At 68.6% G+C, this 56,987-nt stretch carries 54 protein-coding genes (1 of these 54 running past the window's edge); 27 read left to right on the plus strand and 27 right to left on the minus strand.

Annotation, left to right across the window (positions count from 1 at the left end; all coding sequences use genetic code 11):
• Positions 1 to 233: 233 nt before the first annotated feature.
• Positions 234 to 1,241 (plus strand): LacI family DNA-binding transcriptional regulator, encoded by a 1,008-nt coding sequence (locus EV647_RS27040; RefSeq protein WP_134007686.1) that lies wholly within the window; start codon positions 234 to 236, stop codon positions 1,239 to 1,241.
• Here the strand turns inward: EV647_RS27040 and EV647_RS27045 are convergent.
• From EV647_RS27045 to EV647_RS27055, 3 genes are all read right to left on the minus strand, one after another.
• Positions 1,213 to 3,315 (minus strand): molybdopterin-dependent oxidoreductase, encoded by a 2,103-nt coding sequence (locus EV647_RS27045; protein ID WP_134007688.1) that lies wholly within the window; start codon positions 3,313 to 3,315, stop codon positions 1,213 to 1,215. The two genes, EV647_RS27040 and EV647_RS27045, sit on opposite strands and share 29 nt — an antisense overlap.
• Before the next feature lie 66 nt (positions 3,316 to 3,381).
• Positions 3,382 to 3,897 carry an AAA family ATPase gene (locus tag EV647_RS27050; RefSeq protein WP_133785829.1) on the minus strand — a complete coding sequence of 172 codons (516 nt, stop codon included), beginning with the start codon at positions 3,895 to 3,897 and terminating at the stop codon, positions 3,382 to 3,384.
• 82 nt (positions 3,898 to 3,979) lie between these two features.
• Positions 3,980 to 4,579, minus strand: coding sequence for a TetR/AcrR family transcriptional regulator (locus tag EV647_RS27055; protein WP_134007690.1), 600 nt, complete (start codon positions 4,577 to 4,579; stop codon positions 3,980 to 3,982).
• Positions 4,580 to 4,658: 79 nt separating this feature from the next.
• Between EV647_RS27055 and EV647_RS27060 the strand changes: the two genes are divergently transcribed.
• From EV647_RS27060 to EV647_RS27070, 3 genes are read left to right on the plus strand one after another with little or no spacing between them, the layout of a single operon-like run.
• A complete protein-coding gene (locus EV647_RS27060; protein WP_134007692.1) occupies positions 4,659 to 5,198 on the plus strand; it encodes a 2TM domain-containing protein in 540 nt (179 codons plus the stop codon).
• A gap of 40 nt (positions 5,199 to 5,238) precedes the next feature.
• Positions 5,239 to 5,880, plus strand: coding sequence for a Pr6Pr family membrane protein (locus EV647_RS27065; protein WP_134007694.1), 642 nt, complete (start codon positions 5,239 to 5,241; stop codon positions 5,878 to 5,880).
• Positions 5,881 to 5,884: 4 nt separating this feature from the next.
• Positions 5,885 to 6,535, plus strand: coding sequence for a class I SAM-dependent methyltransferase (locus EV647_RS27070; protein WP_134007696.1), 651 nt, complete (start codon positions 5,885 to 5,887; stop codon positions 6,533 to 6,535).
• Positions 6,536 to 6,611: 76 nt separating this feature from the next.
• Here the strand turns inward: EV647_RS27070 and EV647_RS27075 are convergent, their stop codons facing one another.
• The gene (locus tag EV647_RS27075; RefSeq protein WP_134007698.1) at positions 6,612 to 7,238 is read right to left on the minus strand and encodes a transglycosylase family protein; all 627 of its coding nucleotides are present in this window, start codon (positions 7,236 to 7,238) and stop codon (positions 6,612 to 6,614) included.
• Positions 7,239 to 7,671: 433 nt separating this feature from the next.
• Here EV647_RS27075 and EV647_RS27080 point away from each other — a divergent pair, with 433 nt between their 5' ends.
• On the plus strand, positions 7,672 to 8,271 hold the full coding sequence (locus EV647_RS27080; RefSeq protein ID WP_238177412.1) for a DNA-binding response regulator: 600 nt from the start codon (positions 7,672 to 7,674) through the stop codon (positions 8,269 to 8,271).
• On the opposite strand, the gene EV647_RS27085 is transcribed toward EV647_RS27080, so the two are convergent.
• The 9 genes from EV647_RS27085 to EV647_RS27125 all read right to left on the minus strand — a co-directional run bounded on the left by EV647_RS27085 (position 8,250) and on the right by EV647_RS27125 (position 19,728).
• Positions 8,250 to 9,947: an ABC transporter ATP-binding protein gene (locus EV647_RS27085; RefSeq protein WP_134007701.1), complete on the minus strand. Its 1,698-nt coding sequence runs from the start codon at positions 9,945 to 9,947 to the stop codon at positions 8,250 to 8,252. The genes EV647_RS27080 and EV647_RS27085 overlap by 22 nt on opposite strands.
• A complete protein-coding gene (locus tag EV647_RS27090; RefSeq protein WP_238177413.1) occupies positions 9,944 to 11,578 on the minus strand; it encodes an ABC transporter ATP-binding protein in 1,635 nt (544 codons plus the stop codon). The genes EV647_RS27085 and EV647_RS27090 overlap by 4 nt, the downstream gene beginning before the upstream one ends.
• A 14-nt stretch (positions 11,579 to 11,592) precedes the next feature.
• Complete coding sequence (locus EV647_RS27095; protein ID WP_202876336.1) at positions 11,593 to 13,449, minus strand: prolyl oligopeptidase family serine peptidase; 1,857 nt, start codon at positions 13,447 to 13,449, stop codon at positions 11,593 to 11,595.
• Positions 13,450 to 13,738: 289 nt separating this feature from the next.
• On the minus strand, positions 13,739 to 13,876 hold the full coding sequence (locus tag EV647_RS27100; protein ID WP_130387812.1) for a SapB/AmfS family lanthipeptide: 138 nt from the start codon (positions 13,874 to 13,876) through the stop codon (positions 13,739 to 13,741).
• Positions 13,877 to 13,880: 4 nt separating this feature from the next.
• On the minus strand, positions 13,881 to 16,454 hold the full coding sequence (gene lanKC / locus EV647_RS27105; RefSeq protein WP_134007705.1) for a class III lanthionine synthetase LanKC: 2,574 nt from the start codon (positions 16,452 to 16,454) through the stop codon (positions 13,881 to 13,883).
• A 241-nt stretch (positions 16,455 to 16,695) separates the two neighbouring features.
• Positions 16,696 to 17,757, minus strand: a complete 1,062-nt coding sequence (locus tag EV647_RS27110; RefSeq protein WP_134007707.1) for an ABC transporter ATP-binding protein — start codon at positions 17,755 to 17,757, stop codon at positions 16,696 to 16,698.
• The gene (gene modB, locus EV647_RS27115; RefSeq protein WP_134007709.1) at positions 17,754 to 18,560 is read right to left on the minus strand and encodes a molybdate ABC transporter permease subunit; all 807 of its coding nucleotides are present in this window, start codon (positions 18,558 to 18,560) and stop codon (positions 17,754 to 17,756) included. The genes EV647_RS27110 and modB overlap by 4 nt, the downstream gene beginning before the upstream one ends.
• Complete coding sequence (gene modA / locus EV647_RS27120) at positions 18,557 to 19,333, minus strand: molybdate ABC transporter substrate-binding protein (protein WP_134007711.1); 777 nt, start codon at positions 19,331 to 19,333, stop codon at positions 18,557 to 18,559. Before modA ends, modB begins: the two co-directional genes overlap by 4 nt.
• On the minus strand, positions 19,333 to 19,728 hold the full coding sequence (locus tag EV647_RS27125) for a molybdopterin-binding protein (RefSeq protein WP_134007713.1): 396 nt from the start codon (positions 19,726 to 19,728) through the stop codon (positions 19,333 to 19,335). The genes modA and EV647_RS27125 overlap by 1 nt, the downstream gene beginning before the upstream one ends.
• Positions 19,729 to 19,828: 100 nt before the next feature.
• Between EV647_RS27125 and EV647_RS27130 the strand changes: the two genes are divergently transcribed.
• Complete coding sequence (locus EV647_RS27130; protein ID WP_134007715.1) at positions 19,829 to 21,751, plus strand: acyl-CoA dehydrogenase; 1,923 nt, start codon at positions 19,829 to 19,831, stop codon at positions 21,749 to 21,751.
• Positions 21,744 to 22,367, plus strand: coding sequence for a hypothetical protein (locus tag EV647_RS27135; RefSeq protein WP_134007717.1), 624 nt, complete (start codon positions 21,744 to 21,746; stop codon positions 22,365 to 22,367). Before EV647_RS27130 ends, EV647_RS27135 begins: the two co-directional genes overlap by 8 nt.
• 460 nt (positions 22,368 to 22,827) lie before the next feature.
• On the opposite strand, the gene EV647_RS27140 is transcribed toward EV647_RS27135, so the two are convergent.
• Together EV647_RS27140 and EV647_RS27145 are read right to left on the minus strand one after the other, a co-directional pair.
• Positions 22,828 to 23,466 (minus strand): response regulator transcription factor, encoded by a 639-nt coding sequence (locus EV647_RS27140; RefSeq protein WP_134007719.1) that lies wholly within the window; start codon positions 23,464 to 23,466, stop codon positions 22,828 to 22,830.
• Positions 23,454 to 25,355 (minus strand): histidine kinase, encoded by a 1,902-nt coding sequence (locus tag EV647_RS27145; RefSeq protein WP_134007721.1) that lies wholly within the window; start codon positions 25,353 to 25,355, stop codon positions 23,454 to 23,456. The genes EV647_RS27140 and EV647_RS27145 overlap by 13 nt, the downstream gene beginning before the upstream one ends.
• Positions 25,356 to 25,503: 148 nt before the next feature.
• On the opposite strand from EV647_RS27145, the gene EV647_RS27150 reads away from it, so the two are divergent.
• Positions 25,504 to 25,809, plus strand: coding sequence for a hypothetical protein (locus EV647_RS27150; protein ID WP_134007723.1), 306 nt, complete (start codon positions 25,504 to 25,506; stop codon positions 25,807 to 25,809).
• Between the two features lie 31 nt (positions 25,810 to 25,840).
• Here EV647_RS27150 and EV647_RS27155 read toward each other — a convergent pair whose 3' ends face one another.
• On the minus strand, positions 25,841 to 28,360 hold the full coding sequence (locus EV647_RS27155; protein ID WP_134009064.1) for a bifunctional FO biosynthesis protein CofGH: 2,520 nt from the start codon (positions 28,358 to 28,360) through the stop codon (positions 25,841 to 25,843).
• 115 nt (positions 28,361 to 28,475) lie between these two features.
• Between EV647_RS27155 and EV647_RS27160 the strand changes: the two genes are divergently transcribed.
• The 4 genes from EV647_RS27160 (at position 28,476) to EV647_RS27175 (ending at position 33,686) form a co-directional block, all read left to right on the plus strand.
• Positions 28,476 to 29,030, plus strand: a complete 555-nt coding sequence (locus EV647_RS27160) for a TetR/AcrR family transcriptional regulator (RefSeq protein ID WP_238177414.1) — start codon at positions 28,476 to 28,478, stop codon at positions 29,028 to 29,030.
• A gap of 49 nt (positions 29,031 to 29,079) precedes the next feature.
• Positions 29,080 to 31,386 (plus strand): CehA/McbA family metallohydrolase, encoded by a 2,307-nt coding sequence (locus EV647_RS27165; RefSeq protein WP_134007727.1) that lies wholly within the window; start codon positions 29,080 to 29,082, stop codon positions 31,384 to 31,386.
• Positions 31,386 to 31,781: a hypothetical protein gene (locus tag EV647_RS27170; protein WP_134007729.1), complete on the plus strand. Its 396-nt coding sequence runs from the start codon at positions 31,386 to 31,388 to the stop codon at positions 31,779 to 31,781. The genes EV647_RS27165 and EV647_RS27170 overlap by 1 nt, the downstream gene beginning before the upstream one ends.
• 69 nt (positions 31,782 to 31,850) lie before the next feature.
• The gene (locus EV647_RS27175) at positions 31,851 to 33,686 is read left to right on the plus strand and encodes an ABC transporter permease (protein ID WP_134007731.1); all 1,836 of its coding nucleotides are present in this window, start codon (positions 31,851 to 31,853) and stop codon (positions 33,684 to 33,686) included.
• Here EV647_RS27175 and EV647_RS27180 read toward each other — a convergent pair.
• The 6 genes from EV647_RS27180 to EV647_RS27205 form a co-directional block, all read right to left on the minus strand.
• A complete protein-coding gene (locus EV647_RS27180; RefSeq protein WP_134007733.1) occupies positions 33,634 to 34,131 on the minus strand; it encodes a DUF2867 domain-containing protein in 498 nt (165 codons plus the stop codon). The two genes, EV647_RS27175 and EV647_RS27180, sit on opposite strands and share 53 nt — an antisense overlap.
• Before the next feature lie 25 nt (positions 34,132 to 34,156).
• Positions 34,157 to 34,684 (minus strand): TetR/AcrR family transcriptional regulator, encoded by a 528-nt coding sequence (locus EV647_RS27185; RefSeq protein WP_134007735.1) that lies wholly within the window; start codon positions 34,682 to 34,684, stop codon positions 34,157 to 34,159.
• Positions 34,685 to 34,785: 101 nt separating this feature from the next.
• Complete coding sequence (locus tag EV647_RS27190; protein WP_238177415.1) at positions 34,786 to 36,000, minus strand: MFS transporter; 1,215 nt, start codon at positions 35,998 to 36,000, stop codon at positions 34,786 to 34,788.
• Positions 35,997 to 36,443, minus strand: coding sequence for a MarR family winged helix-turn-helix transcriptional regulator (locus tag EV647_RS27195; RefSeq protein ID WP_134007737.1), 447 nt, complete (start codon positions 36,441 to 36,443; stop codon positions 35,997 to 35,999). The genes EV647_RS27190 and EV647_RS27195 overlap by 4 nt, the downstream gene beginning before the upstream one ends.
• Positions 36,444 to 36,554: 111 nt before the next feature.
• On the minus strand, positions 36,555 to 37,055 hold the full coding sequence (locus EV647_RS27200) for a hypothetical protein (protein WP_134007739.1): 501 nt from the start codon (positions 37,053 to 37,055) through the stop codon (positions 36,555 to 36,557).
• A gap of 105 nt (positions 37,056 to 37,160) precedes the next feature.
• A complete protein-coding gene (locus EV647_RS27205; protein ID WP_134007741.1) occupies positions 37,161 to 37,703 on the minus strand; it encodes a hypothetical protein in 543 nt (180 codons plus the stop codon).
• A 64-nt stretch (positions 37,704 to 37,767) separates the two neighbouring features.
• Between EV647_RS27205 and EV647_RS27210 the strand changes: the two genes are divergently transcribed.
• The 4 genes from EV647_RS27210 (at position 37,768) to EV647_RS27225 (ending at position 40,822) form a co-directional block, all read left to right on the plus strand.
• Positions 37,768 to 38,238 carry an isoprenylcysteine carboxylmethyltransferase family protein gene (locus tag EV647_RS27210; protein WP_134007743.1) on the plus strand — a complete coding sequence of 157 codons (471 nt, stop codon included), beginning with the start codon at positions 37,768 to 37,770 and terminating at the stop codon, positions 38,236 to 38,238.
• 84 nt (positions 38,239 to 38,322) lie between these two features.
• Positions 38,323 to 38,949, plus strand: coding sequence for a TetR family transcriptional regulator (locus EV647_RS27215; protein ID WP_238177416.1), 627 nt, complete (start codon positions 38,323 to 38,325; stop codon positions 38,947 to 38,949).
• Positions 38,946 to 40,526, plus strand: a complete 1,581-nt coding sequence (locus EV647_RS27220; RefSeq protein WP_134007745.1) for an MDR family MFS transporter — start codon at positions 38,946 to 38,948, stop codon at positions 40,524 to 40,526. The genes EV647_RS27215 and EV647_RS27220 overlap by 4 nt, the downstream gene beginning before the upstream one ends.
• Positions 40,523 to 40,822 (plus strand): thiamine-binding protein, encoded by a 300-nt coding sequence (locus tag EV647_RS27225; RefSeq protein WP_133785798.1) that lies wholly within the window; start codon positions 40,523 to 40,525, stop codon positions 40,820 to 40,822. Before EV647_RS27220 ends, EV647_RS27225 begins: the two co-directional genes overlap by 4 nt.
• Here EV647_RS27225 and EV647_RS27230 read toward each other — a convergent pair.
• Positions 40,811 to 41,551: an SDR family oxidoreductase gene (locus tag EV647_RS27230; protein ID WP_134007747.1), complete on the minus strand. Its 741-nt coding sequence runs from the start codon at positions 41,549 to 41,551 to the stop codon at positions 40,811 to 40,813. The genes EV647_RS27225 and EV647_RS27230 overlap by 12 nt on opposite strands.
• A gap of 99 nt (positions 41,552 to 41,650) precedes the next feature.
• Between EV647_RS27230 and EV647_RS27235 the strand changes: the two genes are divergently transcribed.
• The 5 genes from EV647_RS27235 to EV647_RS27255 all read left to right on the plus strand — a co-directional run bounded on the left by EV647_RS27235 (position 41,651) and on the right by EV647_RS27255 (position 47,465).
• Positions 41,651 to 42,517, plus strand: a complete 867-nt coding sequence (locus EV647_RS27235) for a helix-turn-helix transcriptional regulator (RefSeq protein ID WP_134007749.1) — start codon at positions 41,651 to 41,653, stop codon at positions 42,515 to 42,517.
• Positions 42,518 to 42,560: 43 nt separating this feature from the next.
• On the plus strand, positions 42,561 to 43,826 hold the full coding sequence (locus EV647_RS27240) for a ThuA domain-containing protein (RefSeq protein WP_202876337.1): 1,266 nt from the start codon (positions 42,561 to 42,563) through the stop codon (positions 43,824 to 43,826).
• A 22-nt stretch (positions 43,827 to 43,848) separates the two neighbouring features.
• Positions 43,849 to 44,919 (plus strand): oxidoreductase, encoded by a 1,071-nt coding sequence (locus EV647_RS27245; protein WP_134007751.1) that lies wholly within the window; start codon positions 43,849 to 43,851, stop codon positions 44,917 to 44,919.
• 62 nt (positions 44,920 to 44,981) lie between these two features.
• Positions 44,982 to 45,794: an endonuclease/exonuclease/phosphatase family protein gene (locus EV647_RS27250; protein WP_134007753.1), complete on the plus strand. Its 813-nt coding sequence runs from the start codon at positions 44,982 to 44,984 to the stop codon at positions 45,792 to 45,794.
• A gap of 246 nt (positions 45,795 to 46,040) precedes the next feature.
• Positions 46,041 to 47,465 carry a C40 family peptidase gene (locus EV647_RS27255; RefSeq protein WP_134007755.1) on the plus strand — a complete coding sequence of 475 codons (1,425 nt, stop codon included), beginning with the start codon at positions 46,041 to 46,043 and terminating at the stop codon, positions 47,463 to 47,465.
• Positions 47,466 to 47,510: 45 nt separating this feature from the next.
• Here EV647_RS27255 and EV647_RS27260 read toward each other — a convergent pair whose 3' ends face one another.
• From EV647_RS27260 to EV647_RS27270, 3 genes are read right to left on the minus strand one after another with little or no spacing between them, the layout of a single operon-like run.
• Complete coding sequence (locus EV647_RS27260; protein WP_202876338.1) at positions 47,511 to 48,221, minus strand: SDR family oxidoreductase; 711 nt, start codon at positions 48,219 to 48,221, stop codon at positions 47,511 to 47,513.
• A gap of 47 nt (positions 48,222 to 48,268) precedes the next feature.
• Positions 48,269 to 49,159 carry a LysR family transcriptional regulator gene (locus tag EV647_RS27265; RefSeq protein ID WP_134007757.1) on the minus strand — a complete coding sequence of 297 codons (891 nt, stop codon included), beginning with the start codon at positions 49,157 to 49,159 and terminating at the stop codon, positions 48,269 to 48,271.
• 13 nt (positions 49,160 to 49,172) lie between these two features.
• Positions 49,173 to 50,135, minus strand: coding sequence for a zinc-binding dehydrogenase (locus EV647_RS27270; protein ID WP_134007759.1), 963 nt, complete (start codon positions 50,133 to 50,135; stop codon positions 49,173 to 49,175).
• Positions 50,136 to 50,223: 88 nt separating this feature from the next.
• On the opposite strand from EV647_RS27270, the gene EV647_RS27275 reads away from it, so the two are divergent.
• Positions 50,224 to 50,655: a MarR family winged helix-turn-helix transcriptional regulator gene (locus tag EV647_RS27275; RefSeq protein WP_134007761.1), complete on the plus strand. Its 432-nt coding sequence runs from the start codon at positions 50,224 to 50,226 to the stop codon at positions 50,653 to 50,655.
• Here EV647_RS27275 and EV647_RS27280 read toward each other — a convergent pair.
• Entirely contained in the window at positions 50,652 to 51,140 is a 489-nt protein-coding gene (locus EV647_RS27280; protein WP_134007763.1) for an inorganic diphosphatase, read from the minus strand. The genes EV647_RS27275 and EV647_RS27280 overlap by 4 nt on opposite strands.
• A 50-nt stretch (positions 51,141 to 51,190) precedes the next feature.
• Here EV647_RS27280 and dacB point away from each other — a divergent pair, with 50 nt between their 5' ends.
• From dacB to ftsH, 5 genes are all read left to right on the plus strand, one after another.
• Complete coding sequence (gene dacB, locus EV647_RS27285; protein ID WP_134007765.1) at positions 51,191 to 52,540, plus strand: D-alanyl-D-alanine carboxypeptidase/D-alanyl-D-alanine-endopeptidase; 1,350 nt, start codon at positions 51,191 to 51,193, stop codon at positions 52,538 to 52,540.
• A 29-nt stretch (positions 52,541 to 52,569) separates the two neighbouring features.
• On the plus strand, positions 52,570 to 53,664 hold the full coding sequence (locus tag EV647_RS27290) for a zinc-dependent metalloprotease (protein ID WP_238175666.1): 1,095 nt from the start codon (positions 52,570 to 52,572) through the stop codon (positions 53,662 to 53,664).
• A 7-nt stretch (positions 53,665 to 53,671) separates the two neighbouring features.
• Positions 53,672 to 54,676, plus strand: coding sequence for a tRNA lysidine(34) synthetase TilS (tilS, locus tag EV647_RS27295; protein ID WP_370344061.1), 1,005 nt, complete (start codon positions 53,672 to 53,674; stop codon positions 54,674 to 54,676).
• 5 nt (positions 54,677 to 54,681) lie between these two features.
• On the plus strand, positions 54,682 to 55,233 hold the full coding sequence (hpt, locus tag EV647_RS27300; RefSeq protein ID WP_130384962.1) for a hypoxanthine phosphoribosyltransferase: 552 nt from the start codon (positions 54,682 to 54,684) through the stop codon (positions 55,231 to 55,233).
• Between the two features lie 174 nt (positions 55,234 to 55,407).
• A protein-coding gene (gene ftsH / locus EV647_RS27305; protein WP_134007769.1) for an ATP-dependent zinc metalloprotease FtsH crosses the window boundary here: on the plus strand, positions 55,408 to 56,987 show its 5' portion. It continues 472 nt past the right edge of the window; 1,580 of the gene's 2,052 nt are visible here — the first part of the coding sequence; the start codon lies at positions 55,408 to 55,410; its stop codon lies off the right edge, out of view.

Raw genomic sequence — 56,987 nt, forward strand, 5'->3', positions numbered from 1 at the left:
TCCTAGACAGCTCAGAAACCTAGACAGAGAACGGCGTGCGCCACTCCAGGCACGCTCAAATCACCCACACATACAGCAGAAGAGCCGGATATCCCCGCTGGTGGGGAGCGGGACGGTTTGATCAAACGGTCACTTTGTGTGCCTAGGTGATGACAGAGGGTTGAAACGGCGTCACACTGAAGGGTGCTGGATCGACCGTCAGCGATCCGGCCGCCCGTGAGGAGGGTGTCGTCGTGTCTCGTGTGACCATCAAGGAGATCGCCCGGCGTTGTGGGGTCTCCCAAGGAGCGGTGTCGTACGCGCTCAACAACCAGCCCGGGGTGTCGGAGGCGACCCGGGCGCGCGTGCTGAAGGTCGCCGCCGAGCTGGAGTGGGTGCCGAACCGAGCAGCGCGGCAACTGTCCGCCGCGCGCAGTGAGACGTTCGGGCTGGTGCTCGCCAGGTCCGCGCAGACGCTGATCGAGGAGCCGTACTTCATGGGTTTCGTCGGCGGCGTCGAGTCGGTCCTGTCGGAGAAGTCGTTCGCGTTGGCCCTGCAGGTCGTGGCCGACCTGGACGAGGAGGTCGCGACGTACCGGAAGTGGACCGCCGAGCGCCGCGTCGACGGCGTGATCGTCGTCGACCTCCGGGTCGCCGATCCCCGCATCCCGGTACTGCGCAAGCTCGGTCTGCCGGCCGTTCTGGTCGGCGATCCCGCGCTCGCGGACGGGATGCCGTGCGTCTGGACCGACGGCACCGCGGCGATGACCGCGGCGCTCGATCATGTGGAGTCGCTCGGGCACCGGGTGATCGCGCGGGTCGCCGGTCCGCCCGAGTTCGGCGACGTCTGGATCCGTGACCAGGCGTACGACGTGGCCGCCCGCCGGCTCGGTTTGACGACCTCGGTCCATCACACCGACTACTCGGCGGCGCAGGGCGCCGATGCGACACGCGACGTACTGGCCGCCACCCCACGGCCCACGGCGATCATCTACGACAACGACCTGATGGCGGTGGCCGGTCTGGCCGTCATCCAGGCGCTCGGCCTCCGCATCCCGGACGACATCACGCTGGTCGCCTGGGACGACTCGGCCCTGTGCCGGATCACGCATCCGACCCTCACGGCCCTGAGTCACAACGTGGTCGGCTACGGCGCCGAGGTGACGCACCGCCTGCTGGATGTCCTGGCGGGGGCGCAACCCCAGTCCCACCTGTACTCGACGCCGCTGCTGCTCATTCGGGAGAGTTCTGCCCCGCGGTGACGGTCACGGGGACTCCGTTGACGGCCGCGGTGCCTGACGTGGGGTCGATGCGGCTGCGATCGGTGATGTCGTTGGCGCTCGGCCCCGCGAGCTGATTGGCGACCGTCAGACGGGTGCCGGGACGGTTGTGGCCGAACCCGTGCGGCAGGCTGACCACGCCCGGCATGATGTCGTTGCTAGAGGCAACCTCAACCGAGATGGAACCGGCCGCGGAGGTCACTGTCACCACCTGGCCGTCGGCGAGGTCGCGGTCGGCCAGGTCGTGCGGATGCATCAGGAGCTGGTGGCGCGGCTTCCCCTTCACCAGCCGTGCGGAGTTGTGCATCCAGGAGTTGTTGTTGCGCAGGTGCCGGCGGCCGATCAGCAGCAGCTCGTCGGCCGCAACGGTGGTCAACGCGTCCAGCCGCGGCAGGTCGTCCAGGATCATCCGCTGCGCGAGGTCGATCCGCTTCGACTTCTTGTGCAGAGCTTCGGGCAACGCCGGCTGCAACGGACCCAGGTCGACCCCACCCGGCGAGCGCCGCAACTTCCCGACGGACAAGCGATATGGCCCGATCCGCAACCCCGCGTCCACGATCCACCGCGGCGACAGTCGCAGTCGTGCCGTCGTCTCGACCCGGCGCCGGTTCCAGGGAGTACGCCGTATCAAAGCTAGCCCGAGATCCCGGAAGATCTCCCAGTCGTGCCGTGCCTCGGCGGGCTTCGGGAGTACGGCGTCGTTCCACCGCGCGGTGTTCCGTACGGCGAGTTGGTGGAAAATGATGTCGTAGTGGTCCCGCTCCAGCGGCGGCGCCGGTGGCAGGATCACGTCGGCGTGCCGCGTCGTCTCGTTGATGTACGGATCTACCGCGACCATGAAGTCCAGCGACCCGAGCGCCTCGTCCAGCCGCCGCCCGTCCGGTGTCGACAGCACCGGGTTCCCGGCGACGGTCACCATCGCGCGGATCTGGCCTTCACCCGGCGTGAGGATCTCCTCCGCCATCGTCGATACCGGCAGCTCACCACCGAACTCCGGCAACCCGCGCACCCGGCTCTTCCAGACGCCGATATGCCCGCGCCCGAGCCCGAGCAACGTGTTCACCGCCGGCCGCGGGAACATCGTCCCGCCGGCCCGGTCGAGGTTTCCAGTGATGATGTTCAGCACCTGGATCGCCCACTGGCAGATCGCGCCGAACTGCTGCGTCGACACCCCGACCCGCCCGTAACAGGCCGCCCGGTCGGCCGCCGCGAACTCCCGCGCGATCCGCCGGATCACGTCCGCCGGAATCCCGGTGATCCCGGCTGCCCGCTCCGGGGTCCACGCCTCGACCGCCGCCTCCACGGCCTCGAATCCGTCGACGTACTCCGCCGGCCGCGCGGAGCCCTGCGTGATCACCTCGTGGATCAGCGCGAGCAGAAACGCCGCGTCCGTCCCCGGACGGACGAAATGGTGCTCGTCGGAAACCGCTGCAGTCTCGGTCCGGCGGGGATCGATGACGACCAGCTTTCCGCCGCGTTTCCGCAACTCCTTCAAACGTTTTCCGAACCCGGGAGCGGTCATCATGCTGCCGTTCGACGCCAACGGATTCGCCCCGAGCATCAGCAGGTACGACGTCCGGTCGATGTCCGGCACCGCGACCATCAACTGATGCCCGTACAGCAGGTACGACGCCAGCATGTGCGGCAACTGGTCGATCGAGGTCGCACTGAACCGGTTCCGGGTCCGCAACTGCCGGACCATCGTCGGTAGGTGCGTGAGCGCGCCGAGACTGTGCACGTTCGGGTTCCCCAGGTACACCCCGACCGCGTTCCGCCCGTGTTCGCGCTGGATCCCGGTGAGCTTGTCGACGACGAGCTCGTACGCCGCCCCCCATCCGATCTCCTGCCAGCCGTCGGGAGTACGTCGTACCGGCGTGGTCAGTCGATCGGGGTCCTCCTGGAGATCGCGCAGTGCGACCGCCTTCGGGCAGATGTGACCGCGCGACAGCGGGTCGGACTCGTCGCCGCGGATGTCGGTGACCTTGCCGTCCTCGACGGTCACCAGGACACCGCAGATCGCTTCACAGAGATTGCAGGACGTCCGTCGTACGGTCATCCACTCAAACTACCCCCGGGTAGCAGACGGGTCACCTTGTCGCTGCGCGTCAAGTTGGTGACGGCGTCAGTCGAAGCGTGCCTCGTCGAGACGCCCGAGGATCGCGTCGACGGTCTCGCCGACCGACAGGTCGGAGTTGTCCAGCCACAGGCCGCGCCGCGGACTGAACGCGTGCAGTTCGTAGTCGAGCTCGTCGACCAGATGATGCGCGCCGCCGCCGAGCCGGGTCGAGATGATCTCCGGTCGCGGCGTCAGTACGACGAGGTACCGCGGCCGGGTCTGGATGCCGTCCAGGAACTCGCGCAGCAGTTCGCCGATCACCACGTCCTGCAGGACCACCGTGAAGCCGGCGTTCGCGTACTCGTCGGCGGACTTGCAGGCCAGCCGGTAGCGCAGCTGCAGTTGGCGTTGTGCCTCGAGCACATCGTCGGCCATCGAGGCCTGACCGCTGACGATCATCCGCCGGAAAACGTCCCCCCGAAGATGCACGCCGTACTGGAATCTCTCGGCGAGCATTTGGGACACCGACGACTTCCCCGCCGCCATGATTCCACTGACGACGATCACCCCCTCTGACTCCATGCGGTGATCGTGCCACGTGCCGCGAGGTTTTAGTCCGGTCTCGGCGATTCTTCTCCGAAAACCCAGGTTTGTAAGGGGTTACTCAGGCTATGAGCGTCTCGAGATGATGCCGCAGGATCTGCCGGATCCGGGTCGCCGTGCTGCGTTCGGGTTGGATTGCGGCATGCAGGGCGAGGCCGTCGATCAGGGCATGCAGGCGTTCGGCCTCGCGGCGTAGATCGAGACCGTTCTTGAGAGCTCCGTCGTCGGCGAGCGAGTTCAGCAGCGACTCGCACAACCGGCGTAGTCCGTCGTGCACGGTGTCGACGTGTTCGTGCAGGCTGCCCGCGCCGGTCTCGGCCTGGGCCTGGGCCATGAACGCCATCCAGACGTCGAACTCCGCGCGCCGTTCGGCGTCCAGCGGGAGGGCCTCCTCGAGGTACCGCAGCGCGATCGCGATCGCGCTGCCCTTCGGCTCGATCGCGCTGACCCGCTCCGTCACCCGGCGCGACACCAGGTCCATCGCGAAGCTGAGCAGCCCGTCCTGGTCCGGGAAGTAGTAGCGCACCGCGCCCGCGGACCAGCCCGCCTCGGCGGCGACGGTGCGGACCGACGCCGCGCGGATCCCGTCCCGGCGGACCACCCGCCACAGCGCCTCGGCGATCTCCTCGCGACGGACGGCGTGATCGACGATCTTCGGCATGCCGTCCTTTTTAGCACAGCTGTGTTAGTCTCGTTTTACAACACAGTCGTACTGAAAACTTTCTCGGAAGGGGAACGCCGTGCTGATCGCTGTGATCGCCGCGTGCGAGATCGGATTCTGGGTCCTGCTCGCCGGCGGCCTGGTGACGCGCTACCTGTTGCGGCGGCCGAAGGCGGGTCTCGTCCTACTGGCCGGCGTACCGCTGGTCGACGTCGTGATGCTGGTCGCGAGCGTCCTGGACATCCACCGGGGAGCGGAGCCCGCGTTCAAGCACTCGCTGGCCGCGATCTTCATCGGCGTCAGCGTCGGGTTCGGGCACCAGACGCTGAAGTGGGCGGACCAGTGGGCGGCGCACTTCCTGGGCGGCGCGCCGCGTCCGGTGAAGCCGCCGAAGAAGGGCCCGGAGCGCGCGCGCCGCGAACGCGCCGGCTGGTTCCGGCACCTGCTCGCGTACGTCGTCGGCGTTGGCATCATGATCGGCCTCGGCCTGCTCTCCGGTCGCGGGTACGACGCGGTCCTCGCCGCGGCCGGCACCTGGACGCTCGTGCTGGCGATCGACGCGGTCGTCTCGTTCAGCTACTCGTTCGACGGGGCGTCCCGGGAGAAGCAGTCCGCCTGACCTCCCGGGATCGCCCGGTAACTCGTCGTACATTCTCGGCATGACAATGGTCGGGCGGATCTGGGCGGCGATCACCGGGCTGATCGTGGTGTGCGGGATCGTCATCCAGTTGGTGGTGACGGCGACCGGACACGAGGGGTTCTTCCCGGACAACCCGGAGCGGGTGTTCAACGTGTTCGCGTTCTTCACGATCCAGTCGAACCTGCTGCTCGGTGGGACCGCGCTGATGCTGGCCGCACTTCCGGACCGCCCGCGGAGCCGGCTGTTCGACACTCTGCGGCTGAACGGCGTCCTGTGCATTGCGGTGACCGGGATCGTCTACCACGCCGTACTGGCCGGGACGGACGACCTGCACGGATGGGGGTCGGTCGCGAACTTGCTGCTGCACACCGCGGCGCCGGTCGTCGGCGTACTGGGCTGGCTGGTGTTCGGGCCGCGTGGCCGGACCGACTGGGGGATCGTCGGCTGGTCGATCGTGTACCCGGTGCTGTGGCTGGTGTTCACGCTGGTCCGCGGCGCGTTCGTCGGTTTCTATCCGTATCCGTTCGTGAACGTCGACGAGCACGGGTACGGAAAGGTGCTACTGAACTGTCTGCTGGTGGCGGTACTGTTCCTGGCTCTGGCGGCGGGGGCGACCACCCTCGACGGCAGGTTGCGCCGGAAGACCACCGTCGAAAGGTAGACCCGTGCTGGTGACCTCGCGCTCGTACGCCGAGTACGAAGCGATGTTCGACCTGAAGGAACTCCCCGACTCCGTGCTCGACTGCTGCGCGGGTGGTGCCGGCTTCACCGCCGAGGCCGCGGCCCGTGGCGTGGACGCGATCGCCGCCGATCCGGCGTACGAGCTGGACCATCCCGAACTCGTCGACAGCGTCCGGCGCAGCCTGCCGGCGACGTCGGGGATCGTCGGCGAGCACGAGGGGAGTTTCGTCTGGCACTGGTACGGATCGCCGGAGCGGAAGGACCAGCTCCGGATCGAGGCGGCCGACCGGTTCCTGCAGGACGTCGCCGCCGCGCCGGAGCGGTACGTCGCCGCGGGACTGCCGGATCTGCCGTTCGGCGATCGGCGGTTCGAGTTGGTGCTGTGCTCGCACCTGCTGTTCACGTGGGCCGACAAGTACGACCGGGACTGGCACGCGGCCGCGCTGCGTGAGCTGATCCGGGTCAGTAACGCCGAGGTACGGATCTTCCCGCTGGTGCTGCAAGGGGCCGGCGAGCCGATCCCGTGGCTGCCGGACCTGCTGGATTCGCTCGAAGGGGTGACCTACGAGATCCGCAAGGTGCCCTACGAGTTCCAGGTAGGCGCCGACCAGATGCTGGTCATCACCCGCACCTGATCCACTGGGAAAGCCGTCCGGGGTGCCGGGCAGGTGGTGGGAGGACGGTCTGCCACCGGCCCGCCCGGCTGCCGGGTCAGCGGAGGTACTTGCCGCAGACGGGCCAGGGGGAGGCGCCGCGCTGCGCGTAGAGCTTCTTCGCGCGCATCAACTGCTCGGCCGCGGAGGCGTTCGCCGGGTTGCCGGAACCGCCGACGCTGCGCCAGGTCCGCAGGTCGAACTGGAACAGCCCGTAGTAGCCGGCCGGGTTCACAGCGCGCGGGTTGCCGCTGGACTCGCAGTTCGCGACCTTGGCCCAGGCGCCGCTCAGGTCGGCCTTGCCGCTCCTCGTCGCAGGGCGGTCCTCGGAACGGTTGGGCCGGGCCTTGCGCTCGGTCTTCTCGGACTTCGAGGTCTTCTCGGCCTTCGTGGTGACCTTCTTCGGCGCGGCGGCGGCCTTCTTCACGCCGTCCAGCGTCAGGGTCTGACCGATCAGAATGAGGTTGGGGTCCTTCAGGTTGTTGATCCGGGCCAGTTCGTGCCAGTCGGTGCCGTTGGCCTGGGCGATCTCGGAGAGGGTGTCGCCGGACTTGACCTGGTAGTCGGTCGCGAACGCCGCACCGGCGCCGGCTGCGGTGATGCCGGCTCCCAGACCGGCGATGGACAGGGTTCGAGCCACCCGGCGGGTACTTCGCCGGGTGCGCGCATGTCGGGCCTTGGACATCTGAAAAGCGCTCCTTGTGAGGTTGGGCATGGTGGGACGCACCAGGCCCCCCGTGCAGGGGAGAGGGGCACTCGGACAGGTCACAGGACGGCGTCCGAACGGTCACGCCCCGGTAACGGCGTGACCTGAGTCATCCTGTGGGACGTTCGGCGGAAACGCAACCCCAGATTCCGATCTGCCCCGAACTTTTTCCAGGGCCTGACATTCCGAAACCCCAACAACAGAACGGTTTCCGGGCTCGGCGCGCAGGGCGACGATGGGCGGAACCGATCGGTTTACCACCGCTTGGAATCGGCTGTCCGGGGCTGTCTCGGCGGCGTTGTCCCGTGTCGTCCGGGCGGTTCGCTCGTTATCGAGACACGGGTGCCGCGGTCCGGCGATCGCGGCGTGGCAGCCGGTGGATGAGGCGACGGATGTGATGGGGGCGGAAGCGGTGATCCGAGTGGCTCTCGGCCATCACGGCACGTTGGTGCGTGGTGCACTGGCTGCGGTGCTGGCAAGAGAGAACGACCTGGACGTGGTGGCCGAGCTGGACCGTTCGGAGGACGTGCTCCAGGTGGCCGGGCGGCGTCCGGACGTGTTCCTGCTCGACCCGCAGCTGCCCGGCCGGATCCGGATCGAGGAGCTGTGCCGCAAACTCGCCGGGCGCGGGGTGCTGGTGCTGATCGACCACGAGGCGATCGCGGCGACCAGCCTGGCGCTGGTGAAGCAGGCGCCGCGGATCGGGTTGATCGCGACCGATGCAACCACGGACCTCCTCGTGCAGGCGGTGCGCGACGTCGCGAAGGGGCTGCCCGTGGTCGACGTACGGCTGGCTGTGGCGGCGTTGAAGGCCGGTGACAACCCGCTGACCGATCGCGAGTGCGAGGTACTGCGGCACGTCACCACCGGCGCGACCGCGCAGGAGGTCGCCCGTACGCTCAGCCTCAGCGCGGGCACTGTGCGGAACTATCTGTCCCGGATCCTCGCCAAGACCGGATCCCGCAGCCGGATCGAGGCGATCCGGAAGGCTCAGGACGCCGGCTGGATCTGAGCAGCTGTCCGGGGTGCGGGTGTCCAGCTGCCGTGCAGATCGCGGTACATGCGGGACGTGCGCATCAGGGTGACGTGGGTCCCGAGCGCGGCCTGGTTGCCGTCCAGGACGAGGATGCGACGCGCGCGCAGGGCGGAACTGATGCGGTGCGCGATCACGATGAGCGTTCCGTGACGCTTCGCGAACGCCTCCTCGGCCTGCCGTTCGGCCTCGGGGTCGAGGAAACAGGTCGCTTCGTCGAGCACTACGAGCGGTGCGGGTGACAGATAGGCGCGCACCAGCGCGAGCAGTTGCTTCTCACCGGCGGAGAGCTCGTTCGGCCGGACGGTGGCGTGCAGGCCGCCGATGCGTTCGACGAGTTGCTCGGCGCCGATAGCCTTCGCGGCGAGCTCGAGTTGGTGATCTGTTGCATCAGGCAACAAGTAGGCCAGGTTGTCGCGGACGGTGCCGCTGAAGACGTAGGCCTCCTGCGGGATCAGTACGCGGGTCTTGGCGAGCCGTTCCGGAGTCACCTCGGCAGGAGGGGCGCCACCGACCAGCACGCGACCGCTCGTCGGCGTGAGCATGCCGCAGACCAGGCCGGCCAGCGTCGACTTGCCGATGCCGCTGGGGCCGACGACGGCGAGGTGTTCACCCTCGGGGATCGTCAGCTCGAGTTGGTCGAGCACCGGCTCGGCTTTGGGACCGTATGCGAACGTCAGCGCACGCAGGCGGACCTGGTAGCCGTTCAGCTCGTCGACCGGTCGCGGATCCTCGGCCGGTGTCGAGGCGTCGAGGATCCGGCCGAGCGTGATCACGTACCGCAGGCCGCTGTCGCCCAGAGCGTTCATCACCGTGTTCAGCGCCGGTTGCAAGCCGATCAGGACGTAGGTGAGCCCGCCGAGCAGCGTGCCCGTGCTGACTCCACGCCCCACCAGCCACGGCCCCGCCGCGAGCAGGATCAGCAACGGAAGCCAACCGCCGACCGCGAAGCACAACGTCCGTAGCGCCGACACTTTCGCCAGGGCGCGCTCCGCCGCCGCGTGGGCCTCGATCGGCTGGCCGGCCAACCACTCGGCGTACTCCTCGGTCCCGGCTGCGGAGATGTCGCGTACTCCGCCGAACACCATCCCGGCCGACGCGGCGAGTTCCTCGTCCGCGGTCAGCGAGGCGCGCACCCGGTCCGCTGCCATCCCGAGCACCGCGAGCGACAGGAGAAATCCCAGCAAGAACGGCGGTACGACGAATGCGGCGACGAGCGGAGCGAGTGACAACAACCCGGTCAGTACGCCGAACAACGTGACCGCAAAACTGCGTAGCACGAGGACCAGACCCGCGAACGTATCGCGGACAATCTCCACCTGCCGGTTCAGTCGCGCAACCGCCCCGTCGTCTCCGGAGCGGAGAGCGCCGCCGACAACCCGGCGTACCAGATCGTCTCGCAACGGCTCGACCAGCTCTCCGAGCCGGCCGTACACCTGCCGCGCTCCGGCCGCACCCAAACAAGCCGTCGCGACCAGCCCGCCCAGCCAGGCGATTCCTTGCCACGCATGCCCGTCGAGAAAGCTGTCCGTCGCCCGCGCCACCGCGATCCCGTACACCGCCGTCGGCAGGATCTCCGGAACCGACCACCCGATCAACCTGACCGTGGCCCGCTTCCGCAGCGCGGCAGCGCCGTACGACAGCTCTCGTCTCATCCGAAGACAGCTCTGTAGGACGTGTTGTGCCAGAGGTCGGCGTGCGGAGCGATGGCTTGGACCTGGCCGTGGTCGAGCCAGATGACCAGGTCTGCGCGCGCGGCGGTGGCCGGGCGGTGGGTGACGATGAGGCGGGTGCGATGGTGCCGGTCCTCGGTGAGGGTGCGGCTGATCTGGCGTTCGGTCGCGGTGTCCAGGCTCGATGTCGCGTCGTCGAGGACCAGCAGGCGACCGGCCGACCAGGCACGCGCCAGGCCGAGGCGTTGCCGTTCGCCGCCGGACATCGGTGCCTTGCGCAACGAAGTGAAGTACCCGTCGGGCAGGCGGCTGACGAAGTCGTGGGCGTGGGTGGCGCGGGCGGCGGCGAGCGTACGGACCGGGCTGACCGCGTGCGGGTCGATCGCCTCGCCGACGGTCCGGCCGACCAACTGCGGACGCTCGAAGGCGCATCCGACCGCGCTGCGCAGCGCGCGCCGGCTGACGGCCTGCAGCGGTACGCCGTCCAGCGAGACCTGTCCGGTCGACGGGTCCCGTAGCCGCGCCGCGACCGCTGCGAACGTCGACTTGCCTGCACCGCTCGGGCCGACGACAGCGATCGTGATCCCACCCGGGAGATCGAGATTCACGTTGTCCAGCAGGACGCTCCCGTCGGCGACCACGCTGACACCGTCGAACGTCAGCTGTCCGGGACCGGCCGGCAGCGTCAAGGTGCCGTGGGCGACTGGCTCGACGGCGATCACCTCACCGGTCCGCTGGACGCCGGCCTTCGCCCGGGCGAGCTCGCCGAGCACACCGGTCAAGTTGCCGAGGCCGGCGCCGAGCACGGCGTACTGCGAGGCAGCGAACAGCTCGCCCGCGGTGATGTTGCCGGCCACGAGCTGCAGTCCGCCGACGGCCAGGACGGCGACGAGGACGAGCGGGCCGACGACCGCGGCCTGCGCGCCGGAGCGAGCCAGGATCCGCCAGGTGACGACGCCGTTGCGGTGCAGTTCGGGGAGCAGACCGAGGATGCGGCGCTCCTCGCGTTCCGTCGTACCGGCGGCCGTGATGGTGCGGATGCCGGTGAGCGACTCGGACAGCAGGGCGGCGATGCGGCCCTGGGTTTCCTGGTAGGCGAGGCTGACGTCGGCGGTCCGCTTGGCGAAGGTCCAGAGGACAAGGACCACGAGCAGGACGCCGCCGAAGAACGCGGCAGCCAGCCAGGGGTCGATCACTGCCAGCAGGACGAGACTGCCGAGCGGGGGCGCGATCGCGGCGATCGCGGTCACCGCGGCCGGTCCGGCCTGGGCGGCGTCGGTGGCGTTGGCCGAGACACGGGTGACGAGGTCGCCGGTCTCGAAGTCGCGCGTACCGCCGGGGCCGCCGCGAACGACGTGCCGGACCAGCCGATGGCGGAGCCAGGCCGTGGTCTCGGCGACACAGGCCGCACCGGCGAACGCGTCGACGATGCTCGCCGCGATCCCGAGCCCGATCAGCCCTGCCGCGACAATCAGCCAGCGCGTATACCCGGTGCCGGCCACGATCGAGTCGACCGAACGACCGAGGATGGTCGGGAGCGCGAGCGTGACGGCGCTGCCGATGAGCGCGTTGACCCCGATCAGCGGCAACCAGCCCCGCCCGTGCTTGGCCACTTGGTTGAAGGTGATCATTGGCTCAGGCCCGTCTCGGTGGCGATGAAGGCGAGCATGTCGGCGGCGAGGTTGATGCCGCCGGTCGTATGTCCGGCGTTCGGCTCGAATCTCAGCAGCACCGGCCGGCTGCTCGCCGTCGCGTGCTGCAGCGCCGCGCACAGCTTCCTCGCGTGCAGTGGATCGACGCGGGTGTCGTTCCCGAAGGCCGTCAGCAGCACGGCCGGGTACTTCACGCCGTCGGTGACATGGTGGTACGGCGAGTAGCTCGCGAGGGTCTTGAAGTCGTCGGGGTCCTTGACCGAGCCGTACTCCGCGATCCATCGCTCGCCGAGCCCCGACAGCTCGTACCGGATCATGTCCGTCAGCGGTGCCGAGCAGACCGCGGCGGCGAACAGCTCCGGGCGTTGGGTGAGTGCAGCCGCGGTGAGGAGGCCACCGTTCGACTCACCGCAGATGGCGAGTTGGTCGGCGGTGGTCCAGCCTTCGGCGATCAGGTGCTCGGCGGCGACGATGAAGTCGTCAATGGTGTCCTGCTTGTCGTGGCGGGTGCTCGATGCGCCGTCGCCACGGAGTGTCGCGGTGACGAAGGAGCCGCCTGCTTCGACCCAGGCCAGCGCGAAGGCGGAGTACGTCGGGGTGAGCGCCTGCCCGAACCCGCCGTACCCGTAGAGAATCGTGGGACGCGGTCCTGGTTTGCCGATCACCCTCAGCTCGACACCGGAACCAGCCGTCAGCCGATGCGTCTCGGCCTCGTGCCCACCGCCTTCCGCGCTACCCCAGTCCGTTGTGTTGTGGGTGCTCGCGTCGTAGCAGTAGGCCCTCGGCGGCGTGACGCTGTCTGTGTAACTGAACCAAGCGCGATTCCCGTGCGCCGTCAAAGAACCAACCGATCCTGCACCGGGCAGCTCGACCCTGCCTTGCCCTTCACCCGTCAAACGGTCGTGGACGGTGATCTTGGTTGCCGTGCTGACCAGGACGACGTCGTCGAGGACGGCGAGACCGGTCAGCGGCGCGTTGGGCTGAATGTAGTCGTGCCAGACCGTTGGCTCGGTCGGGTCGCCGACGCAGATTCTGCCGGTGGGCGCGTCCTGCGTGGTGACGACGTACAAACGGCCGTCCGGACCGACCGACATGATCGTGGTCGCGTCCTGCGGGAGGTGCCGCGGCGGCGCGTCCGTTGTCAGGTCGGCGAGCCACACCTCGGTCGTCGTACAGATCGTCAGCCAGCGGCCGTCCGCGCTGATCTCCAGCCCGTACGACGCCTCGTCGGCGAGGATCGTGGCGTCGTCGGGGTCGCCTACGCGGTGGCGGCGTACCTGACGGAAGCGCACGTAGTAGAAGGTCTCGTTGTCCGCGAGCCAGGCCACGGGGGAGTAGCGGCAGCCGTCGATCGGGCCGTCGATCAGCTCGCCCGTCAGTAGGTCGAGGACGTGGAGCGAGGAGCGTTCGTCGCCGCCGCGGGACAGTTGGTATGCCAGCTTGGTGCCGTCCGCAGAGGGCTGCCAGGCGTCGAGCGTGGTCAGGCCGCTCGGATCGAGTTGCTTCGGGTCGATGAGCGGCGTCTCGTCGACGTACAGCACGGCGTACTGCTGCCCGGTCTCGCGGCGCAGTGTGAAGCAGCGGCCACCGCGCCAGACGGGCGTGGACACGCTGCGGACGTCGGACAGCTGCCGGACGCGGTTCTTCCAGCGGAACCGGCTGGTCAGGGACGCGGCGTACGTCAGCCACAGGTCGTCCTGGTCCCGGAGCCAGTGCTCGGAGGCTGAAGCATCCTCGAGCCAGCGGTACGGGTCCGCGACGGTACAACCGTGCACCTGCTCCACGAGCGTCAGACGCTCGGCGCATGGATAAGCCTGCACGGAGACAATCACCTCACTCTCCTAGGGCGTGGCTCTCAACCTCACGCCTACTGCGCGGCACTCGGCGGGCACCTCGCCGAGCGGGAGCGAAGGGAACGATGACACCACATCGACCCCTCCGCTCCCGCTCACCGAGGCACTCCGCCGAGCACCTGCTCGCGACGGCGTGAGGTTGAGAGCCACGCCCTTGTCCACCAACACAACGAGCCCGCGGGCCCGGGGCTACCGGTCCGGAGACAGGTCGGCCCTGGGCGGGTACTGCCCGCCCAGGGCCTCACTACCTGACATACAGGTGCCGTTATCAGTGGCAGAGCAGCAGGCTCAGGTTGCTCGGGGTCTGCGAAGCGCAGCCCAGCACGGTCAGCGTGGAGCCGCCGTGGTGGTGGCCGCCGTGGCCGTAACCCGGGGTCTCCAGACCCTGAAGGTCGAGAAGTGCCATGTGTTTACACCTCCTTCGGTGCAAGTCGTCGGGATGAGGACTCGGACCACTGGGGAGGTCCGAGGAACGGGAGGGACACCGGCGCAGGATCCGCATGGTGCAGCGCCGTACCCAGAGCCAGCAGGACGCCGGCCGATCCGGTGGCCAGGTCCATCGAGAGACGGAGCAACTGGTTGCCCGGGTACGCGAGACCGCCCTCGAACGGCATCGCGTGCCAGCCGAGGCCGTGCACGAGGTCGTCGACCGTCGCCTGGTCCTCGCCGAGCGCAGCGGCGGTGAGGAGGAGGCCGGCGCGACCCATGAACAGGCCGGGCTGGACGTAGTAAGAACAGTGAGTGACCCGCTTGAGCTCCTGGAGCGTGGCGGCGAACTCTTCGGACGGGCGGTGGCGCAGGTAGCGTTCGAGCACGAGAGCGATACCGGCCGAGCCCTCTTCGAGGTACGGCAACGTCCGCCAGCCCTGGTTGACCTGGCGCATCCCGTCCTCGGTGAGCACGGTGCGCTTGAGGTCCTGCCGGATCGCGATCTCCGCAAGGTCGAGCAGACCGGTGTCGCCGAGTTGCTCGAACGCGTTGAGGAACAGCAGCGCCGGACCGGAAGCGCCGTACATGAGGCCGGCACGGGCATGCTGACCGCCACTGATCTCGGGTACGTCTTGGTCGAGCCGGTCTGCGACCAGGTCGAGGACTCGGACGGCCTTGGCCCGCAACGCCGGCTCGGTGTCGAAGTGCAGAAGGTTCAGGCCGATGCCGGACAGGCCGGAGTGCAGTCCGAGCTCGCGGGAGCTCCAGTCGTCGGCGAGAGTGCGTTCGATCAGGTCGAGCGCGTCCTGCCGGTGACCGAGCTCGTCGAGGACGTGCGCGACGCCGTGCAGACCGTCGTACAGGCCGGGGCCGGCCGCGGTGTTCAGGGCTTGCTTGCGCAGCCAGTCGTCGTACTCCGGGAAGCGTCCGGCGCCTGTCCTGGCGAGCGCGTAGAGGACACCGGCCGCACCGGTGGCCAGGTCGATGCCGCCGCCGTCGCGGAACTGCGCGATGTCGCCGGGGAACAGGCGGTCGGTGCGTTCCGGGGTCGCTGCCGCGACGATCGCCTTGGTGAGTGCCGCGCGTACGTCGGTCCACTCCGCCTCGCCGGGCAGGGCCAGGTCTTCGAGCTCGTTGGTGGTGTTGGCGCCGACGATCGTCCGGACGGCCTCGTCGAGCGTCGCGCGCGGCACCGGGAACGTGTCCGCGATCATGTCGGCGAGCTGGAACGCCTTGCCGGGGTGGAGATTCAGCAAGATCGTTGCCTGCGGCGCGTAAACGCCGAGCGCGATACAGGCGAGCGCATACCGGTCGACGTCGACACCTTGCCGGTCCTGCGGAGCGGCGTACCCGGGATGGGCGAGCGTCGAGCGCGCGTGGTCCTCAGCCTTGGTCGCGACCTCGAAGTCGATCAGCGTCAGCTTGCCGTTCACGTCGAGCAGCAGGTTGTCCGGATGCAGGTCGCAGAACACCACGCCGCGCTCGTGCAACTGGCCGACGGCCTCGCCGACCTTGGCGATCATCGCGGTCGCCCATTCGGCGTACGCCGCCTTGTCGGCCTCGGTCGCGTCCGGATGCGTCAGCGGGTAACGCCGTACCAGCTCACGTTGCAGTGACACCGAGTCGATGTGCTCCTGCACGAGGAAGTGATGGTTACCCAGCTGCAGGTAGTCGTGCGTCTTCGGTACGGCGTCGAGGCCGTCGAGCTGCTCGAGGATGTCGCGCTCGTGGGCGATCCGCGCGACCGCGTCCCGCCCGGCCATGTCGAGACCCGCGTGCGGGCGGCCCTCCTTGAGTACGACGCGGTCGCCGGTCTCGTTGTGGTGGCCGAGGTACACGCCGCCGCCGTTGGAGAACTGGATGACGCCGTCGATCGTGTACGCGAGGTCGTTGGTGGTGACGGCATTGCGCGCTTCGAGGTGCGGCCGCAGGAAGTCCGGGAGCTCGACACAGGGCGGCAGGACGAAGGTCGGGCCGCGGTGGTCGGGGACGAGATTGCCCTGCGCGTCTTCGATCGCCAGGACGCGTTCCCCGGTCGGGGAGAGGCAGTATCTGCTGACGAAGGCGCCGTACCGCACGAACAGCGGACCCTCGGCGTAGCGCAGATCGCTCAGGATATAGGGGCCTTCGACGCCGTGGAGGACCTCGTCGAGCTCCTTGAGCACGAGCTCGAGCTGCGTGTCGTCGGTCGGGTAGATCGTCACCAACTTGCCGCTCGACCCGCGGGGAGCGGCCTTCGAGTTCGTCATCACCAGGACGGCCTCGTTGCGCAGGAACTTGAACGCGATGCCGCGCGGGACGCAGTACTCCCACACGGCCTCGAGCGTCGGCCCGACGTCCTGGAGCCGCGCCGAGACGTGAATCTTCCAGCCCTGCTGGGGAAGCCGGAGACCGTCGGGCGCGTAGTGCATCCACTGCTCGCCCGGCACGTGCTGCCAGCCGCTCGGCACCGGCCGCTGTGTGATCGCGAAATCCGGATGCTGCGCACCACGGTTGGCCGGCGTCTCGTAGAACCGCCGATCCGCAAGGCAGTAGAACTCGTAACTCTCGTGCATGACTGTCCGACCCCCCTTTCGTGGTCCCGCCACATCTTGGGCGCCCCGGGAGGGGTCGGCGTAGTGCACGATGTCATCACTCTTACGTGAAGAACGCACACACTACGAGTGAGTAAGTAGACACTCTTCGTTACCGAATCGAGTATCCTGAGCGCAAATCACCCCGCGACAACATGTCAATCCACCGCAAGAACATCACGGCCCGTAACTTCCGTCGGTCTTCGTCGTACAGCCGGCGCGATCAGACCGGGTAGGTGTGGACCTCGGTGGCTTTGAGGGTGGTGTGGAGGGGTTGGCCGGGGGTGAGGTGGAGGTCGGCTACTGCGGCGGGGGTGATGTCGGCGAGGAGGTCGGCGGGGCCGCTGGGGGAGGCGTCCAGGCGGACTCGGACTGTGTGGGCGTGCTGTTCTATGCCGGTGACCACCGCGGGCCAGGTGTTGCGCGGGCTGCCGGACGGGGGCTCTACGTAGAGGCTGACGGCGGTGGGCGGGAAGGCTACGTGGACTGGGCCGGTGGCTGGCTCGGCGAGTGTGATCGTGCCGCCCTCGGGCAGTCTGACTGCGGTGCCTGAAGCGTCGCCGCGGTAGAGGTTCAGGCCTACTAGTTGAGCTACGTAGTCGGTGCGGGGGCGGTGGGCCACCTCGGTGGGTTTGCCTTCCTGGACTACCTGGCCGTGCTCGATGATGACCAGGCGGTCGGCCAGGACCATGGCGTCCAGCGGGTCGTGGGTGACCAGCAGGGTGCGGCCTTCGAAGCGGTTGAGGTGCTGGCCCAGTTCGGCTCGGACATGAAGCGTCGTACCGGCGTCCAGTGCGGCCAGTGGTTCGTCGAGCAGCAGGAGCTCGGGGTCGGTGGCCAGCGCGCGGGCCAGGGCCACGCGTTGGGCTTGCCCGCCGGACAGAGCGCGGGGGCGAGTACGGGCGTACTCCGACAAGCCGACTGTTTCGAGCCAGCGCGAGGCCTCCAGCCGGGCGGTCTGCTTCTCTACACCGCGGGCGCGAAGACCGAACGCCACGTTCTCCAAGCAGTTCAGGTGGTTGAACAGCAGGTAGTCCTGGAACACCACGCCGATCGGCCGACGGTCCGGCGTACGAAACGTGCGCGGCGGCTCGTCCCACACCGTGTCGTCCAGGGCTATGCGTCCGCGGTCCAACGCGAGCAGTCCGGCGATGGCACGGAGCGCTGTGGTCTTGCCGGCTCCGTTGGGGCCGAGAAGCGCGACAACCTCACCTGGCTCGACAGTCAGGTCCAAAGCAAGCTCGAAGGAGCCACGGCTCACCTGCACATCGGCGTACAGAGTCAACGAAGCCCACCGATCCAGCGTTCGCGGAGAGACGCCAGTACGACGACAGACACCAGCAGAAGCACCAGGCTCAGTACGACGGCCACCTCGGGATCCGTCTCCAACGCCAAGTACACGGCCAGCGGCATGGTCGTCGTACGGCCCGGGAAGTTGCCCGCGAACGTGATGGTGGCGCCGAACTCACCCAGTGCCCGAGCCCAGCAGAGCACCGTCCCCGCAACAACGCCAGGTGCGATCGAAGGCAGGGTCACGCGCCGGAACGTCAGCCAGCGTCCGGCACCGAGTGTTGCGGCCGCCTCCTCGTACCGCGGGTCAGCAGCACGCAGCGCGCCCTCCACGGAGATCACCAGGAACGGCATAGCCACAAAGGCTTCTGCAACAACCACACCGGCAGTGGTGAACGGCAGCGATACGCCAAACCACGTGTCGAGGTGCTGACCGACCAGACCGCGCCGTCCGAGCACCAGCAACAACGCAACGCCACCAACCACCGGCGGCAGCACTAGAGGAACCGTCACGAACGCGCGGATCACACTCCGCCCCGGCAACCCGCCACGGGCGAGCAACCAGGCCAGAGGAATACCTAGTAGCAAGCACAAGGCAGTGGCAAGAGTCGCGCACACCAGCGACAGCCGCAGCGCCTGCCACACGTCGGCGCTGAACAGGCGGTCCGGCAGCGTCGACCAAGGCGCCTTGATCAGCAGACCAACCAAGGGGACGAGCAGGAACGCCAGACCGAGCAGAGCAGGCAGCAGGAGTACTAGAGGCAGCCGCCCGCTGGTGCTCCTGCCACGACGGCTCACGGCGCGTCGAAGCCCGCGGCGGTCAGGACCATCTTGCCCTTGTCGGACAAGACGTAGTCGACGAAGGCCTGGGCGCCGTCCGGGTTCGGGGCCTTGGTCAGCGTGGCGATCGGGTACTCGTTGACGGCCTTGCTCGACTCCGGGAACTCGATGCCCTCGACCTTGTCCTTGGCGGACAGTACGTCGGTCTTGTACACGAGGGCCGCGTCGACCTCACCGAGGCTGACCTTGGTGAGCGCCGCCTTCACGTCCTGCTCGAGGCTGTCCGGCTGCGCGGTGATGCCGACCGCCGCGAACACCTTCGCGGCCGCCGCGCCGCACGGCACCTGGGCCGCGCAGATCGCGAGCTTCTTGTTCTTGTCCGCGAAGTCCTTGATCCCGGTGATCTTGCCCGGATTCCCCTTCGGTACGGCGATCTCCAGCGTGTTCTTCACGAAGTTCGTCGGCGTGGCCTTGTCCTTCACATCGTCCATGTTCTTCGGCGCCGCCGACGCGAAGACGTCCGCCGGCGCTCCGGAGTTGATCTGCTGCGCGAGTGCGGAGCTGCCGCCGAGGTTGAAGGTCACCTTCACGCCGGGGTGGGCGGCCTCGAAGTCCTTGCCCAGCTGGGTGAACGTGCCGGTCAGCGAGGCGGCGGCGAAGACGTTCACCGTGCCCGACAACGCCGACGAGCTGGTCGACGGAGACGATGCCACCGGCGTGTCGCCGCCACACCCGCCAACGGCGACCGCAGCGACCGCGGCAAGGGCGGCGAACGCGGTACGGCGGAACATCAAGCCTCCGGGATCTCGACGACGACATGGGTGGACTTGATGGAAGCGACGGCCACCACCCCTGGCTCCAGGCCGAGCTCGTCGGCGGCCTCACGGCTCATCAGCGACACGACGCGGAACGGCCCGGCCTGCATCTCGACCTGGGCCATCACACCGTCCTTGAGCACCCGGGTGACGATCCCCCGCATCCGGTTGCGCGCCGACGCCGCGGCGGTGTGACCCGGCTCCGGCGAGTCCGCCAGCTCCTGCGCGAACGCGGCGAGCACTTGCCCGTCGACGGCCATCCGGCCGTTCTCCTGCTTCGACCGCAGCCGGCCCTGATCGATCCAGCGACGCACGGTGTCGTCGCTGACCCCGAGGAGGGCGGCCGCCTCACTGATCCGCAAGTTCGGCACGGAAGACAGCCTACCGCCGCAGATGCGGATTGATGCCAGGTTTTCCACAGTCGCGAAGCGGTGACGGAAAGTAGTGGCGATTCCTCGTAAGTTAGAGGACATGAGCACATCGGCGATGCGGGACTACTTGGACGGGCCGCACAAGGCGGCGCGGGACGTCGTGCGGGCAGGGCTGGGCGCGCACGCTGACTTGGGTGACCTGGCGGTCCGGCTGCCGCGGGACGAGTACCGGGACCGGATCCTCGACCTGCTGCTGCAGTCCGCCAAGGACGGGCTGCCCGCGCGGGGCTATCCGAAGGAGTACGGCGGCGAGGCGGACCTGGGCGGGTTCATCGCGGCGTTCGAGACGCTGGCGTTCGGCGACCTGTCGCTGATGGTGAAGGCCGGTGTGCAGTTCGGCCTGTTCGCCGGCGCGATCCAGCACCTGGGGACCGAGAAGCATCACGAGCGGTATCTGGCGGATGCGATCAGCGGACGGCTGCTCGGCTGCTTCGCGATGACCGAGACCGGTCACGGGTCGAACGTGCAGGCCCTCGGCACGACGGCGACGTACGACGAGGCGACGGGAGAGTTCGTCGTCCACACGCCGTCGGCCGCGGCGCGCAAGGACTACATCGGCAACGCGGCACGGCACGGGCGGATGGCCGCGGTGTTCGCGCAGCTGATCGTCGGCGGCGAGAGTCATGGTGTGCACTGCCTGCTGGTGCCGATCCGGGGTGCGGACGGTGCGGCGCTACCGGGCGTGACGTTGTCGGACTGCGGGCCGAAGCTCGGGCTGAACGGGGTCGACAACGGGCGGATCGTCTTCGACCAGGTCCGGGTGCCGCGGGACGCGTTGCTCGACCGCTACGCGCAGGTCGATGCGGACGGCAACTACAGCAGCGCGATCGAGAACCCGGACCGCCGGTTCTTCACCATGCTCGGCACGCTGGTGCAGGGCCGGGTGTCGGTCGGCGGCGCGGCGATCAACGCGAGCAAGGTGGCGCTGACGATCGCGATCAGGTACGGCGCTCAGCGGCGCCAGTTCGGTGCTCCGGGAAGTAGCGAGGAGGCGATCCTGCTCGACTACCGGATGCACCAGCGCAGGCTGCTGCCGTTGCTCGCGCGGACCTACGCACTGCACTTCGCGCAGGCCGAGTTGGTGGAAGAGTTCGCCCGGGTGTTCGACGACGACGAGGGCGAGCACGACCGGCGGGCGCTGGAGGCGCAGGCGGCCGGGACGAAGGCGCTCGGGACGTGGCACGCGACCGAGACGATCCAGATGTGCCGCGAAGCCTGCGGCGGCGCGGGGTACCTGGCGGAGAACCGGCTGGCGGCGCTGAAGGCGGACACCGATGTGTTCACCACCTTCGAGGGCGACAACACGGTCCTGCTGCAGCTGGTGGCCAAGGGTCTGCTGACGGACTACCGCGAGTCGTTCGGCAAGCTCGACCCGTTGGGTACGGCGAGGTTCGTCGCGGCGCAGGCGGTGGAGATCGCGGTCGAGAAGGCCGCGCTGCGTCCGCTCATCGAACGGCTGCGAGACGTAGTGCCGAATCGGAGCGATGCGGCGGACCCGGACGGCGGGCTGCGGGACGACGCGTACCACTCGGGACTGCTGCGTTTCCGGGAGCAGCACATGCTGTCCGGGGTGGCGCGGCGGCTGAAGGGCGGGATCGACGCCGGGGACGATCCGTTCGACGTGTTCAACCGGTGCCAGGACCACGTGATCGCGGCCGGACGGGCGCATGTGGACCGGATCGTTCTCGAGGCGTTCCAGACCGCGGTGCGGAACGCGCCGGAGGAGATCCGGCCGCGGTTGCAGGATGTGTACGACCTGCACGCGCTGGCGACCATCGAGGCGGAACGCGCGTGGTACCTCGAGCACGGGCGGTTGTCACCGGGGCGGTCGAAGGCGATCACCGCGCTCGTCAACGAGTTGTGCGCGGTCGTCCGTCCGGCCGCGGTGGAGCTCGTCGACGCTTTCGGAGTACCGGGCTCGGCAACGGAGGTGCCCATGGTTGTACCGTCACAGCATGAGTGAGTCGACCGAACCCGCGTCGGCTGCCGAGGCCGCCCGTGAACTCGCCCGGGTGCTGCTGGAGCAGGCTGACGCGCTGGACCTGCACGACCTGCGGGCCACCGGCGCGATCGAGAACGTCCGGGTCCAGGCCCGGGCGCTCGCGGACGCCGTGCACGAACGAGGCTGGGGTGACATCTTCCTCGGGATCGACTCGTACGACCCCGACGAGCTGGACGACCTGCCGCTGGGACCGGACGACTTCGACGACCCCGCGGACTACCGGGAGATCGTCGAGGGCGGGTCCCTGGACGACCTCGAGGAGCTGGAGCCGCTGCTGCCGGAGAACGGGGTCCGGCTCAGCTACCAGGCGCGGTACGACTACGTGGTGACGGACCCGGACGCCTTCGTGCGGTACGTGCGGAGCCGCGCGGACGAGGCGCAGAACGACGAGGTGGTCGACGACATCGAGGACGCGCAGTCGGCGTTCGAGCTGCTCTGCTACCTCGACGGGCTGGGCTCGAAGGAGTACGAGTCGTTCGGACTCGTCCCCGGCGGCGGCGAGGAATCCCACAAGATCGTCCAGTTCTCCCTGTGGGACCTGGACCCGACCCGGCGCGACGACACCTATCCGTACTAGGCCGGGAAAAACCAGCCCGGAAACAGAACCGCCTCGCTGTACTGGTCCCCAGCAGCACCAGTACAGCGAGGCGGTTTTTCAGTAAGAAACGCCGACCGTGCCGGGCGTTGGTCGCCACCTCACTGGCGACCAACACCCCACCGACACGGCCGGCGTCCTGCTGTTGCCCCAAGAGGGCAGTGGCCCGAAGGAGGGCGGTCCCGCGTCTCATTCCGTGACCGGCAGGGGAGGTACAGTCCGGTCGCGGACGGGAGTACTGCGGAATCCACCTGGACCTAGTGCCGGCGACCCGTCCGCCGCCGACACGAGAACGTTGTCACGCGGCCCGCCTTACCGGGAATCCTCCGGTTCAAACATTTGCATTGCCTTTGAAGTAAGCAACGCTCAGTGAAAATTCCCTCACTTTCCGTGCAGATGTTGCCTTCTGCAACAACTAACCACTCGTCAAGTTTTCCTGTGGTCATTGGCGAAGCTGGGTGAGAACGGCGAGTACGCGACGGTGGGTGTCCGGGGCGTCGTCGATGCGCAGTTTCTGGAAGATGCTCCGCATGTGACTCTCGACCGTCCGCTCGGCGAGCACCAGTTGCGCGGCGATCGCGCCGTTCGAGCGCCCCTCCGCCACCAGTGCCAGCACCTCGCGTTCCCGCGCGGACAGCGCGGCCAGCGGATCGCCCGCCCGCGTCGGCGTCACGAGGGCGGCGACGATCGCCGGATCGAGCGCCGATCCGCCGTCCACGACCCGGCGCATCGCGTCCAGGAAGTCGCCGACGCGCAGCACCCGGTCCTTGAGCAGGTACCCGAACCCGCCGGTGCCCACGAGCCCGACCACGTTCCGGGTCTCGATGTGCTGCGACAGCATCAGGATCGGGCGGTCCGGCTGCTCCGCGCGCAGTGTCACGGCGGCCCGTGCACCGTCGTCCGTCATCGTCGGCGGCATCCGTACGTCGATGATCGTCAGGTCGGGATCCAGCGCGCGCACCACGTCGACGAGTGCGTCCGCGGTCTCCGCCGTACCGGCGACGTCGTGACCGTTCTCGGTCAGCAGCCGGCTCAGACCCTCACGGAACAAGGCGGAATCCTCGCCGATCACGATGCGCACGGGATCTCCACGGTGATCGAGGTCCCGGCCCCGGGTGGGCTGTCGACCGTGAACTCCCCGCCCACCGACGCGACCCGGTCCCGCAGTGACGTCAGCCCGAACCCCTCCCGGGCTCCGCCGACACCGTCGTCGCGCACGACGGCCCGCAGTACCTGGTCGGTCACGCCGACCGAGATCGAGATCCGGGTCGCCCGCGCGTGCTTGAGCGCGTTCGCGATCGCCTCGCCGACCGTGAAGTAGACCGTCGTCGCCGCACTCTCACCGACCTCCAGTTCGGGTACGACGAGATCGACCGGCAGCGTGCTGTCCGCGACCAGGTCCCGCAGCGCGACGGCAAGACCGTCGTCGAGCCGACTCGGCCGGACCCCGTGCGCGATCCGCCGGAGCTCCGCGACGGTGTGCTCGAGCGTCTCCACCACCTCGTCGAGCTCCCGGTACGCCGGTACGCCGGGAGACAACTGGTACTGCACGGATCGCAGCCGCATCCCGATCGCGATCAGCCGCTGCTGTGCGCCGTCGTGCAGGTCCCGCTCCAGCCGCTGTCGTTCCGCGTTGACCTCGTCCATCAGCCGGGCCCGACTCGACCGCACCTCGGCCAGGGCTTCGCGGAGCTCCAGCCGCAACCGGCTGACCTCGATCGGCAGCCGAGCCTCCACGGCCGCTTCGCGTGCTCGCCGGACCCGGCGTGCAGACGTCGTACCGAGGATCAACGCGCCGACCACTGAGTCGCCGGTCTGCAACGGGATCGCGTCGTCGGGTACGGCGAGTTCCGCTCCGGGGCGACGCAGGAGCACCCGCAGCCCGGGGTCGTCGAGCGCGGAGCGCAGGACGGACTCGATCTCCTCCGGCTCGGCCTCGCCGTCACGGACCCGCCGGACGAAGGCGCGGATCCGGGCCAGCGCGACGGTCCGGTCCGGGTCGACCAGCCTGCCGATCGCGCGGTGGATCCAGTGGTACAGCGGAAGCAGGACGAGCGCGGTGACGAAGGCAGCGGTCGTGATGCCGACCCGGTCGGGGAGGTATCCGCCGACCACGAGGACCACGACCGCGAACACACTCGCCGAGATCAGCGTGGTGACGAGCCAGCTGACGGTCGCACCGAGCAGCCGGTCGATGTCGAACAGGTCGTGCCGCAGGATTGCGACGGTGATCGCGCCCGGGACGAGGAACAGCATGGCGACCAGGAACCAGGTGTAGGCCAACGTCCCGGGGACGCCGAGTGCGGTGGCCAGCCAGCTCGCGGCGAGCAGGATCGGCACCGCGACGGCCGCGGCCATCAGCCAGCGCAGCCGTTGCCGAGTCAGCTCATCGCCCCGCCGGTACCGCACCACCAGGCTGGAGGCGGCCGCGAGCAACGTGGTCAGAAACGCTCCGAAGGCAACGACGATCAGCACCACGCGCAACGGCGTCGGGCTGGTCCGCGCGGCCCCTTCCCGGGACACGACGAGAGTCACCAGCGCCGCCGCGACCGGCGTCGCCGCCCAGACCCACCGCCAGAGCCGACCTGGCAGCAGGCCGTCCGGGAACAGCAGGACCAAGGTGACGAACCCGAGGAAGATCCACGGCCAGGTGCCGTCCGCGATCGCGTCCAGAGCGGATGCCCAGGGCCACGGCCGAGAGGTTCGCGCCGTCGCGCCCCAGTCCTCGACGGTGAAGACCAGCGCGGGCATCGTGGCGGTCAGCGCGAGCGCCGGCGCGATCGGACTGGCCGGAACGCGAACGACAACCAGCCAGCTGAGGAGGAACGCCGGCAACAGCAGGACGGTGGTGACGGGCCAGTCTGCCGGTGACCCGACCGAGGGCGGACCGTAGGCGAGCACCGCGCGTACGGCGGCGGCCGCGACGAACACGACCGTCGCGGCGACGACCAGACGCCGAGGCCGGAGCACAACCACATGATGACCGCGGACCGCCGCTCGCGCACCCGTGCCAGCACTTAGTGGCCGGCCACGACCGAAGTCCGGCGACAGCACTGATGCCGAAGGCGGTGCGGCGAAGCGATCGTGAGGGGATCAGCTACTCGAGGAGGGGATTCCCGTGATCGCCATCGCCACCGTCCTGTTCGCCTTTCCGCTCGGCTTCTTCCTGCGGAACCGGCTCTCCGCCCACGTCGCGTACGTCGCGATCTTCGGCTACTGCTTCACGTTCCAGTTGGTCTACCTGATGCGCAGCTGGGTCGGCGACCGCTCGCAGGCGTTCCCGGCGGACCCGAACGCCTGGCCGTTCGGGTACCTCTTCGTGACCGCCGGTATCTACGTCGTCGGCAACCTCCTGGTCGCGCTCGGGCACCGGGTCGGCAGCAAGCGCCGTAACCGGGCCGTCGACCTCGACCCGGTCAGGTGACAGTCGCCTGGCGCTCCCGGAGGGAGGAGCGTCAGGCGAGTTCCAGCGACGGCCGGACGGGGACGTCGCCGTACGTCGTGGTGCGCTGGCGCGCCGGGCGGCCGGCGGCGGTGGCCATCGCGGTGAGTTCGGCGATCGACTTGCGGCTGCCGTGCTTGGAGCCGGCCATCCGGCTGATGGTCTCCTCCATCAGCGTGCCGCCGATGTCGTTGACGCCGCCGTTCAGGACCGCGACGCAGCCGTCCACGCCGAGCTTCACCCACGAGCACTGGATGTTGTCGATCCGGCCGTGCAGCATGATCCGCGCCATCGCGTGCACCGCCCGGTTCTCGTCGTACGTCGGGCCCGGCCGAGCGACACCGGCGAGGTAGATCGGCGAGTTCTGGTGGATGAACGGCAGCAGCACGAACTCGGTGAAACCACCGGTCCGGTCCTGTACGGCGGCGATCGTGCGCAGGTGCTGCACCCAGTGGTGCGGCGCGTCGACATGTCCGTACATCATCGTCGACGACGACGGGAGCCCGACCTTGTGGGCTGTGGAGATGACCTCGATCCACGAAGCCGTCGGCAACTTTCCCTTGGTGAGGATCCAGCGGACGTCGTCGTCGAGGATCTCGGCCGCGGTGCCGGGGATGCTGTCCAGTCCGGCCTCCTTCACCGAGATCAGGAACTCCTCGATCGACAGGCCGGTGCGCACCGAGCCGTTCACGATCTCCATCGGCGAGTACGCGTGGACGTGCATCTCCGGGACCCGGTCCTTCACCGCGCGGACCAGGTCGGCGTACGCCGTACCGGGCAGGTCGGGGTGGATGCCGCCCTGCATGCAGACCTCGGTCGCGCCGATCACCCACGCCTCCTCGGCGCGCTGGCCGACCTCGTCCATCGACAAGGAGTAGGCGTCGGCGTCGGTGCGGCGCTGGGCGAACGCGCAGAACCGGCAGCCGGTGTAGCAGACGTTGGTGAAGTTGATGTTCCGGTTCACGACGTACGTCACATCGTCGCCGACCGTTGCCTTCCGCAACTCATCGGCAAGGTGCGCGAGCTGGTCGAGCGCGGGACCGGTGGCCGTCATCAACGTCAACGCCTGAGCATCGGAAAGCCCGGCGGGATCGCGCTCGGCGGCGGCGAGAGCCGCTTTCACCTCGGCGTCGATGCGCTCGGGCGCACCGCCCGACGCGGAGCCCGCGGCGGCTTCGGCCGCACGCCGTGCCGCGACGTCTTCGCGCAATACGTCCCAGTCGCCGTACGCCGCGTCGAAGTCGGAGCGGGTCTCGGTACGACGGCCTTCGGTGTCGATCGCGGTGTGCAGGTCGGTGCGGCCGACGCTGTCCCAGCCGCCGTCGGGCTCCTGCCAGGGGAGGCCGACCGGCTTCGCGGCCTCGTTGGCCAGGCCAGTGGCAGGATCGACGAGCGCCTCGACGTGCGAGATCAGGCGCGGATCGAGCCACGGCTCCCGCAGGTACTCCGGGTGCGCGGTGAGCCGCTCGCGCAACTCGAACCCGGCGTCGGCGGTCACCTTCGCGAGGTCGTCGATCTGCGGCCAGGGGCGCTCGGGGTTCACGTGGTCCGGCGTGAGTGGCGAGACCCCGCCGAAGTCGTCCACGCCCGCGTCGAGCAGCGCACGGCACTCGGCGAGGTCGACCAGGTTCGGCGGCGCCTGGACCCGGACCCGCGGCCCGAGCACGATCCGCGTCACGGCGATCGCGGCCAGCCACTCGTCCAGCGGTACGTCGGCGTCGTTGCGCATCGCGGTGTCCGGCTTCACCCGGAAACCCTGGATGATGACTTCCTGGATGCCGTTGTACTGCCGGGCGATTTTCCGCAACGCGAAGATCGAGTCGGAACGTTCCGGCAGCGTCTCCCCGATGCCGATCAGCAGCCCGGTCGTGAACGGCACGTTCGACCGCCCGGCGTCCTCGAGCACCCGGAGCCGGACCGCCGGGTCCTTGTCCGGTGACCCGAAGTGCGGCTGGCCCTTCTCCTCGAACAGCCGCCGCGATGTGGTCTCGAGCATCATCCCCATGCTCGGCGCGACCGGCTTCAGCCGCTGCAGGTCTTGCCACGACATCACGCCGGGGTTCAGGTGCGGCAGCAGACCGGTCTCCTCGAGCACCCGGATCGCCATCGCCCGGACGTAGTCCAGGGTGCTGTCGTACCCGGCCTCGTCGAGCCACTGCCGCGCCGCGTCCCACCGCTCCTCGGGCGCATCGCCCAGCGTGAACAGCGCCTCCTTGCAGCCCAGCGCCGCTCCCTGCCGCGCGATCTCCAGCACCTCGTCGGGCGACAGGTACGGCGAATGCACCCGACCCGGGGTGGTCGCGAAGGTGCAGTAATGGCAGCGGTCCCGGCACAACCGCGTCAGCGGGATGAAGACCTTCTTCGAGTACGTGATGATCCCCGACCGGCCGGCATCGGCCAGCCCTTGGTCGCGGACCCTCGCCGCAGTGGTCATCAGCGCGGTCAGCGCGTCGCCGCTCGCGCCGAGCAGCTCCTCCACCTCCGCCGGGTCGAGGGTCTTGCCGTCGTCCGCGCGCTTCAGGGCGCGCCGCATCGCTGTCGTCAGATCAGGGGCCACGAAATCCGAGCCTAAATCGCGGAAATCGCTGGATCCCGCGATTCCGGACAGCAAAATCAATCCGTACAGACGTCCTGATAGTTTGCTGTTCGTGCAGGTCAGGCGGGGTGTCGACGGGCGCCGGGTGCGCGGTGAGCAGCGCCGGAGCGAGCTGCTCGCGGCGACCCTGACCGTGATCGAACGCGACGGAGTCGCAGGTGTGAGCCATCGCGCGGTGGCCGCGGTGGCCGATGTCTCGGTCGCCTCGATCACCTACCACTTTCCGACGCTGGACGACCTCCTGGTCGCGGCCCTCCAGTCGGCCGCGGAGGACCTCGCCGTCGAGCTGCACGGTCGCGGGAGCGAGTTGGGCGCGCGACCGGCGGACGAGTTGGCGCGGCTGATCGAGCACAGCGTCGTACGGCGCCGTGGCCGGACGCTGGCGCTCTACGAGTTGTACCTGTACGCGGCTCGGCGACCGGAGGTGCGGGAGACGGCCGGCGCGTGGTTGGAGCCGTTGACCGAGATCGCCAGGGCGTTCACCGCGGATCCCCAGAAGGCGAGGCTGTTGGTTGCCGCGCTGGATGGCCTCCTGATGCAGGCGCTGATCGGCGCCCGCGACCTCGACCAGTCCGACGTCGCCGCGTTATTGGAGGTGCTGAGGTAGCCCGCGCCGAGTACTGTCGCGAAGGAACTCGCCAACAGGGAGGTCCTCGGTGTCAGAGCCCCCAGTACAGCCACTGTTCGCATCCGCAGCCCGCGCCGTCCGGAAACTGCAGGACCTCGGCGATCCGCTGCCCGCCGAGGTGGTCACTCAGCTGTCCAGGCTGGAGAGCAGCTCCCTGAGCGACGCGGAGCGCCGTACCCAGCTCGAGACCCTGCTGCGGCCGTTCGTCCTGCTGGACGTGTCGATCGACGAGCAGGGGATCGCGTCGTGTACTCCGGGCGCCGCGCCGCCGCGACTGGTGCAACACGGCTGGCGCAGCTTCCTCGTACGGGTGGCGAATCCGCACCGGATCGAAGCCAAGCTGTCCGCGGGGAACAGCGGTGTGTACGGCGTGATCGACTACCTGAGCCACTCCGCGCGGATCGCGTTGCACGACACGCTGACTGTCGTTCCGCGGATCAAGGACGCGTGGCTGGACGCGAAGATCGCCGTACCCAGTGAGCTTTCCGGCTTCGAGGTCGAGTACAAGGTCATCAGCCTCTACACCCGCGATGACGGCATCCAGCAGGGCGGACTGTCGGTCTTCGCCGCGGACGAGCACAACCATCACAGCCTGAGCCGGTCACCGCTCGCCGTCGCGGGCTTCCGGACGAACTTCGAGTTGCGTGAGTACGCCGCTTCGTTCGACTTCGACTGTGCACCGGCCGGCGAGATCCGGCTCGACATCCGGGAGCCCGACGGCCGCAGTTGCATGGCCGCGATCACGGTGCAGGACGGGCAGGGACGCTCGTACCCGTCCAAGGCGATGCGACTGGCTCCGGACATGTTCTTCCACGAGCACGTGTACCGGGCGACCGGCGAGATGATCCGGCTGCCCGAGGGCCGGTACCGGGTCACCGCGATCCGCGGACCGGAGTATCGACCGGTGCTCCTGGAGACCGAGGTCGGCGCGGGGACCGAGGCGATTCCGATCACCCTCGACCGCTGGGTCGATCCGGCGGGCCGCGGCTACTACTCGGGCGACCCGCACATCCACGCCGGCGGCTGCTCGCACTACAACGTCCCGAGCGAAGGCGTCACGCCCGAAACCATGATCCGGCATGTCCGCGGGGAAGGTCTCTGGCTGGGCAGTGTGCTCACCTGGGCGCCGTGCTACTACCACCAGAAACAGTTCTTCAGCGGTGAGTCGATCAGCCCGCCGGCCGACCTGGAGGACCCGTTGATGCAGGCCGCCCAGGGCATGACCTGGACTCCGCAGCCGACGGACCGCGATGCCGAGAGCGCGTTGCGGTACGACGTCGAAGTGTCCGGGTTCCCGTCCAGTCACTCGGGCCACCTGATCCTGCTCGGGCTCACCGACCAGGACTATCCAGGGACGAGCCTGATCGAGGACTGGCCGTCGTGGAACCTGCCCGTCCTGCGCTGGGCCAAGGAACAGAACGCACTGGTCGGGTACGCGCACTGCGGAGTCGGTCTCGGGGTCGGCACCGAGGAGTTGCCCAACTACATCGTGCCGTCCTTCCAAGGCATCGGCTCCAACGAGATCGTGGTCGACGTACCCCTCGGTGCCGCCGACTTCCAGTGCGGAGGCCAGTTCGCGCCGGCGGCCGAGCTGAACATCTGGTACCACCTGCTCAGCGTCGGCTTCCGCACCCTGATGCTCGGCGAGACCGACTATCCCTGCATGTACGACGAGGGACCGGGCGTCGGGCGTACGTACGTGCGACTGACCGAGCCACCGTCGGGCCCGCAGGCGATCGAGGCGTGGATCACCGGTCTACGGGAGAGCGCGTCGTACTTCGGTGACGGCCGCAGCCATGTCTTCGATCTCGCGGTAGACGGCGACGTCTCTCGTGAGCACCCGCTGGACACTCCCGGCCCGGTGCGGGTCAGCGCGACCGTTGCCGCGTGGCTGCCCGAGGTCCCGCCGCCACCGCCGGCGGGGCGTCCCGTGTACAGCGCGCCGGTCGGCTGGCACCTCGAACGGGCGCGGATCGGCACGTCCCGGTCCGTGCTGGTGGAGGCAGTGCTGAACGGCGTCGTAGTGGCCTCGCAGGAGGTGGTTGCCGATGGCACCGAGCAGGAGGTCGCGTTCGACGTACCGGTGGAAGAATCGTCCTGGCTTGCGCTGCGGATCCTGCGCAGTGTGCACACCCAGCCGATCTTCCTCGAGGTCGGCGGCCGGCCCATCCGGGCCTCCCGCCGCAGCGCCCAGTGGCTGCACGACTCTGTCGATCAACTGTGGAAGGTGAAGTCGGGGTTCATCCGGGAGGACGAGCAGGCTGCCGCGCGGCAGGCGTACGACGAGGCGCAGGCGATCTACCGGTCGCGGCGAGCAGAATGCGAGACCGACTGATGACTCACCAGGCACCTGCCGTCGGCTGTTGCGGGCCGGTCGACACCGATGCGCCGCTCGCGGTGACGATCAACCCGGAGGCGCGGGTGAACGTGACCCGCAGCGGTGCGCCGATCGGGACCTTGAAGCCCGGCGAGTGGCACACGCTCGCCGTGACGGTCGTCAACGACGCCTTCGTCACCGGGCCGTTGGCCGTCGAGGCCGAACCGGTCAGCGGACTCCAACTGGATCTGCCGGTGCACGAACTGACCGGTGAGCATCGTCAGGAGGCCGCCTTCCGGGTCCGGCTCGACGCACCCACCGTGGTCGACGTGACGTTGACCTTCCGGGCGCTCGGCGCGCTCGGAGGTCTGGCCAATCACAGCACCGTCAACCTGTTGCTGTCTGCCCGGTAGCGCCTGAGCTACCTGAGGTCGGGTGCTGAGGCCAGCGCCTGTTCCTGTCGCGGGCTGTTGGCTGGGTGCATGCTGAGGTTGTCTGTCGGGGCGCTGAGGACCAGGTGGCAGCTGTTCGCCGGTGCGGTGGCGGCTGTTGCGCTCGGGGTCGGTTTGGTGCAGTCCGGGTTGCAGATGCTGGCCGCGACCGACAGGCCGGTGTTGCCCGCGGGACTGTCGGCGTACGAGCGGGCCAAGGTCCGGGAGGGGTACGTCGGGGCCGCGACACTGCTCGGAATGTCGGTCATGCTGGCTGTTTTCCTGAGCGTGTTCATCGTCAGCACGACGTTCGGTTTCATGACTGTGCAACGGCGGCGTGAGTTCGGGCTGCTTCGGCTGGTCGGAGCGCAGCGGGGTTACCTGTGCTTGATGGTCGTGACGGAGGCGGGTCTGCTCGGAGTGGTCGGCAGTGTGGTAGGGCTGCCGTTGGGGGTGCTGGCGACCTGGGCGCAGTCGTGGTTGCTGGTTCGATTGGGGATGCTGCCGGAGTGGTTCGACGCGCCGTGGGATCAGGGTGCGGTGTGGGCGGCGATGATCGTCGGCGTGAGTACGGCGTTGGGCGGCGTACTCGCTGCGGCCTGGCGGGCGTCGCGGGTCAATGCGCTCGAGGCGATCGTGGAGGGACAGGCTTCGCGGCGGGTAATGACGGGATGGCGGTGGTTCTGGGGGCTGTCGGCCGCGTTCGGCACGGTGCTGCTGGTGATCGTGGCGCAGGCGGCGCGGGACCTCGTGGCCGGGTTGATGATCGGGCTGGTCGTGATGATCAGTGGGTCCGTGGCGTTGAGCCAGCTGAGCCCAGTCGTCGTACCGCTGGTCGGCCGGCTGCCCGCGATCGTTGTCCGTGGCAACTTGATCGCGGATCTGGCGCGGGCCGGTGTGCTGCACGCGGTACGCCGGAGCGCGGCGACCGCGGCGCCGTTGATCGTGCTCGTCGGGCTGGTCATCGGGCTGTGGGGCACGTTCGGGTCGCTGGCGAAGGCGGTCGGGGTCGAGCAGAAACAGTTGATCACGGCGGATGTCGTGGTCGATCACGTCGTTCGTCCGGGACCGGGGATCGCGGCGGCCTCGGCGCAGACCGCCGTACCGATCGCTGTGACACGCGGACGGAAAACGCTGTACTCCGAGGCGATCGGCATCGATCCGGCCGCGTACCAGCAGACCCACAAGCTGCGGCCCCGGAAAGGCTCGCTGGATCGGCTGACCGGGCGGACGATCGCGATCGGGCCGGGGATGGCCGCCGAGGGTTACCGGCTCGGATCGACCCTCAAGGTTGCGCTGGGCAACAGATCGATCGCCGTGAAGGTGGTCGCGATCATGCAGGCGACGCTCGATGTGAGCGAGAACTTCTTCGTTCCGAGGAGTCTGCTGCCGGCCGGTGGGCGGACCGAGACGCTGGTGAAGCTGGCGCCTGGTGCGACGCTGGACGGCCGGTCGGTCGAGCAATGGGCGGAGGCGCGTGGCGAGGCGCAGCAGCGCAGCAATTCGGGACTGTTCGCCGCGCTCCTTGGATTGGCCGGAATCTTCACCGCGGTCGCGGTCGTCAACGCGGTCGTGATGTCGACAGCTGACCGGCGGCAGGAGTTTCACCTGTCACGGTTGGCCGGTCTGACGCGGGCACAGGTCGTGATGGTCGCGCTCGTGGAGTCCGTGACCGTTGTGGTGGTCGGCGTACTGCTCGGATCGTTGGTCGCCGCGGCCGCGCTCGCCGGCATCGCGGCGGGGCCTTACGGCCTTGCTGCGTTGGCGATCCCGTGGCGGCTGCTCGGACTGATCTTCGCGTCGGCGCTGGTGGTCGTCGGGGTCGCCGCGGCGCTCACTGCCGGTCGCGCCACGTCTCACCGGCTCGGCACATACCGAGCAGAATGACGTGGTGGAACGGCCGGATCAGGTTGTAGTAGAACCGGCCAGCGGGCCGCAGGAACTGCACCAGCGTCACGACCTTGAACGTCGCCGGCCGCTCGTTGTCGGTGATGAACGCGAGCCACGCGTCGAGGTGGTTGTCGGAGACCTTCAGCAGCAGGTAATGGTCCTCCTCGCCGCGCACGACGGTGAAGAACGCGTTCTTCTCGCCCGGTGTGAAGCTCACCGTCTCGGGCCGCAGGCGACGCGAGTCCGGTACGCCGGTGGTCTCGAGGCGAAGGACCGCGGCCACTGCCATCCGCACCGCGAACAATCCCTTGACCCACAACGGACTGTGCCCCAGAGCCCCCGCCACGAACTCCCGTAGCGTGACGTCGCCCCGGCCCGTCTTCACATCGATCTCGTCCACAACCGGCACCAGATCGTCGAGCTCGTGCAATGTGGTCGGCATGTGTGCTCCTCTAGTCGATCAGCGTCTAGTCGATCAGCCGGAGAACCAGGTCGTAGATCTCCCGCACGTCCCGCTTGCCGATCGGCGGCACCACCTGCTCGGCGCCGATCAGAATCAGGTACAGCAGCTGCGCGAACCGATCCGGGTCCACGTCCGCACCCAGGCCGCGGCACAGCTTCTTCAGGTACGCCGTCCGCGCCTTGTCCACCCGCTCCTGCGCGGCCCGCACCTCGCTGTCCTGCAAGGCCCAAGCGCGTACGGCGATCTCCAGGGCCGCGCTGTCCGGGTCGGCCAGCACCAGTCGCAACAGATGCTGGAGCTTCGCGTTCGCGTCACGACCGTCCTCAACGGCGTCGATCAGCCGGGTCGTGTTCCGCGCCTCGAAGTACTCCAGCAAAGCCGCCTTGTACCCGGAAGCCCCGTTGAAGTGGTGGTAGTACGACCCCTTCGTCACCCCCAGGGCACCGGTCAACCGCTCGATCGTCACCGCCGGCGCACCCTCCGCCGCGAGCAACTCGAGCCCTGCGTCCAACCACTCCGTCCGACTGACCACAGGCGGACCATACCATACCGTTTGGTATGGTCGGCGGGCTGTAGACGCAGACGACCCGCCGGAGAGGGATCCGGCGGGTCGGGATCGGGTGGGACGAGGGATCAGGCGTCGGCGGCGGTGAGGGCTTCGGCTTCCGACTCGGAGTGGGTGGTGGGGACCCGGAGGTGGGAGAGGGGCTTCCAGCCGCTGGCGAGGACGCCGACCGCGAGGAGTACGGCGAAGGCACCGACGTAGAACGGGAGCTGGATGTTGAACTCCTCGCCGAGCTTGCCGGCCAGCCACGGTGCGACCGCGCCACCGGAGAAGCGGACGAAGGAGTACGCCGCGGACGCCGTACCGCGTTCGACCGGAGCGGCTGCCATCACGGCCTCGGTGATCAGCGTGTTGTTGATGCCCAGGAACAGGCCGGCCACGATGACGCCGGCCGCGAGCACCGGCTTGTGGTGCGCGTAGACGCCCATGACCGCGAGGTCCGCGCCGAACAGCAGCAGTACGGTCATCGCCACCGGGAGGGTGCCGAACCGGCGCTGCAGTCGCGGCGCGACGAACACCGAGGTGAACGCGAGACAGATGCCCCAGCCGAAGAAGATCAGCCCGATCTGCCGCGCCGACATCGCCAGCGGGAACGGGGTGAACGCGAGCAGCGTGAAGAACCCGAAGTTGTACAGCAACGCGGTGACCGCCACGGTCGCGAGCGACCGGTGCCGTAGAGCCTTCAACGGCTCGAGGACCGACGTACGGCGTCCTTCCGGCGGTGATGCGGGCAGCAGGAACGCGGTGGCGGCGAGGGCGATCGTCATCAGGACGGCGACGCCGAAGAACGGGCCGCGCCAGGAGATCGTGCCGAGTTCGCCGCCGACCAGCGGGCCGGCCGCGATCCCGACGCCGAGGGCGGCCTCGTAGAGGATGATCGCCTCCGCGACCGAACCGGCGGCCGAGTTCACGATCGTGGCGAGCGCGGTCGCGATGAACAGCGCGTTCCCCAGGCCCCAACCGGCCCGGAAGGCGACGATCATGCCGATGCTGCTGGACAGGCCGGCCAGCGCGCTGAAGACGACGATGACGGCCAGGCCGATGAGCAGGGTGCGCTTGGCGCCGATCCGGCTGGAGACCGCGCCGGTGATCAGCATCGCGACACCGATGACCGCCATGTAGCTGGTGAACAGCAGCGAGACCTGGGACGGGCTCGCATGCAGTTGTTCGGCGATCGGCTTGAGGATCGGATCCACCAGGCCGATGCCCATGAACGCGATCACGCAGGCGAACGCGACCGCCCAGACGGACTTGGGCTGCTTCAGGAACGACGACGTGCTCACCGGGCTGTGTCCTCCACGGGTTCGAGCGTGAGAAGTTTGTGGACGATGGCGACGGCGGCCTCCAGGGTCGTGAGGTCGGTCGCCGGGAGCTGACTCAGGTGCGCGGCCAAGGCGCCGCCGGCCTGGTGGCGGGCGCTGCGCAGCTCGGCGAGGCCTGCGTCGGTGAGGCTGATCAGGCTCGCGCGCGAGTCGGCGGGGTCCTGGACGCGGCGCACCCAACCCTGCTCCTCGAGGCGCTGCACCAGGTTGGACATGGTCGGCTGCGAACACCGGTCGGCCTTGGCCAGCTCGCTGATCCGGGCCTGCCCGAGCTCGTCCAATCGCCCCAGCACCCGCATCGCGGCGTGCGGCAGCGTGTTCACGTTCCGGGTGGCCAGCCGCGACAAGCGCGTCGACGCCACCACCATGTCCTCACCGAGCTGCGTCAGATCCCTGGTGCTCACACCCACAAATATACATAGGAAAGCTATGCATCTGCCCGGAAGTGAACAGAATCACGGCCCCCACCGGGCAGCGGTGGGGGCCGTGATCGTGAGGTCGGCGGCTGTAGGAAGTCAGCAACCGTAAGAGGTCAGTCGGATGTACCAGACGGGGTCCCAGCTGGGAAAGGCACGCTCGTGGGGGTCACGGCAGCCGATCTGAACGCCGTTCTGGTCGAGGGTCCTGACGGCCGCCGTCCCGGTCTGTGCGTTGGTCAGGTCGCCGCTGCCATGCCAGTAGCTCAGTCGGTACGTGCCATAGCTGTAGAACTTGAACACGAAGCCGCCGCTGCCCCAGGGAACGCCGGCGCAGGCGTAGCCGGGTTCGCAGGGCACGAGCGACCCACCCGGGTACCACTTGCGGGACGCGGCGGCAGGGCTGGTGGTGGGCTCCGGCAGCGCGATCGCCGGCGTCACCGACGGGCCACTCGGAACCCGGACGTAGTAGGCGACTTTGTCCGGGGTTCTGGGTGTCTCGACCGGCGCTGCGTTCGCGGTGGTCAGCACGGTTGTCGCGGTGCCGAGAGTCAGCAGCAGTCCGGCGGCTGCGACAAGTGTTCGTCGTACCAGGCTCATGTATCCCCCTTCGTGCGGTTGGGTGACCCAGCCTGGTCGGAGCCGCTTTCAGAACACTTTCACTCGCTTGGGTCGAGTCGAGCGGGGCGCGTACGGCGAGGTTGATCAACCGATCACCGGGGCGCCGGCCGCCGTGCGGAAGGCGGTCAACGGGATCGGACCGCGGTGCAGGATGTGCGGGATGTCGGCCCAGGGGTAGAGGGGCTCCGTGGCATTGAGGTTGCGGAGCCGTTGGAGTGCACGCTCGGAGGGAGTGGACAGGGCGGCGGCCGCCTCGGGGGTGTAGGGGATGAAGTCCTCGGCCGGTTGCGGGCGGAGTTCGGGATCGTGGCGCTTCAGGAGGATGCAGGTGCGGGCCGGGTCGAGAAGGTCGGCGTCGAGGGTCCAGTAGTCGATCACGACCGGGCCGATCCGGCCTGACTCCTGCATGGCCTCGAAGATCGGGGCCGGGTGGACGGGGGAGAGGAACACGACGTCGGCCCAGCAGCAGTCGAGCGGGTAGACCGGGGTGCGCAGGGTTTCCGGGCGAGCGGCGTACTTCGCGAGCTCACGCGTGTAGATGTCCGGGTAGTGCACACGCAGCTGGTTGAGCGGCAGGATGGCGTCACCGCGGATGTCACCTGCGGCCTTGTAGAGAAGAGTCGTCATACACAAAAGCCTCCGAGCACGAGAACCGTGCCGGAGGCTGCGTCTACATTTTACCGGGATCCCCATGGTCAAAGCCATCCTCGGAAGCGCACTGTTCTTCTTCGCCGCGCCGTGCGTGGTCGCCGGCGTGCTCCCGTGGTGGGTCAGCGGCTGGGCGGCGGCACGGTTCTGGCCCGGCTTCGTGATCGTGGCGGCCGGTGCGTTCGTCGTACTGCGTGCCTTCGTCCGATTCGTCCGAGAAGGTCGCGGTACGCCGGCTCCTGTCGCGCCGACCGAGGAGCTTGTGGTCGGCGGTGACTACCGATTCGTGCGGAACCCGATGTACGTCGGGGTGGTCGCGGCGATCTTCGGGCAGGCACTCGTTTTCCTTGATTGGCGGGTGCTCGGGTACGGCGTGATCGCGTGGGCCGTGATGGCGTCGTTCGTGCGTTGGTACGAGGAGCCGGTGTTGCGGGAGCGGTACGGCCGGCAGTACGAGGACTACTGCCGAGCCGTGCCGGCGTGGATTCCGCGGTTCAAGGCTTTGGGCGGGTAGGAGCCGGCGCGATCCTGCACGGCTGCAAAGTTGCAGTGTTTAATTGTTTGCAGTGGGTGCAAGTTTGTCCGTAGGCTGGTGTGCGTGAGGCACGGAGAGGGTGGGTTGCGGGAGCGCAAGAAACTGCAGACGCGGTCGGCGTTGGCCGATGCGGCGTTGCGGCTGGCGCTGGAGAAGGGGCCCGACCACGTCACGGTCGAGGAGATCGCCGAGGCGGCTGACGTCTCGGTGCGGACCTTCTTCAACTACTTCCCGCACAAGGAGTACGCGATCCTCGCGCGCAACCCCGAGCACCTCGAGCGGGCCCTGGAGCGGATGCGGACGGCGCCGGCCGAGGAGTCGCCGCTGACCACGATGTGGTTCATCGTCAACGACGTACTGCGGGACCTGGAGAGCGACGGTCAACTGTCGCGCCGCGGTGAGCTGATCATGAGTTCGCCGAGCCTGCTGTACCAGCTGATGCTGTCGAGCCTCGACGACGAGCGGCAGCTGACCGCGGCCCTCGCCGAGCGAATGGGCGAACCGGCCGGATCGGTCCGGCCGGCACTGATCGTCAGCACGGCCGGCGCCGCCTGCCGCGTCGTGATGGAGCTGCACAAGTCCGCTCCCGACCGGCCGATCCGCGATCTGCTGGACGAAGCGTTCCATTTACTTGCCCAAGGCATCGATGCCGCCTTCGGGCCGGACCACCAGAAGAAAGGCACCTCATGACGACGACCTCGTCACCCACTCCGGAACCCGTGGGTGAGGTCACCACCACCGAGACGGCGACACTCACGCCGCGGCAGACCATCCAGGCCATCTCCGGCCTGATGATGGGCATGTTCGTGGCGATCCTCGCCGGCACCGTGGTGAGCACCGCGCTGCCGCGGATCATTCACGACCTGGGGGCGAGTCAGTCGTCGTACACCTGGGTCGCCACCCTCGAGCTGCTGACGATGACGGCCACCGTGCCGTTGTGGGGCAAGCTCGCCGACCTCTACAACAACAAACTGCTGGTCCAGCTGTCGCTGGGTTTCTTCGTGATCGGCTCGCTGGTCGCCGGTTTCGCGCCGAACATCGAGGTGCTGCTGGGCAGCCGCGTCCTCCAGGGCCTCGGCGCCGGCGGTCTGACCGCGCTCGTGCAGATCGTGATGGCGGCCATCATCCCGCCGCGCGAGCTCGGCCGGTACTCCGGCATTTTCGGTGCGATCTTCGCGTCGGCAACCGTCGGCGGACCGCTGCTCGGCGGCTTCCTCGTCGACTCGCCGCTCGGCTGGCGCGCCTGCTTCCTGGTCGGCGTGCCGTTCGTGCTGGCGGCGATCGTCCTGCTGCAGCGCACGCTGAAGCTGCCGACCGTCCGTCGCGAGGTGAAGATCGACTGGTGGGGCGCGGTCCTGATCATGGGCGGCGTGAGCACCCTGCTGGTCTGGTCCTCGTTCGCCGGCAACAAGTTCGAGTGGGTCTCCGGCTGGAGCTTCGGACTGGTCGCGGTGGCCGTGGTCGCGCTGGTCGCGGCGGTGCTGGTCGAGCGCCGCCACCCCGAGCCGATCATCCCGATGGACCTGTTCCGCAACCGGACGGTGACGCTGTCCATCATCGCCAGCGCGCTGGTCGGCGTCGCGATGTTCGGCGGCTCGGTGTTCCTGGCGCAGTACTTCCAGATCGCCCAGGGGTACACGCCGACCAAGGCCGGCCTGATGAGCCTGCCGCTGATCCTCGGCATGATGGTCGCCTCCACGATCGCCGGTGGGCTGATCACGAAGTACGGCCGCTGGAAGATCTACCTCGTCGTCGGCAGCGTCCTGCTGCCGATCGGGCTGGCGCTGTTCGGCACGATCGACGCGCACACCTCGAAGTACATGCTGTGGAGCTTCATGATCGTCCTCGGCGTCGGCATCGGCCTGGTCATGCAGAACCTGGTCCTCGCCGCGCAGAACGACGTACCGGCCCGGGAGCTGGGGGCGGCGACGTCCGCGGTCAGCTTCTTCCGGAGCATGGGCGGCACGATCGGCGTCAGCGTGCTGGGCGCGATTCTGGCGAACAACGTCGCCGAGACGCTGAACCCGGGCGGCGCGTCGTCCGGCGGCGGCAACGCGGTGCCGAACATCGCGGAGCTGCCTCCGGAGGTACGGACCATCGTCGAGAACGCGTACGGCGCGGCGACCGCGGACCTGTTCATGATGTCGGTCCCGTTCGCGGTCCTCGCCCTGATCGCCGTCCTCTTCATCAAGGAGAAGGCCCTCCTCACCACCTCCGGCGCCGAACGCCGCGCCGAAGAAGAGGGACCTGACAAACTGGATGCATGATCGTCGCATTCAGCATCAGCCCGTCGGCCGGTGACGAGACCGGGGGCGTGAGCGAAGCGGTGGCCGAGGCCGTCCGCGTCGTCCGCGCCTCCGGTCTTCCCAATGAGACCAACGCGATGTTCACGAACATCGAGGGCGAATGGGACGAGGTGATGGCGGTGGTGAAGCAGGCCGTGGATGCGGTTGCCGCGGCGTCGCCGCGGGTCAGCCTCGTGCTCAAGGCGGACATCCGGCCGGGGTACACCGGCCAGCTGACCGCGAAGGTCGAGCGCATCGAACAGGCGTTAGGCGAGTGAGTTCAGGGCGCTGATGACCTGGTCGTAGCGGTTCTCACGTTCGGCGTGGCGGAGGAAGTGGACCCGGTCGACGAGGATCTCGTCGGCGTCCGGCTGCTGCTGCAGCAGGCTGATGGTCTCGTCGGCGTACTCGTCCAGCGGCATCGCTCCCTCGCCGTCGTCCTCGTCCAGCAGGCCGGTCCGGACCTTGGGCGGGACCACCTCGATCACCTGGATCCCGGTGTCCGCGAGCTGGATCCGCAGGCTCTGCGTGTAGCTGTGGATCGCGGCCTTCGTCGCGCTGTACGTCGGCGTGATCGTCAGCGGCACCGAGGCGAGGCCGGACGAGACCGTCAGGATCACCGGGTCGGTCTGCTTCAGCAGGTACGGCGTGAAGGTGGCGATGGTGCGGATCGTGCCGAGCAGGTTGATGTCGATGGTCTGCTCGGCGGTGTCCAGGTGAGCGGGGTCGCGGAGGTCCTCGACCTGCATGATGCCGGCCATCGTGATCAGCACGTTGACGTCGTGGCTGCTGGTCACCTGCTCGAACGCCGCAGTGATCGAGGCCGGGTCGGCGACGTCGAGGAGGATGCCTTCGATACCGTCCTCGGCGGCGATCGTGTCGAGCAGGTCCTTGCGGCGGCCGCTGATGATCACTGTGTTGCCGAGGTCGCGGAACCGCCGGGCGAGCTCGAGGCCGATACCCGACGTACCGCCGGTCATGAAGATCGTGTTGCCTGTTGTTCTCATGGCTCCAGAGTGGAACCGGATGCTCGGGGCAACCAGGCTGCACTTAACCACTGCTCGCCGAGCAGTGGTTAACCGGCGCGACGCGTGGACACTGGAGTCATGGAGTACGCCGACCTGTCCGACTTCCTGCGCAAACGCCGCGAGGCCCTGCAACCCGAAGACGTCGGGATGCCCCGCGGCCGCCGACGCCGTACGCCGGGACTGCGCCGTGAGGAGGTGGCGGCGCTCGCGTCGATGTCGGCCGACTACTACAGCCGGCTCGAGGGCGGACGCGGCCCGCAGCCGTCGGTCGAGATGCTGGGCGCGATCGCCCGGGCGCTCCGGCTGACGCTCGAGGAGCGCGACCACCTGTTCCTGCTGGCCGGTCACGGTACGCCGCCGCGCACGACGCGGGCGTGCCACGTCGACCCCGGCATGCTGCGCATCCTGGACCGGCTGCAAGACACTCCCGCGATGCTGCTCAACCGTTGCGGCGAGGTGCTCGCGCAGACGCCGGCGCACGTCGCGTTCGCCGGCGAGCTGACCAACTTCGAGGGGATGGAACGCAGCGAGGTCTACCGCTGGTTCGCGCATCCGGAGGAGCGGGCGCTCTACCAGGAGCCGGAGCTGTCGACGCACAGCCGGCTGCTCGTCTCGATGCTGCGCACGGCCGCGACCATCGACGGCCCGAAGTCGTACGCCGCCTCGATCGTGCGGGCACTGCAGAAGCTGAGCCCTGAGTTCGCCGAGGTCTGGAACGCGCACGAGGTGGTGGTCGCGCACAGCCGGACCAAGAGGTACCGGCATCCGGTGGTCGGCGAGCTGGAGCTGTACTGCGAGCTGATCGACAACCGCGACCAGCAGCAGACCCTGATCGTCTTCACCGCGGAGCCGGGCAGTGAGAGTGCGGAGAAGTTGCGGTTGCTGAGCGTTCTGGGCAGCCAGGCGATGAACCCTGGACAGGGCTTTGATCGGGAGTTAATTTAAGCTCTGAAATTTACAGAGCGTTCTTACGGAAAGGTCCGCCCCCATGCTTTCCGATCGATTCCGCCTGCCCGCATTCATGCTCGCCCTCGTGCTTGTGGTCGCCGGCCTGACCAGCACGGCGACGGCACAGGTCCAAGCCACCTTCAAGGTCCTCGCGTTCTACAGCGGAACCTGGGACGCCGCCCACATCGACTTCGAGAAAGAGGCGAACCAGCGCTTTCCCGAGTTCGGTGCGCAGAACGGGTTCACCTACACGGCCACGAACAACTGGGACCAGCTCAACAACCTGAGCGCCTCGCAGTACCAGGTCGTGATGTTCCTTGACGACTCGCCACACACCGACGCGCAGCGCAACGGGTTCAAGAACTACATGGACAACGGCGGCGCATTCTTCGGCTTCCACGTCACGGCGTACAACGACGCCAGTGGTGGCTGGCCGTGGTTCAACAACACGCTGCTCGGCACGGGCCGGTTCCAGTCCAACACCTGGGGTCCGACCGCGGTGACCCTGCGGACCGAGAACCGTTCGCACCCGTCCCTGGTGAACACCGGTGCGACGTTCCGGTCGTCGGTCAGCGAGTGGTACAGCTGGCAGAACGACCTGCGGAACAATCCCGACATCCAGATCCTGGCGTCGATCGACAACTCCAGCTTCCCGGTCGGCACCGACCCCAACCAGACCTGGTACGGCGGCTACTACCCGATCATCTGGACCAACAAGAACTACAAGATGATCTACGCGAACTTCGGCCACAACGCGATGAACTACGAGACCAACACGCGGCTCTCGTCGACCTTCGACAGCCCGGCGCAGAACCAGTTCATGATGGACGCGCTGAAGTGGCTTGGCGGTGCCGGGACGACGCCGCCGGCCGACCAGCCGTCGCCGACGACGTGGTACTCGATCGCGAACAAGGCCAACGGGAAGTGCGTCGACGCCCGCGCGGCCGGGACTGCCAACGGGACCGTCATCCAGCAGTACAGCTGCAACGGCACACAGGCGCAGCAGTTCCAGTTCCAGCCGACATCCAGCGGGTTCACCCGGGTCAACAACCGGAACGACGCAACCAAGGTGATCGACGTGACCGGTGTGTCCGTCGCGGACAACGCCGGCCTCCAGTTGTGGACGTACAGCAACGGAAACAACCAGCAGTGGCAGGCCGTTTCCGAAGGCAGCGGCTACTTCCACTTCGTCAGCCGCCTCAGCAACAAATGCCTGACGGTTCCGGGTGGCTCGACGGCCGACAGCACTCAACTCGTCCAACTCACCTGCAACTCCAGCACAGCGCAGTCCTTCAAGCTGACGTGATGGCCGGGTTAGATTGCGGCGCATGAGAATCCTGCGTGTGGCCGCCTTGGCGGCAGGAGGTCTGTTGTTGATGGGTCAGGTCGTGCCCGCCCAGGCTCACGGCGGATCGTCGTACCGGTGGGAGCTGACGCCGACCGGTACGACGGCGCAGTTCCGTGGGCTCGCGGCGGTCAGCAAGGACGTCGCCTGGGTGGGCGGGACCGGAGGGACCGTGCTGCGGACCGTCGACGGCGGGAAGCACTGGGAGAACGTCAGTCCGGCCGGTGCGGAGGCGCTGCAGTTCCGCGATGTCGAGGCGTTCGACGCCCGGCGTGCGGTCGCGCTGACGATCGGGAACGGCGAGGACTCCCGGGTCTACCGAACCGCCGACGGCGGAAAAACCTGGTCGGAAACGTTCCGGAACACGGACGCGAACGCGTTCTACGACTGCATGGCCTTCAACGACGACAAGCACGGCCTGGCGCTCAGCGATCCGGTGGACGGAAAGTTCCGGATCGCGGCGACCTCCGACGGCGGAAAGTCCTGGAATGTGCAGCCGACCGACGGAATGCCGGCCGCCCTTGCCGGGGAGTTCGCGTTCGCGGCGAGCGGTACCTGCCTGGTCGCCGGCCATGGTCGTACGGCGTGGTTCGCGAGCGGTGGCGGCGATCGGCCGCGGGTGTTCCGGACCGTCGACGGCGGACGGCGCTGGACGGTCTCGGACTCTCCGATGGCCAGTGGTGAAGCGGCCGGGATCTTCAGCCTCGCGTTCCGGAACACGTTGTTCGGCGTCGCGGTCGGCGGTGACTTCCTCAAACCGACCGAGGCCGTGAACGCCGCGTCGGTGACGTACGACGGTGGTCGCACCTGGAAGCTGGTGCCGGCCGACAGGGCGCCGAAGGGCTACCGGAGCGGCTCGCACTTCGTCCCGTGGTCACCCACGACCGTCGTCGCGGTCGGTCCGTCCGGGAGTGATGTCAGCTTCGACGGCGGACGCAGCTGGAAGCAGTTCTACGACGGCAGCTTCGACAGCGTCGAATGCGCCGGCCACGGCATCCAAGCAGGCTGCTGGGCCTCCGGCGCCAAGGGCGCCGTCGGACGTCTCGTGCACTGACGTTCGAACCGGCGACACTCGCTCGTTGTGCGGGTGTCGCCGGTTTTCCGGAAGATGAGTGCATGCGTAAATTACTGACCATCCTCGTGGGGTTCCTGATCGTGGTTCCCACCGTCGCCGCGGCCCGTCCCGACGCGGGTCGTCCGGGCCGGCCGCTGACCGTCATGTCGTACAACATCCACCACGGCGCGGGGATCGACGGCGTACTCGATCTCGAGCGGATCGCCGTCCTGATCGAGCAGTCCGGGGCCGACGTGATCGGCCTGCAGGAGGTCGACCGGCACTGGGACGTGCGCAGCAACTGGGTGGATCAGCCGGCCTGGTTCGCCCAGCGGCTGAAGATGCACTACGCGTACGCCGCGAACCTCGACCTTCCCCCGGTCAACCCGGGAGAGCCGCGCCGGCAGTACGGGACCGCCATCCTGTCCAGGTATCCGATCCAGGACTTCAGCAACACGCTGCTGCCGAAGTACCCGACCGGTGAACAGCGCGGCCTGGCGGTGGCGGACCTCATGGTCCGCGGCGCCGAACTGCGGTTCGCGAACACGCATCTGACCAGCAACAACAACGCCGAGCGGCTGGAGCAGGCGCAGAAGGTGGTCGAGCTGCTCAGCGGATCGCGGACGCCGACACTGCTCGTCGGCGACCTGAACGCGACGCCGGAGAAGCCGGAGATCAAGACGCTGACCGCGGTGTACGACGACACCTGGACCGAGGTCGGTGTGGGTCCGGGCTACACGATCGAGGCGGACAACCCGACCAAGCGCATCGATTTCCAGCTGCACAGCGCGGGCCTGCGCCCGACGAAGGCCGCCGTACCGGTGACGCCGGCCTCGGACCACCTGCCGGTGGTCGCCTCGTTCGTCCTCAGCTGAATCACCGAGCTCGGCAACGCCCCTCCGGCTCCGGCCGGAGGGGCGTTTTCGTGCGCCCACCTGCGGGTTCGCCGAATCACAAGCTTGTAGTTTGTCAAGCCGACACACGGGTGAAACAAAGATACTCGTGTGAAAGGTGTTCCCATTGGGGCTGTGGGCAACTAGTGTCACGTATGTGGTCCAGGAGGACCAAAAGTTCACGAACCCTGGGGAAGGGGTTCGTGACCGGCGGAAGGAACGATCCCGATGCGGACGCCCACCAGGGCCACGTCCGGCGGGCGGATCACGAGTGCTGGGAAGACCGGCAGAGCAGGCAAGGCCCTGCTCTCCGGGGTGCTCGCGATCTGCTTGGCCGGCGCGATGGCCGTGCCCACCCTTCAGGCCGAGGCCGCGAAGCCGAAGCCGCCGGTGATTCCGTCCAAGGCCGCGGTCGAGCGTGCCAAGCAGGCCGCCGCCTCGAAGGCCGCTCAGGTCGCCGCGATCGAGCGTCAGCTCGCCGCCGCCGGCGCACGGCTCGAGCAGCTCGGCATCCAGTCCGGCATCGCCGACGAGGCCTACAACGGCGCCGTCTACCGACTGCAGCAGGCCAAGGCCGAGGCGGCAGCCGCCGCGGCCCGGGCCGCCGAGGCACAGAAGACGCTCACCGCCCAGCGGCAGCAGATCGGTCGCTTCGCCGCCGCGTCGTACCAAGGTGGTGGCGACGTGGCGAAGATCGCGCCGCTGTTCACTGCCGAGGGTCCGCAGCAGCTGCTCGACTCGGCCGGTGCGGCGCACTCGGTGTCGGCCGCGATGCAGGGTTCGTACCTGCGGTTCACGGCGACGCAGGTGATGACGAACCTGTTCAAGGTGCAGGCCGACCAGGCGGTGGTGAAGGTGAAGAAGGCGGCCGACGAGGCGGCCAAGGCGAAGAAGGCGGCCGAGGATGCGGAGGCCGCGCAGTCGGCGGCCGTGACCGCGATCGGCGTCCAGCGCAAGCAGTCGATCGCGCAGCTCGCCACCTTGCAGAACATCTCGGTGCGGGTGGCCGCCCAGCGGCAGCAGGGGCTCGAGGAGCTTGCGCGGCAGCGGGCCGCTGCGATCGCCGCGAAGAAGGCCGCCGAGCTGAAGCGCCGGATCGCCGCCCGGGAGGCCGCGGAGCGCCGCGCGGAGGCGGCCGAGCGGGCTCGCGAGGCAGCGGAGAAGGCTCGCGAGGAGAAGGAAGAGCGCGAGCACAACAACGGCAAGAAGAACCCGCCGAAGCGGCACAAGCCGTCCACGCCGAGCCGTGACAAGCACGACAACGACAACGGCAACCACAGCTCGCGGAAGGGCGCGTCGGCGGCGATCGAGTTCGCGATGCGACAGCTCGGCGACATGTACCTGTGGGGCGCGACCGGCCCGAGCCGGTGGGACTGCTCCGGGCTGACCCAGGGCGCCTGGGAGCAGGCCGGTGTGCAGCTGCCGCACTACAGCGTCGCGCAGTACGAGCAGATCCAGCACATCGACGAGGACGAGCTGCGGCCCGGTGACCTGATCTTCTGGTCGCTGGACCCGAGCGACCCGGGCACCATCCACCACGTCGCGATGTATCTCGGCAACGGCCGGATGATCCACGCGCCGCGGACCGGCAAGCCGGTGCAGATCGACAGCGTCTACTACTGGGAACCCCCGGACTTCTTCGGGCGTCCCTGATGCGGTTGTCCCCGGCAACGGTCTGTTGCCGGGGACGTTTCGCTTCTAGGCCAGCCGGTGTCCGCCGTCGGCGTGCAGAACGGTGCCGGTGATGAAACCGTTGCGGAGCAGGGCGATGATCGCCGCGGCGATGTCCTGGGGACGGCCGATCCGGCCGACCGGGAGGCGGGCCGCCATCGCGGACAGCGTCTCGGGCGCCGCGTCGCCGGCGACGTCCTTCCAGATCGGGGTGTCGACCCAGCCGGGTGAGACCACGTTGACCCGCAGCGGCGCCAGTTCGACCGCGAGCGCCGCGGCCAGCGAGGCGAGTGCGCCGTTGAGTGCCGCGAGCAACGATGCCCGCGGTCCCGGCCGGTACGCCGCGATACCCGAGGTGAACACGATCGAGCCGCCGCCCGGTTCGAGCATCGGAGCGCCGTGCTTGGCGAGCAGCAACGGGCCGATCAGCTTGGAGTCGACCGCGGAGCGCGCCGCCGCCACGTCGTACTTGGCGATCGGCTGGTAGGCGCCGCCGACGTCGGCGGCCGTGGTGACGATGTGGCTGACCTTGCCGGTGGTCGCGAAGAGACGTTCGATGTCCTGCTCACTTCCGAGGTCCATGGCAACGGTGCGTACGCCGAGTTCCCGGCGTACTGCGTCGAGCTTGGCGGGCGCCCGGCCGGCGACAGTGACCTCGCTGCCTTGGGCGACGAGTTCGGCGGCGAGGGCGCGACCCATCCCCGAGCTGCCGCCGACGATCACGACGTGTTCCTGCAAGAGTTTCTCCTTCGGTGGTTGATGTTTCGAGCCAACCACCGGGTGCGTCAGTCCACCACGACTTGTTGCCTAACGACCGTTAGGCCGGGGCTAACGATCATCGCCTGGAGCACCGGGTTGTGCGAGTCGGTGCGCCATACGGCGGCGTACTGTGCGACCAGCGGGCGGCCCGTGAGGGGTCGCCAGACGATGTCCGGTGTGGCCGCGCGGCGGGACCCGAGGCTGAACGCGGAGCGTCGTACGAGGAGTGCCGACCGGAGTTGTGAGTGGCTCATGCTGATGTCGCTCAGCCGTACGCCGGTGCCGATCCGGCGGATCGTGTCGTCGTAGAACTCGGGCGCCGCGGCGCGGGGGATCCAGATGAGCTCGAGTCCGGTCAGGTCGTCGAGCGTGAGCTCCGGCTGGGCTGCGAGCGGGTGAGTCGCGGTCAGGAGTACGCCGAGCTCTTCGTCGTCGAGCTGTTCGGAGGTGATTGCCGGAGGCAACGTCAGCGGGGTGCGGACCAGGCCGAGGTCGATCTCGCCGGCGTCGAGCATCCGGAGCTGGTCGGTGGTGGTGCCTGCCACGAGGGTGACCGTGCTGTTCGGGAAGCGTTCGGTGGCGAGCTGTTCGAGGGCGGCCGGGAGGTGGCCGGGGATCCCGTTCAGCAGACCGAGGCGGAGCACCGGTTCGTCCAGGCCGGCGGCCCGGCGCGTGTCCTTCAGCGCCAGGCCGGCCGCCTGGAGAGTTTCCCGGGCGCGGGCGAGCAGGACCTGCCCGGCCGGGGTGAGCTCGACGCCGCGGCTGTGCCGGATCAGCAGGGCGGTGCCGATCTCGCGTTCGAGCTGCTTGATCTGCTGGCTGAGCGTCGGGGTGGAGATGTACAGGCGCTCGGCGGCCTTACCGAAATGCAGCTCCTCGGCGACGCCCACGAAGTACCGCAGCTGCCGAAGCTCCACCCGGCAATTCTATTCAGACAGTCGCGACGAGGCGGCCGAGGTTGGTGCGGGCGTCGAGGGTCTCGTGGATGCGGGCGACGTCCGCGAGCGGGTAGGTGGCGTGAACGATCGGGCGGAGCTCGCCGGACTGCCAACGACGGGTGGCCTCGGTGATGTCGGCGCGGGCCTCGTCGGGACGGGCCTGCTGCCAGCCGTACAAGGAGACACCGGTGACGTTTCGCAGCTGCAGGCCGAGCGCCGGGATCGTTGGGACCTCGGTTGTGATGGCGCCGTACGAGACCATCGTGCCGAGTGGCTTGACCAGGTCGAGGCCCTGCGTGAAGACGGTGCCACCGACCGCGTCCAGGACCGTGTCGACACCGTCCGGGGCGATCGCGCGGACCTGGTCCGGCCAGTCGGCGGCGGTGAGGTCGACGGGTTCGGCGCCGAACCCGCGGATGAAGTCGAGCCGGTGCGCGGAGGACGCCGTACCGATGATCGTCTTCGGGGCGTAGGAGCGGGCCAGCTGGACGGCGAGGTGGCCGATGGTGCCGGCGGCGGACTGGATCAGGATCGTGCCGCCGGCCGGGATCCGGCCGGACTCGAGCAGGCGGAGGGCGAGCGGGGCGGCCAGCGACATCATCGTGGCCTCGCCCGCGTCCGCGTCGTCCGGGATCGATGCGAGGAAGCCCGTGTCCGCCACGGCGTACTCGGCGAAGGCGTCCACGGTGAGGGCGGAGACGCGCTGGCCGACGGCGACGCCGGGTGGGGTGCCGGGACCGAGTTCGACGATCCGGCCGACGACGTCGCCGGTCAGGGTGCCGGGCAGCTCGCGGTCCCAGGGGGAGCCGCCGCGGCGGAGAACGGTGTCGATCGCGTTCGCGCCGATCGCCTCGGCCTGGATCAGGACCTGGCCGGCAGCGGGTTCGGGGACGGCGACCTCGTCGAGCTGGAGTACGTCGGGACCGCCGTGGCGGTGGAAGCGCACTGCGCGCATGATGGGTGCTCCATATCGTGGGGAATATAAATAATAGGAGATTCCCACGATAACTCTACGCGTCGGCGTTGCCAATAGAGTTGGTGCGGTGAAGAAGTCGCCGCACCACCGGCTGTCCGACCACGTGCTGTTCGCGCTGGGGCGGTCGAGTCAGCACGCCCAGCGGCTGGTCCGGCAGCACATGATCGACGGCGGCGTCCGGACGCAGCACTATCACGTGCTCGCGAGCCTCGCGGACGACGGCGAGGCCGCGCAGGCGACGGTCGCGGACCGGATCGGGTTCGACCGCAGCGATCTGGTCACGCTGCTGGACGAACTCGAGGAGCTGGAGTTCCTGGCGCGGCGGGTCGATCCTGCCGACCGCCGACGGAAGATCGTCGCGATCACCCCGGCGGGGGAGCGGCAGCTCGACGCGATGGACGAGCTGATCCGCGCCGCGGAGGCGGAGCTGCTGGAGCCGCTGACCGCGGCGGAGCGCAAGACCTTGCTCGCGCTGCTCCGCCGCGTATCAGGGGACTAGTGCCCTTCGGTCTTCAGGCGGGCGAAGGAGGCGGTGATCTCGGTCTCGGCCTCGGCGCGGCCGACCCAGGTGGCGCCCTCGACCGACTTGCCGGGCTCGAGATCCTTGTAGACCTCGAAGAAGTGCTGGATCTCCAGCCGGTCGAACTCCGGCACGTGGTGGATGTCGCGCAGGTGCTCCTGCCGCGGGTCACCGGCCGGGACGCACAGGACCTTGTCGTCCGGCCCCTTCTCGTCGGTCATCCGGAACATGCCGATCGCGCGAGCGCGGATCAGGCAGCCGGGGAACGTCGGCTCCGGCAGCAGCACGAGCGCGTCCAGCGGGTCGCCGTCCTGGCCCAGGGTGTCCTCGATGAACCCGTAGTCGGACGGATACTGGGTCGCCGTGAACAGCGTCCGGTCCAGCCGCAGACGGTTCGTCTTGTGGTCCAGCTCGTACTTGTTGCGGGTGCCCTTGGGGATCTCGATGAAGACGTCGAACTCCATACGGCAGATACTGTCACGGTTCCGACCGACCGATTGACAGGAGCAGCCCGGTGGCCCGACCTGCCCGTGCGGCATTCGTCACGCTCCTCGCCACGGCGCTCTGTGCCGGTCTGGTGAGCAGCGCACGCGCCGTACCCGGATCAGTGCAGACCACACAGCAGGCGCCGCCCGTTCTGACGCCGGCGACCACCGAGGGAGCCGCCCCGACCGCGGCCGGCGTCGGTACGGCGCTCGCGGCGATCCTCAAGGACCCGTCGCTCGGCCCGCACCACGGCATCTATGTGTACGACGCCTCACGCGGCAAGCCGGTGTTCTCGGTCGGCGCCGCCACGCCGTACACGCCTGCCTCCACCTTGAAGCTGCTCACCACCGTCTCCGCCCTCGCCACGCTCGGGCCGGACCACACGTTCGCCACCAAGGTCGTGAGCACCGGCAAGGGGTCGATCGTCCTGGTCGGCGGCGGCGACCCGCTGCTGACCGCGAAAGCGTCGGCGAGCGACGGCTTCCCGGCCCGTGCCACGCTCCAGGCTCTGGCCGCGAGTACGGCCAAGGCGCTCAAGGCACAGGGCGTCGCCTCCGTGACCCTCGGGTACGACGCCTCGCTGTTCAGCGGCCCGGCTGTCAACGCGAACTGGGAAGCGAACTACATCCCGGAAGGCATCGCCGCCCCCACTTCCTCGCTCTGGGTCAACGAGGGTCGTGTATCGCCGGGCATGGCCAAGCGCGCGACCTCTCCGGCGCTGGCCGCTGCTACGTCGTTCCAGAGGCTGCTGACGCAGTACGGCATCAAAGTGGGCGCTGCCAAGGCCGCCGCGGCACCTGCGGGCGCCACGCCGCTGGCGCAGGTCAAGTCACCGACGCTCGGCCAGATCGTCGAGTACGTAAACCTGCACAGCGACAACGACGGCGCCGAGGTGCTCCTGCGGCATGTCGGCATCGCGACCGGCAACGGCGGCTCGTACGCCGGTGGCGTCCAGGGGCTCCGGGCCACACTGACCAAGCTCGGCCTGGACGTCAGCAAGGCCCGCATCTACGACGGCAGCGGTCTGACCCGCGCCAACAAGGTCCCGCTCGACCTGCTCGCCGGTGCGGTCCGCGTGGCCGTGTCGAAGGACCACCCGGAGCTGCGGCACCTGCTGAGCGGTCTGCCGGTGGCGGGGTTCAACGGGAGCCTCAGGCAGCGGTTCACCTCGGCCGGTACCGGCACGGGGACCGGGCTGGTCCGTGCGAAGACCGGAACGCTCACAGGGGTCCACAGCCTGGCCGGCTATGCGCGGGACCGCTCCGGCACGCTGCTCGTGTTCGCCATCGCCAGTGACAGTGTGCCGGTCCCGAAGACGCTTGACGCCCGCGCTGCGCTGGACCGCGCGACCGCCGCCCTCGCCAACTGCGGCTGCTGAATGTTGGGACATGGCACTAGGGTCGTTGTATGAGCACGGCTGAAGGTGGGACCACGACCGAGATGGTCGACTGGCAGCTGGCGACCGGTGTGGCGCGGAAGCTGCTGCGCCCGGGCCCGGCGGTCAGTCGCGCGGAGGCGGACCAGGTGGTCGCCGAGCTGCGTCAGTTCGCGGCGGAGTCCGAGGGTCACGTGCGCGAGTTCACCGGGCTGAAGGCCACGTCGGCCACCGCGCCGGTGATGATCGTGGACCGGCCCGGCTGGGTCCAGGCGAACGCGGACGGCTTCCGAACCGTGCTGCAGCCGCTGGCGGAGAAGCTGCGCGAGAAGGCGGAGCGGAGCGCCGGCCTGTCCTCTGCGGTCGGCTCCCGGGTGACTGGGATCGAGGCTGGAGCGTTGCTGGCCTTCCTGTCGTCACGGGTGCTCGGTCAGTTCGACCCGTTCTTCCCGGCGCAGCCTGACCCGGACCGTCCCGGTCTGACGGGCCGCCTGCTGCTGGTGGCGCCCAACGTCGTGCAGGTGGAGTCCGAGCTGGGCGTCGTACCGCGAGACTTCCGGCTGTGGGTGTGTCTGCACGAGGAGACGCACCGGGTGCAGTTCACCGCGGTCCCGTGGCTGCGGGACCACCTGCGGTCGGAGATCGCCCTCTTCCTGGACCAGGCCGAGCTGGATGCTTCGGCGTACGCCGCGATGTTCCGGGAGGCCGTGCAGCGGCTGGGACGTTCACTGCGCGGTGAGTCCGAGCTGAGCCTGATGGACCTGATGCAGTCGCCCGAGCAGCGTGCGGTGCTGGACCGCCTGACCGCGGTCATGTCGTTGCTGGAGGGCCATGCCGACTTCGTGATGGACGGCGTCGGGCCGTCGGTCATTCCGACGGTGGACACCATCCGCTCCAAGTTCTCGTCGCGGCGGGCGAGCGGCAACCCGGTGGACCAGCTGCTGAAGCGGCTGCTCGGGCTGGACGCCAAGCTGCGGCAGTACAAGGACGGTGCCGCGTTCGTCCGCAGGGTGGTCGACCAGGTCGGTATGGAGGGCTTCAACCGGGTCTGGACCGGTCCGAACACGTTGCCGACCAAGAACGAGATCGCGAACCCCGATGCCTGGGTCGCCCGACTCCACGGCTGAGCGCCTGGTGGGGCAGCGGCGGGGAAAGCTGCACCCCGCCGTCGCTCGCGCCCGCGAGGCGGTACGCGCGACATTGGCCGAGTTACCGCAGGGCACGGCCGTCCTGGTCGCCTGCTCCGGCGGAACCGACTCGCTCGCGCTGGCGGCCGCTACCGCCTTCGAGGCGCCGAAGCTCGGTCTCCGGGCCGGTGCGGTCATCGTGGACCACGGTCTGCAGGCGGATTCGGCACATGTCGCGGAGACCGCTGCGGAGCAGTGCCGGACGCTGGGCCTGGATCCTGTCCAGGTCCGCGTGGTCGAGGTCGGTACAGACGGCGGTCCGGAGGGCGCTGCGCGCACAGCGCGGTACGACGCACTTCGCGACGCGGCGGATGAGCTGGGCGCAGACGTCGTACTGCTCGCTCACACCCGTGATGATCAGGCCGAGACTGTCCTGCTGGGGCTGGGGCGCGGCTCTGGTGCGCGTTCGCTGGCTGGGATGGCTCCGGCCGTCGGACGGCTGCGCAGACCGTTCCTGGAGGTGCCACGGGCCACTACGGCTGCTGCGTGCATCGCGTCCGGGTTGCGGCCGTGGCACGACCCGCACAACGACGATCCGCAGTACACGCGGGTCCGCGTACGGCACGAGGTACTGCCGGTGCTGGAGGAGGCCCTGGGGCCTGGTGTGGTCGAGGCGCTGGCTCGTACGGCGGGTCTTCTCCGAGCGGATGCGGACGCGCTCGATCAGCTCGCTGCGGACGTTGCGGAGACCACACTGAGCCGCGCTGAGGGACAGGTCCGTGGCGACATCGGCGTACTGGTCGAGCAGCCTGCAGCGATCCGAACGCGTGTACTGCGACAGGCAGCGCTGGAAGCCGGTTGCCGGGCCACCGACCTCACTGCCGGTCACGTCGCGTCGGTCGACGCGCTGGTGACCGACTGGCGCGGGCAGCGCTGGATCGATCTCCCGCAGGGCGTCCGAGCGGTCCGCACCGGCGGATTCATCATCCTCGGCCCTGATGTGACAGGCTGAGTCGCGTGGATGCGGCGGACATCGAGAAGGACCTGAGCAAGATCCATTACACCGAGGACGAGATCCTCGCGAAGCTGCGGGAGCTGGCAGCGCGGATCGAGGCCGACTACGAGGGCAAGGACCTGCTGCTGGTCGGCGTCCTGCGCGGCGCGGTGATGGTGATGGCCGACCTGGCCAGGTCGTTCAGCCGGCACGTGGAGATGGACTGGATGGCCATCTCGTCGTACGGCTCCGGGACCAAGTCGTCGGGCGTGGTGCGGATCCAGAAGGACCTGGACACCGACATCACCAACCGGCACGTGCTGATCGTCGAGGACATCATCGACACCGGACTCACGCTGAGCTGGCTGGTCAGCAACCTGGAGTCACGCAAGCCCGCCTCGCTGGAGCTGTGCACGGCCTTCGTGAAACCGGACGCCGCCAAGATGCAGGTGCCGGTGAAGTACGTCGGCCTGGAGCTGCCGGACGAGTTCGTCGTCGGGTACGGGCTGGACTACGCCGAGAAGTACCGGAACCTGCGCTGCGTCGCCACACTGGCTCCGCACGTCTATTCCTGATCCGCGCTTCAGGGCAGACTTGGTGACGGCCTGTACAACGGGTCGTACTGTCCATTGGTGACCCTCGTGCTGTGTTGTCTTGTGCGACACGAGACACTTGGACTGGTATTACCGTCACAAGCCCGCCACACCCGGGCCTGCCGAGCTAGGAGGGACGGGGCCCAGGCCTCGATCATGGACGTGAAGCGCATCTTCCGCGGACCCCTGTTCTGGATCGTCGTCGCCTTTTTGGGCGTCCTGGTGATCGGGCAGCTCCTGACCGGCTCGACCGGGTACAAGACCGAGCCGACCGGCCAGGTAGTCCAGCTGATCCAGCAGGCCAAGTCGTCGAGCGACAAGACGATCAAGACGGTGACGCTGATCGATCCGGATCAGGAGATCCGGGTCGAGAAGACCGACGGCACCAAACTCCGGGCGCACTGGGTGGACGGTCAGGCCGAGAACCTCGGCAACGACCTGCAGTCGCTGTTCACCGACGGCAAGATCGAGCGGTACGACGTCGAGAACCCGAAGCCGAGCTTCATCGGCCAGGTGTTCTCCACGCTGATCCCGTTCCTGCTGATCGCAGTGGTGTTCATCTTCCTGATGAACTCCATGCAGGGCGGCGGCTCCCGGGTGATGAGCTTCGCCAAGTCGAAGGCCAAGCTGGTCACCAAGGACACCCCGAAGACCACGTTCGCCGACGTCGCCGGGGTCGACGAGGCGATCGAGGAGCTGCAGGAGATCAAGGAGTTCCTGCAGGAGCCGGGCAAGTTCCAGGCGGTCGGCGCCAAGATCCCGAAGGGCGTGCTGCTCTACGGCCAGCCCGGTACCGGCAAGACCCTGCTGGCCCGTGCGGTCGCGGGTGAGGCCGGGGTGCCGTTCTACTCGATCTCCGGTTCGGACTTCGTCGAGATGTTCGTCGGTGTCGGCGCCTCCCGGGTCCGGGACCTGTTCGAGCAGGCCAAGACGAACGCGCCGGCGATCGTGTTCATCGACGAGATCGACGCCGTCGGCCGGCACCGCGGCGCGGGCCTCGGCGGCGGTCACGACGAGCGCGAGCAGACGCTGAACCAGCTGCTGGTCGAGATGGACGGCTTCGACGTCCGCGGCGGCGTGATCCTGATCGCGGCCACCAACCGGCCCGACGTGCTCGACCCGGCCCTGCTGCGGCCCGGCCGGTTCGACCGGCAGATCGCCGTCGACGCGCCGGACATGCCCGGCCGGCAGAAGATCCTCAAGGTGCACGCGCGCGGCAAGCCGATGGCGCAGGACGTGGACCTCACCGCGGTCGCCCGCCGGACGCCGGGCATGACCGGCGCCGACCTGGCCAACGTGCTGAACGAGGCGGCCCTGCTGACCGCCCGGTCGAACCTGCAGATGATCGACAACAACATGCTGGACGAGGCCATCGACCGCGTCATCGCCGGTCCGCAGCGCCGCACCCGGCTGATGTCGGACAAGGAGAAGGTGCTCACCGCGTACCACGAGGGTGGTCACGCGCTGGTCGCCGCGGCGCTGCCGCACTCCGACCCGGTGCAGAAGGTGACGATCCTCCCGCGTGGCCGTGCGCTCGGCTACACGATGGTGATGCCGGACGAGGACAAGTACTCGACCACCCGGTCCGAGATGCTCGACAAGCTCGCCTACATGCTCGGCGGCCGCGCGGCCGAGGAGATGGTCTTCCACGACCCGACCACGGGCGCCAGCAACGACATCGAGAAGGCGACGGCGCTGGCCCGCGCGATGGTCACGCAGTACGGCATGACCGAGCG

This window comes from Kribbella sp. VKM Ac-2566 (assembly GCF_004366005.1).
In the GTDB taxonomy this organism is placed as follows: Bacteria; Actinomycetota; Actinomycetes; order Propionibacteriales; family Kribbellaceae; genus Kribbella; species Kribbella pratensis.

What these genes read in the sequence shown, in the direction of transcription:
- EV647_RS27280 (WP_134007763.1), bottom strand. Translation starts at nt 51,140, where the DNA reads ATGGAGTTCGACGTCTTCATCGAGATCCCCAAGGGCACCCGCAACAAG.
- EV647_RS27065 (WP_134007694.1), top strand. Translation starts at nt 5,239, where the DNA reads ATGACAATGGTCGGGCGGATCTGGGCGGCGATCACCGGGCTGATCGTG.
- EV647_RS27245 (WP_134007751.1), top strand. Translation starts at nt 43,849, where the DNA reads ATGAGAATCCTGCGTGTGGCCGCCTTGGCGGCAGGAGGTCTGTTGTTG.
- EV647_RS27225 (WP_133785798.1), top strand. Translation starts at nt 40,523, where the DNA reads ATGATCGTCGCATTCAGCATCAGCCCGTCGGCCGGTGACGAGACCGGG.
- EV647_RS27220 (WP_134007745.1), top strand. Translation starts at nt 38,946, where the DNA reads ATGACGACGACCTCGTCACCCACTCCGGAACCCGTGGGTGAGGTCACC.
- EV647_RS27055 (WP_134007690.1), bottom strand. Translation starts at nt 4,579, where the DNA reads ATGCCGAAGATCGTCGATCACGCCGTCCGTCGCGAGGAGATCGCCGAG.
- EV647_RS27240 (WP_202876337.1), top strand. Translation starts at nt 42,561, where the DNA reads ATGCTTTCCGATCGATTCCGCCTGCCCGCATTCATGCTCGCCCTCGTG.
- EV647_RS27175 (WP_134007731.1), top strand. Translation starts at nt 31,851, where the DNA reads ATGCTGAGGTTGTCTGTCGGGGCGCTGAGGACCAGGTGGCAGCTGTTC.
- EV647_RS27075 (WP_134007698.1), bottom strand. Translation starts at nt 7,238, where the DNA reads ATGTCCAAGGCCCGACATGCGCGCACCCGGCGAAGTACCCGCCGGGTG.
- EV647_RS27255 (WP_134007755.1), top strand. Translation starts at nt 46,041, where the DNA reads ATGCGGACGCCCACCAGGGCCACGTCCGGCGGGCGGATCACGAGTGCT.
- EV647_RS27135 (WP_134007717.1), top strand. Translation starts at nt 21,744, where the DNA reads ATGAGTGAGTCGACCGAACCCGCGTCGGCTGCCGAGGCCGCCCGTGAA.
- EV647_RS27045 (WP_134007688.1), bottom strand. Translation starts at nt 3,315, where the DNA reads ATGACCGTACGACGGACGTCCTGCAATCTCTGTGAAGCGATCTGCGGT.
- EV647_RS27180 (WP_134007733.1), bottom strand. Translation starts at nt 34,131, where the DNA reads ATGCCGACCACATTGCACGAGCTCGACGATCTGGTGCCGGTTGTGGAC.
- EV647_RS27050 (WP_133785829.1), bottom strand. Translation starts at nt 3,897, where the DNA reads ATGGAGTCAGAGGGGGTGATCGTCGTCAGTGGAATCATGGCGGCGGGG.
- EV647_RS27155 (WP_134009064.1), bottom strand. Translation starts at nt 28,360, where the DNA reads ATGCGGCGCGCCCTGAAGCGCGCGGACGACGGCAAGACCCTCGACCCG.
- lanKC (WP_134007705.1), bottom strand. Translation starts at nt 16,454, where the DNA reads ATGCACGAGAGTTACGAGTTCTACTGCCTTGCGGATCGGCGGTTCTAC.
- EV647_RS27200 (WP_134007739.1), bottom strand. Translation starts at nt 37,055, where the DNA reads ATGAGCCTGGTACGACGAACACTTGTCGCAGCCGCCGGACTGCTGCTG.
- modA (WP_134007711.1), bottom strand. Translation starts at nt 19,333, where the DNA reads ATGTTCCGCCGTACCGCGTTCGCCGCCCTTGCCGCGGTCGCTGCGGTC.
- EV647_RS27250 (WP_134007753.1), top strand. Translation starts at nt 44,982, where the DNA reads ATGCGTAAATTACTGACCATCCTCGTGGGGTTCCTGATCGTGGTTCCC.
- EV647_RS27170 (WP_134007729.1), top strand. Translation starts at nt 31,386, where the DNA reads ATGACTCACCAGGCACCTGCCGTCGGCTGTTGCGGGCCGGTCGACACC.
- EV647_RS27205 (WP_134007741.1), bottom strand. Translation starts at nt 37,703, where the DNA reads ATGACGACTCTTCTCTACAAGGCCGCAGGTGACATCCGCGGTGACGCC.
- EV647_RS27235 (WP_134007749.1), top strand. Translation starts at nt 41,651, where the DNA reads ATGGAGTACGCCGACCTGTCCGACTTCCTGCGCAAACGCCGCGAGGCC.
- EV647_RS27085 (WP_134007701.1), bottom strand. Translation starts at nt 9,947, where the DNA reads ATGAGACGAGAGCTGTCGTACGGCGCTGCCGCGCTGCGGAAGCGGGCC.
- EV647_RS27290 (WP_238175666.1), top strand. Translation starts at nt 52,570, where the DNA reads ATGAGCACGGCTGAAGGTGGGACCACGACCGAGATGGTCGACTGGCAG.
- EV647_RS27130 (WP_134007715.1), top strand. Translation starts at nt 19,829, where the DNA reads ATGAGCACATCGGCGATGCGGGACTACTTGGACGGGCCGCACAAGGCG.
- EV647_RS27230 (WP_134007747.1), bottom strand. Translation starts at nt 41,551, where the DNA reads ATGAGAACAACAGGCAACACGATCTTCATGACCGGCGGTACGTCGGGT.
- EV647_RS27100 (WP_130387812.1), bottom strand. Translation starts at nt 13,876, where the DNA reads ATGGCACTTCTCGACCTTCAGGGTCTGGAGACCCCGGGTTACGGCCAC.
- EV647_RS27270 (WP_134007759.1), bottom strand. Translation starts at nt 50,135, where the DNA reads ATGCGCGCAGTGCGCTTCCACCGCCACGGCGGTCCCGACGTACTCCAG.
- EV647_RS27210 (WP_134007743.1), top strand. Translation starts at nt 37,768, where the DNA reads ATGGTCAAAGCCATCCTCGGAAGCGCACTGTTCTTCTTCGCCGCGCCG.